Raw genomic sequence first — 56,375 nt, forward strand, 5'->3', positions numbered from 1 at the left:
CCGCCGGCCGGGGGCAGCGGGCCGGGTCGGCCGTCGCGCACCCGGGTGGCGTCCGCCGTGACCACAACCAGGTTTATGAACGGTGACGCGACCGTTAAATCCGCGCCGTTTCGTCGCACATAAAAGGATCGGCGGGACAAACCGCTCCTGCCTGACAATTGTTTCGTCACACCCGGTCACTCCGCCCAGGCAAAGCCGACTGAGCTGCCAAAACGGCCGTTCACCGGCCGACATATCGCGCAGCGCGACCGAACTATTGACCGTGCGCGATGGGTCGCATATTGTTCGCGGTGCAAGTTCCGCCGGACGAGATAAACACCGCCAGAATCAGCAGCCAGCCGTCGGCAATCGACGCATCCTTTCCGCTGCCCGTCGCGTCGGGTCAACCGCGCACATATTCTGCCCGACCAGCAAGGAATCCCCGTGGAAATGCTCACCCCTTCCTGGCGCACCCTGGCCCTTTTCGACGGAATAGGTGGTCACCAGGGAAATCTGCTGCCCACCCTCGGAGCGCTGCACGCGCAACCGGAGAACGCGCTCTTCTTCGACCGCATGTTCCGGGCCCTCGACGACCTGCGGGAGCATCTCGGCGGCGTACCCGAACCGGCCGTCCCCGCCGGGAGCCGGCTGCGCCGGTGGTTCACCGCCCCCGCCACCGCGCCGCCCACCGGCACCGACGACTCGGTCGTCGCCGGGATCTGCGTCCACCTGATCCAGCTGTGCGACCTGCAACCCCGGCGGGCCGCCCTCGACACCGTCACCGCCGCCATCGGGCACAGCATCGGGCTCCAGGCGGCCATCGTCGCCGGCCTGCGGCCGAAGCGGACGGACGCCTTCCTCGCCCTCGCCGAGACCTCGCTCAAGCTGGTCGCGTTGAGCCTCGCCCGGGGGCACCAGGCCACCACCGGCCGCCAGGTCCCCACCGAACTGGCCGAGCGGTACGCCAGCGCCGGCGACCCACGTCAGCGACCCGGCCCGATGGCGCTGGTCAGCGGCCCCTCCCGGGCGGATCTCGCCGCCCTGGTCGACCGCTACCGGCGGGACACCGGACGGTCGGTAGCGGTCGGCCTGGTCAACACCCCCACCACCAGCGTGCTCAGCGGGCACACCGAGGACCTGCTGCACTTCCACGCCCACCACGAGGCGGTGTTCCGCAGCGGCGCGGCGACGTGGACGTTCCTCACCAACACCCTGCCGTTCCACAGCCCGCACCTGGCCGCCGCAGCCGACGAGGTACGCCGGGACCGGACCTTCGTCGGCCCCCTGCCCGCCGCCGGTGAGCTGCGGATACCGGTGTACGCGGCGGACGCCCCCCGGACCCTGCCGCCCGACGCCGACCTGCTCGACGAGTTCGTCGACCAGGTGCTGGTCCGCCCGGTCGACTGGGCGACCGCCAGCGTCCACGCCGTCACCGACGCGGGGATCACCACGGTGCTGGACTGCGGCCCCGGCCCCGCCGCCCGCCGGTTCACCCGGGAGTGCCTCGGCGGCCGGACGCTGCGCTTCGAGTCGATCCGACGAGCCTCCCGGCGACCGTGAAAGGACACCACGTGCACTGTCTACTCTTCCCGGGCCAGGGGGTGCAGCGCCGCGGCATGGGCGCCGACCTGTTCGGCCTGTTCCCCGAGGCCACCGCCATGGCCGACGAGATCCTCGGCTGGTCCGTCGAGGAGCTGTGCACCCGGGACCCGCACCGACGCCTGCGCGACACCCGCTACGCCCAACCCGCGGTGTTCTTCGTCAACGCCCTGCTGGCCCAGCAGGTGACCGCCGAACGACCCGGGCACTACCGGTACTTCGCCGGCCACAGCCTCGGCGAGTACAACGCGTTGGTCGCCGCCGGGGTGCTCGACCTCGACGCCGCCCTGCGGCTGGTCGACCGGCGGGCCGAGCTGATGTCCCAGGTCACGGGTGGGGGCATGTCGGCGGTGCAGGGCCTGCCGGTGTCGTTCGTCCGGCGGGCGTTGACCGAGACCGGCCTGCCCCGGGTGTTCGTGGCGAACCTCAACGCCGACACCCAGAGCACGATCGCCGGGGATCGCGCCGAACTCGCCGTCGCCGCCAAGGCGATCGGCGCGCTGCCCGGGGCACGGGTCGTCCCGCTCAACGTCAGCGGCCCCTTCCACACCCCGCTGATGGCGTCGGCGGAGCAGCGGTTCCGGGCCGTCCTGGACGGCTGCGACTTCGCCCCCGGGCACACCCCCGTGGTCTCCGGGGTCACCGGGGACGTCTTCGACACCGACCGCGCCGCCGAACTGCTCGCCCGGCAACTGTCCACCCCCGTGGAGTGGGTCCGGGCGGTCACCACCCTGCGCGCGGCCGGTGTCACCGGGTTCGACGAGGTCAACGGCAAGACCCTCAGCGCATTTCTCACCCGCATCGCGGAGAGGTGATTCACCGCATGGACACGGATATCGCGGTCGTCGGCCTGTCGGTCGAGGTGCCCGGGGCCGACGACCTCGACACCTTCTGGCAGATCATCAGTTCCGGGGCGAGCCTCACCCGACCGTTTCCCACGAACCGCCGGGAAAAGCTGGCCGAATACATCAGGTATCTCCGGGCGACGAGCATCGAACCGGTGACCGAGCCCGACGTCGAATACCACAACGGTTGTTTCCTCGACGAGGTCGACACCTTCGACCACACCGTTTTCGGAATGAACCCCCGGCAGGCCACGCTGACCGACCCGCACCACCGAATGGTCATGCGCGCCATGTTCCTCGCCTTCGAGGACGCCGGTTACGGTTTCGACCGGCTCCGGGGCAGCCGGACAGGCGTGTTCGTCGGTTTCGCGGTCAACCCCGGATCGACCTATCTGGACTACATCTGCCGCGTCGACCCGAACAACGGCCAGCAGGCCATCACCGGCAACATCCCGGCGATGCTGGCGAACCGGCTGTCGCACCTGCTGGACCTGCGCGGCCCGAGCCTGGTGGTGGACACCGCCTGCTCGGCCACCCTGGTCGCCGTGCACCAGGCCAAGAACGCGCTGCTCGCCGGGGACTGCGAGATGGCGGTGGTCGGCGGCGCCCGGATCGTCTTCTCCCCCGTCAAGCACCCGCACTCCAACATCGGCATCGAGTCCTCCGACGGGGTCACCCGCACCTTCGACGAGGCCGCCGACGGCACCGGTTTCGGCGAGGGGTCCGGCGCGGTCGTCCTCAAGCGGATGTCGCAGGCGGTGGCGGACGGCGACCGGATCTACGCCGTCATCAAGGGCAGCGCCGTCAACCACGACGGCAACACCGAGGGCATCACCAACCCCGACTCCGACTCGCAGGCCGACCTGCTGGACGCCGCCTGGCGCAACGCGGGCGTCGACCCCCGGACCCTCGGCTACCTGGAGGCCCACGGCACCGCCACCCGGGTCGGTGACCCGATCGAGCACGAGGGGATGAAACGCGCCTTCGCCCGGTACACCGGCGACCGGGGGTTCTGCGCGGTCGGCACCGTCAAGGCGAACGTGGGGCACCTGTTCGAGGGCTCCGGCGTCATCGGTCTGATCAAGGCCATCGCGGTGCTGCGCAACCGGATGATCCCGCCGCAGGCCAACTTCAAGAACCCCAACCCGAAGCTCGACTTCGCCGCCGGGCCGCTGTACGTCTCCACCAGCCTGCGGCCGTGGGAGTCCCCCGACGGCCCACGGCGCTGCGGGGTCAGCGCCTTCGGCCTCGGCGGCACCAACGCCCACGTCGTGCTGGAGGAGCACGTCGCCGAGACACCGGCGGCCCCCGCCGGCCCGGGGCCGTTCCTGTTCACCCTCAGCGCGGCCACCCTGAAGTCCCTGGTCCGCCTCGGTGAGCGGTACGTGCGGTTCATCGACGCCGCCGGCCTCGACGGGGTCGACATCGCCGACGTCTGCCACACCAGCCAGGTCTCCCGCAGCGGGCACCGGCACCGGGCGGCGTTCGTCGTCCACGACGTCGCCGACCTGCGCCGGCAACTGGTCGCCTCGCTGGCCGACGGGGCGTCGCCGCCGCCGGACGGCCCGCTCGGCGACGAGGCCCGCCGCTACCTGGCCGGCGCGTCGGTGGACTGGCGGCGGCTCTCCGACGGCCGCCGCCGGATCGTCCGCCTTCCCGGGTACGCCTTCGACACCACCCCCGCGTGGGTGCAGTTCCCCGACACCTGGCGGGCGCAGCTGTCCCTGGGCACCGTCGACGAGGAGCACCCCGTCACCCACGACGTGGTGTTCGCCCCCGCCGCCGACCCGGCGTCGCCGACGCCCGGGGCGCGGGTGCTGGCCCTGGTCGACCCGGACACCGACGCCGGGCAACTGCTCGCCGCGACCGGACTGGACGACCTGCGGGTGCTGCGGCTCGGCGAGCCGGTACGCCCCGGCGGCGCGCCCTTCGACGCCCGCTCGGCGGACTCCTTCGCCGAGATCGCCCGGCTGGTCGACGACGACGGCATCACCCACCTGGTGCACGCGCTCGGCTTCGACGCCACCCCCGCCGCCGACCTCGCCGAACTCGACCTGCGGACCGGCAAGAACCTGCACAGCCTGTTCCAGCTGACCAAGGCGTTGATGGCGGCCGGCGTCAAGCTGGAGCTGACGGTGCTCACCCGGCGCGCGGTCTGCGCCCACGACGCCGAACCCGACGTGGTGGTCGAGAATGGCGCGCTGGTCGGCTTCGGCAAGGTCATCGGCCGGGAGTACCCGTACCTCGGGGTCACCCACCTCGACGTCGACCCGGGCGTGTCGCCCGACGCGGTCCGGGCGGAGATCCTCTCCCCCGAACGCGGGGTGTTCCTGTGGCGCGACGGCCGACGCCTGCACGAGGTCTTCGTCGAGGTGCCGCAGGTCGACACCGACGGCCCGCAGAGCTACCTGCGGCCGGGCGGCACCTACCTGGTCACCGGCGGCACCGGCGCGCTCGGCCTGGCCGTCGCCCACGCGTTCGCCACCCGGCAGCCCGACGTGACCCTGGTGCTGCTCAGCCGGTCCGGCCTGCCGCCGCGCGACCAGTGGCCGGACCTGCTGTCCGCGCCGGCCGGCGACGCCCGTGCCGCACGGGTACGCGCGGTGCGGGAGCTGGAGGAACTCGGTGCCCGGGTCCGGGTGGTCGCCGCCGACGCCGGTGACCCGGACGCGCTGGCCGCCGCCGTGGCCGACGCCCGGGGCGGGCACGGCCGCATCGACGGCATCGTGCACGCCGCCGGCCTGCCCGGTGGCAGCACCGTCATGTTCCGGGACCTCGCCGACTTCGACGCGGTGGTCCGGGCGAAGCTGCACGCCGCGTTCCTGCTCGACCAGCTCACCCGGGACGACCGGCCGGACTTCGTCGTGCACTTCTCGTCGGTGGCGTCGGTGTTCCCCGCCCCCGGCCAGGCCGACTACGCGGCGGCCAACTACTACCTGGACAACGTGGCCCGCAGCCAGGCCGGCGGGTCGACCCACGTGATCGCGCTGGACTGGGTCGCGTGGAAGGAGATCGGCATGGCCGTCGACCACGGCACCAGCGGCGACACCATGTTCCGGGCCCTGCCCACCCGGGTCGGGCTGGAGGTCCTCGACGCGGGCCTGCGTTCCGGCCGGTCCCGGCTGTTCGCCGGGGAGCTGCACTACCGGGGGGAGCTGATCCACCTGCTGCGCTCCTACGACGTGCGGCTCTCCGCCGAGATCGACGCGAAGGTCGACCGGGAGATGCAGGCGTTGGAGCAGCGGCTGCGGCAGGCCGCCGACAAGATCCGGGCCACCGTCGACGCGGTCGGTGTCGAGCTGGAGGGCCGGCCGGACGGTGGGTACACCGACGTCGAGCGGTCCGTGGCGCAGTGCCTCGCCCTCGCCTTCGGCTATCCGACGCTCGACGTGGAGGCGGACTTCTTCGACCTGGGCGGCGACTCCATCATGGCCGCCTCGGTGGCCAACACCATCGCCGTGCGGCACGACGTGCAGTACGACGTCGCGGACCTGCTCGCCGACCGGACCGTCGCCGAGATCGCGTACCACGTCGAGGACCTGGTCGCCTTCGCGGACGCCGCCGCCTGACGACACCGATCGGAGGGTGGCATGTCGGACATGACTACCGGGCCGGCGCTGCGGCGCATCGTCGGCTTCGCCCTGCCGCTGACCGCGGCGAACCTGCTGCAACAGGGCTACCTGCTGGTCGACAGCGTCGTCGTCGGCCGTTACGTCGGGCTCGAGGGGCTGGCCGTGGTGGGCGCCTGCGGGCCCCTGTTCTATCTGCTCAACGCCATGTTCATCGGGCTGGGCACGGCGTTCACCATCCGGTTGGCCCACCTGACCGGCGGTCAGCAGGTAGACCGTCGCCGCGACGTGGTCGCCGCCCTCACCCTCCTCACGGTCGTCTGGGCCGCCGGCTGTGTCGTCCTGGCGACGCTCCTTGTCGATCCGGCGCTGGCGGTGATGGGAATCGACGGGCGGCTCGCCGCCGACTCGGCCCGGTTCTTCGGCACCCTGGCGCTCGGCTTCCCCGGGATCTTCGGCAGCGCCGCGGTCAGCGCCTACTTCCGCGGGCTGGGTGACTCCCGCTCGGCGATGTGGGTGCAGGGCGTCGGCAGCATCGCCAACGTCGTCCTGGTGCTGGTCTTCGTCGCCGTCCTCGACGGGGGTGTGGTCGGCGCGGCGTTGGCCACCGCCGTGGCCAGCACGGTCGCCCTGGTGGTCGGGCTGGTCTGGGCGGCGCGCGCCCACCCGGTGCGGCGCGGCGGGCCACGGCCTGCGGTCCGCCGGGAACTCGTCGACGCCGCCCGGCTGGGCCTGCCCCTGGCCAGCCAGCACATCGTGCTCGCCCTCGGGATCATGGTGCTGGTCGGGATCATCCAGTCCTACGGGGAGGTGGTCCTCGCCGCGTTCACGATCGTCTCCCGGATCGAGTTGTTCACCGGCATCCTGTTCCTCGACTTCTCCGGCGCGGTGACCGCCTTCGCCGCCCAGAACCTCGGCGCGGGGGACCTGGCCCGGGCCCGTGACGGGCTGCTGCGCACGCTGCGGTTGACGGCCGTGCTGTCGGTGCTGGTCGCCGGGGTGGTGCTGGTCGCCCGCGCCCCGCTCGCCGCGTTGTTCACCGACGATCCGGCCACCCGGGAACTGACCGGACGCTACCTGACGATCATCTATCCCTTCCTGCTCCTCTACACCGCCATGGTGGTCATCCACGGTTACCTCAACGGCGCCGGCCGGACGACCGCGCCGCTGATCTGCACGCTGATCGCCTTCGTCGCCGTGCAGATCCCCTTCGCCTGGCTGCTCAACGGGCCGTTCGGCATCGACGCCGTGATGTGGGCGGTGGTGGCCAGTTGGACCGCCGGGCTGACCTACAGCGTGTTCTGCCTGCGGCGGGTGCTGTTCGTCCGGCCCGCCCCGGCGGCGGTGCCCGCCGCTACCTGATGCCCCGTCCATCCCAGCCCGTGAGGACCACCCATTGATCAACCACCGCACCGCCGAGGTGACGTTCCACGCGGGCCGCAGCCGGACCGCCCACCTGACCTGGGGCCAGCAGGGCACCTGGGACGTCCTACGCCGGTGGCTGCCGGAGATGAAGCCGTTCTTCGTGCTGACCCGGTGGCTGCCCGTACCCCTGCTGCTCGAGGTCGACGACGTGCTGGCACAGCTGTCCCACCTGCTTAGGCGGCACGAGTCGCTGCGGACGCTCTTCCCGGCTGGGGTCGACGGCCAGGGCGGCCAGCACGTGCTCGGCGAGGGCGTCGTCACCGTCGAGGTCGTCGACCGGCCCGACGGTGACCCGGTCAGCTTCGCCGACATCGTCGCCGACTGCCTGCGTCGGGCCGGCACCCGCCCGTTCGCCCACGACACCGAGCTGCCGATCCGGTTCGCGGTCGCCACCCACGAGGGCATCCCCGTGCTGCTGATGTTCGCCGTGTCCCACCTGGCGGCCGACCATCTCGGCGCGGACCTCCTGGCCGCCGAGCTGGCCGCGCTGCTGCGGGCCAGGACCGACGGGGACGCCCCACCGCCGGCCCGACCGGCGGTGCAGCCGGTCGACCTGGCCGTCTTCGAACGCTCCCCGGACGGGCAACGCCGCAACGTCGACGCGCTGGCGTACCTGCGTCAGCAGCTGCGCCGCCTACCGGTCGCGCCCCTGCCCGAGCGGGTCACCCCGGCCGACCCCCGGTACTGGCGCGGTGAACTCGCCTCCGACGCCGCCGCCGTGGCCCTGCGGCTGGCCGCCCGACGACTGCGCACCACCACGTCGGTCACCCTGCTGGCCGTCACCAACGCGCTGGTGCGCACGTTCTGCGCCACGCCGGTCTACCCGCTGGACATCATGCAGAGCAACCGGGTGGAACCGGAGCTGCGGTACACCGTGACCAGCCTCAACCAGGCCGTCCGTACCGCCATGGAGGTGTCCGGCGACACCGTCGGTGACCTGGTCGGGCACGCCCGTGCCGCGATGGGGGCGGCGATGCGGCACGCCCGCCACGACGGCCGCGCCGCCGCCCAGGTGGCCCGCGCCGCCGCCGACGCCGCCGGGCGGCCCCTGCCGGTCGGCGGCCAGTTCAACGACCGGTGGTCGCTGCAACCGCGACCCGCCGGCCCGGTGCCGGGCCCGCAGGAGTTGGCCGGGCTCACCGCGACGACCACCTTCGACTGGCCGCAGCGGGCCGCCGCCGAGGCGATGCCGTTGTACGTCGACGCCAGCGGCACCGCTGAGCGGATCCACCTGTCGCTGATGGCCGACACCGCCCTGCTCGCCCCCGCCGACATCCGGGGTTTCCTGTACGCCGTGGAGCAGGTCGCCATGGAACTGGCCCGGGACGACGTCAGCCTGCGCCGGGTGACGGAGATCTTCGACAGCCACCGGCTGTGCGAGGTCCCCGGCCACCCGGACACCCCGTGACCGGCCGCCCGTTCGCGGCCCGGCTGCGGGGCGACCGGTCCTCGTCAGTGCACGACGACGACCGCCGAGGGTGGTTCCAGGTCGGCGAGCCGGGACGGGCGGACCACGAGGAACAGCGCCGCCAGCGCGGCCACCATGCCCCCGGCGACCACCAGCGCCATCGCCACCGCGCCGTTGCCCAGCACCCCCACCATGGGGGCGGCCACCGCGCCGACGCCGAACTGCACCGCGCCGAGCAGGGCCGAGGCGGTGCCGGCGGCCTCACCGTGGCGGGACAGCGCCAGCGCCGGGGCGTTGGGCATCGCCAGCCCGGCCGCTGCCAGCACCACCCACAGCGCCACCAGCAGGGCGGGCAGCCCACCGAACCCGGTCACGGCGAAGGCCAGCAGGGCCAGCCCGGCCAGGGTTCCGACGCTCAGCGAGGTGACCAGGATGCGCTGCGGCGGGTGGCGGCGCAGCAGCCGCACGTTGTACTGGGCCGCCCCGATCAGGCCCACCGCGCCCGCCCCGAACGCCAGGCCGAACTGTTGCTCGTCGAGCCCGTACCCCTCCTGGAGGACGAACGACGAGCCGGCCACGTACGCGAACAGCGCCGCCATGGCCAGCCCGGCGACCACGACCAGCCCCACGAAGGTCCGGTCGCGCAGCAGCGAGCCGTACAGGCTCACGGTCGACCACGCGCCGCCGCGTTGGCGACGCTCGGCGGGCAGGGTCTCGGGCAGGCCGATCACGGCGACCACGACGAGCAGCACCCCGAACACGGCCAGGGTCACGAAGACACCCCGCCAGTCCGTCCAGCGCAGCACGCCGCCGCCGAGGGTGGGGGCGAGGACGGGGGCGGCGCCCATCACCAGCAGCAGCCGGGACAGCAGGGTGGCGAAGGCGGTGCCGCTGAACAGGTCCCGCAGCACCGCCATCGCGACCACCGTGGCGGCGGCGACGCCGAGGCCCTGCACCACCCGCAGCGCGCCGAGGACGGCGATGTGCTGGGCGACGACGCAGAGCGCCGACGCCACGATGTGCAGGGCGAGGCCGGCGATCAGCGGACCCCGGCGGCCGACGGCGTCGGAGAGCGGCCCGATCAGCAGTTGACCGAGGGCCAGCCCGGCGAGCGTGCCGGTGAGGGTCAGCTGGACCGCCGCCGAGGTGGTCATGAGGTCGGCGGCGATGGCGGGCAGCGCCGGCAGGTACATGTCGATGGTCAGCGGGCCGATGGCGATCAGCGAGCCGAGGACGAGGACCAGGCGTACCCGCTGCCGGCGGGTCATCAGGTCTCCGGGCGTCGGCGCGACCTTCGTCAGCTGGTCGTGGGCGAGATCGGTCATCGGGGAAGCTCCGCCCGGTCGTGGTGCGGCCGGGCGTGAGACGGTACGACAGTCACACCTGGCTTCAAATCCGGACCCGCTGCTCTGATTCCCGCTCCACCGAGAGGTAACGCGGGTCACAGCCGATGGTCACGGCTCAGGCGGGGTCCACGCGCCCCAGCCGCCAGTACCCCATGAAGGCGACGGCGCGGCGGTCCACGCCCCGCTCGGCGACGAGGTGCCGGCGCAGGGCGCGGATGACGCCGGCCTCCCCGGCCAGCCAGGCGTAGACGGGCACGGGCGCGGTCGGGGCGGGCACCTCCCACAGCGGGGCCACGTCGACGTCGACGTCGACGACCGCCTCGGCGGGCGTCGCCCCGGTGCGGGCCAGCAGCCGTTGCGCCGCCGCGGCCACGGCGGGCAGCAGCCGGCTGCCGTGTCCGCCGCCGGCACGGGCCAGCCAGCTGACGGTGACGCCGGGCGGGGCGGACACCGGCAGGACGTCGGCCGGGTCCGGCACCTCCAGCAGCACCTCGCCCCGGGCGTCGAGGGGCAGGCGTTCCAGGATGGCGCTGATCGCGGGCACGGCGGTCTCGTCGCCGGCCAGCAGCAGCCGGCCGGCGGGCGGCGGGCGGAACTCGATGCCGCCGTGCTCGCCGTCGTAGCCGGCGTCGGGTCCGAGCAGCCCGGCCTCGTCGCCGGGGCGGACCCGCAGCGCCCACCGGCCGGCCGGGCCGTGGTCGCCGTGCAGCACCAGGTCCACGTCCACCTCGGCCAGGTGCGGCCGGACCGCCCGGACGGTGTACGTGCGGATCGGGCAGCGCTCCTGCTCGGGCAGGGCGCGCCAGTGGGTGTACCAGTCGTCGCCGCCGGGCAGGTGGACGCCGGGTCGGCCGGGTGCGGGCAGCACCAGCTTGATCCGCTGGTCGTACCCGTTGTCGGCGAACCGGTCGAGGTCCGGGCCGGTGAAGGTGACCCGCAGGAACGACGGGCTGAGCCGGCGCGTCGCGCGTACCTGCACGTCGAACAGCCGCCAGGGCGCGACGGGCAGGGTCGCGGTGCCGGTGGGGTGGTGCCGCTCCCCCGCCGGGCGAACTCGATCACTAAGCACGTAGGTGAGGCTAACCTAACCAACACGATGAATGGCGACGTGGGTCACCCATCCCCCGTCCGGGCGAGGCCGACCGCCCCACCCAGGCAGCATCACCCCTGGTCAGCGGCCCCGAGCGGCACGGTCGAGGAAGAGCAGTTGGGCCCGCTTCTCCGGCAGGTCGATCTGCGGACCGGGCACGAAACCGGCCCGGACCAACCTGTCGACGGCGCGGGCGTTGCCGGCGTCCGGTTCGGCCACGATCCGCAGCCGGGTCGGGTCGGCCAGCACGAACGCGAGGAACACGTCGAGGAGCACGCCGGTGAAGCCGGGCTCCGGGCCACCGTCCGGCGGGCCGATGAGCAGGTGGATGCCGAAGTCGCCGGGGCGTACGTCGTAGCACCGCCCGACCGGGTCGGCCGCCGGCTCGTAGGTCTGGAACAGCGCCGCCGGCCGGCCGTCCCGGTGCACCAGGTACGCGTGGTGGGTGGTCAGCGAGTCGAGGTACGCATAGATCTCGTGGACCCGCTCCCGACTGGCCCCGCGCATGCCCCAGAACCGGGACCGCTCCCGGGTCACCCAGTCGTGGATCACCGCGACGTCCCGGTCGGGGTCCACCGGCCGGATGGACACCTCCCCGAAACCGTCAACCCGGCACGAGGTGGAGGTCGGCGCAGCGGTCATGGCACTCCTTCCGGACGACGGGCCCGGCGGCCCGCCGGCACATCACTTTTCGCTGTCGATGCGACACCGTCAGCGACGAGTCAGGCAGACCTCACCACAACTTCGGAAAGTACGCAAACGACCACCGGGAGCAATGCGCCGCCCGGGATGCCGCGCCCCGACGGCGACACCGGAACGGCGAGACCGGAATACCGCACCGGCCACCGGCGGGTCGGCGACCGCATCCGGGGCGGCCGGCCTGTGACACGTCAGGCACGCACCGGTATTGACTCGGGTAATTCGTTCTGTTAACGCCCACAGGCTCGTACGGTAAAGGCGGCTATTTGCTCGGCGCACCGGGCGAACTATTCGCGGAACAGGGGGTGACACATTGCTGTTCTTCGTTGGATAATTGCGGCCGTCGAGTGCCGGTCCCCGTGCGCGCCGGCGTTCAGGAGAAGGGACAGTCGTGAAACGTGACCAGTCACCCGTGCTGCCGGGCGACGGCTCCACGGACTACGCCCGTTACATGCGCACCGACGAGCTGCTCGCCCTGCAACGCCGCCCGGAGGAGATGCTCCACCGCGACGAGCTGCTCTTCCAGGTGGTGCACCAGTCCGCCGAGCTGTGGCTGAAGCTGGCCGAGGCCGAGCTGACCGCCGCCGTCGGGCGCACCGGGGCCGCCGACCCGGCCGGGGCGGCGGCGCTGCTGGCCCGCGCGACGCTCGCGGTGCGACTGGTCACCGACCAGTTGGAGATGTTCCGGCACCTGTCCCCGGTCGACTTCCAGACGATGCAACCCGCGCTGGGCAACGGCTCCGGCGCCGAGTCCCCCGGCTGGCGGCGGGCCGCTACGGTGAGCCGACAGCTCGGCCGGGCCTTCGCCGATCACCTCGCCACCCGGGGCGGCACGCTCGACGCGCTGGCCCCGGCAGACCCGACCCGGCGACTCGCCGAGGAGATGATCGCCTGGGACGAGCAGGTCCACCGGTGGCGGGCGCGCCACTACGAGGTCGCTCTGCGGGTCGGCGGGCACGCCCCCGGCGGCACCCCGGGCAGCGCGGCGACCGTGCTCGCCAAGCTCCTCGGGCACCGGTTCTTTCCCGAGCTGCGCCCGCCCCGGCCGGACACCGACGTCCCGGCGGCGGCGCATTCGGGCACCGCAGAGGCATGACGAGCCGCGCCACTCGAAGAATCGTCGGCGCTCCCCCTGACACATACCCCTCCGAGGTGCGGTTCGTGCGTGAGCTGACGAGCTGGTCGTCCGGTACGGCCGATCCCGAGCAATTTCCCTACCAGGCAGTGGTCACCGAATTTCATCGCGTCGGTAAACACTTCGTCAAAAAGGAACTCCTCGTCCAGCTGGACCAGGCGCGCGCCCGGGTGAACGCGCGGACGACCCCCGCCCGCGAGTTGTCCGCCTTCCTCGACGTGGCGCTCGACAAGTGGGACGCCCGGTACGACTACCGCAGCTACCTGGCCCTGCCCCTGCTCCCCCTGCCCGGCCACGCCCCGGAGAGCGGACCGGCCGGACGGATGGCTGAGGAGGTCGACCGGCCGGGGCCGGGCGACGGACGACGGGAACGCGACCGGCTCCTGGTCGACCTCGTCGCCGACGCCCTCGCCTTCGAGCTGGCCGCCTCGACCGACGCCATCGACCTGCTCCCCGAGCAGCGGCCGGGGCCGGCGCTGGTGGCGAAGCGGTGCCGGCTCGGGGTACGCGCCGCCTCGTCGGCCCTCACCCGGCTCGGCCTGGCCGGGGCGGTCACCGAACAGGACCCGGTCGCGGCGGCGGTGGCGCTGCACCGGCTCGCCGTCACCGGCCGCGATCCCGCCCGGGAACGCGCCCTGGGGTTGAGCATGCTGCCGGTCTACGTCTCCCACGACGAGTACCTGTTCATCCGGGTCCTCCAGGCGTACGAGTGCGTCTTCGCCGGGGTCGCCGAGGAGCTGCGGGGCACGATCGTCGCGTTGGACACCGGCCGGCCCCGCCCCGCCGCCGGCCGGCTGGCGTACGCCCGGGAGCTGATCAGCGGCGCCGGGGCGCTGTTCTCCCTGCTGGCCACCATGCAACCGGCGGCGTTCCGGACGTTCCGCGAGTACACCGAGGGGGCCAGCGCGATCCAGTCCCGCTCGTACAAGATCATGGAGTCGCTGTGCCGTACGCCGGAGCCGGAGCGGTTGGACTCCACCGCGTACCGGTCGGTGCCGGAGGTACGCGAGGTGGTGCGGGCCGGCCAGCCGTCGATCGACCGGGCCTACCGTGCGGCGGTCCACGCCGGGTCGCTGCGGGGAGCCGACCTCGACCTGGTACGGCAGCAGATGGCGGCCTTCGCCGAGGCGGTGCTGACCTGGCGGCGCACCCACCACCGGTTGGCGACCCGGATGCTCGGCGCCCGCTCCGGCACCGGCTACACCGAGGGCACCCCCTACCTGGCGGCCGTCCGTGCCGTCCCGGTCTTCACCACCGTGTCCACCGAGAACCGTCCACCCCGGACCGATCCGATCGGAGGCTGCTGCGAGTGAGCGCACCCGCAACCCACCCGGCGCGTTGCCTGGACGCCGCCGCGCACGCCGTCCTGCGCGCCGAGTTCCCGCTGCTGGAAACCTGCGTCTACCTGAACAACAACTCCACCGGCGCGACGCCCCGGGGCGTCGAGCGGGTGCTCGCCGACTACTGGGCGACCCTGCGCGACTGGCGCGACGACGTGTGGCAGGGCTGGCACGTCGGCCTCGACCGGTACGCCGACTCCGTCGCCGCACTGCTCGGCGCGCCCCCGGGCAGCGTGGTCACCGACGCCAACCTGAGCACCCTGCTGGCCCGGGTGCTGTCCTGCTTCGACTACCGCCCGCCCCGCGACCGGATCGTCACCACCGACCTGGAGTACCCGACGGTGCCGTTCATCGGCACCGCGTTCGGCCGCTACGGCGCACGGCTCGACGTGGTCGGCACCGGCGGCCCCCGGTTCGACGAGGACGCCCTCGCCGCCCGCGTCGACGAACGGACGCTGCTGGTCTGCGTACCCCACGCGAGTTTCTCCTCCGGGGCCACCATCGACCTGGCGCGGCTGGTCGCCCGCGCCCACGACGTCGGGGCGCTGGTGGTGGTGGACGCCTTCCAGACCGTCGGCGCGGTCCCGCTGGACGTGACCGCGCTCGGCGTCGACATCGTCCTCGGCGGCGCGCACAAGTGGCTGTGCGGGGCCGGCACCGCCTTCCTCTACGTCCGTCCCGACCTGGCGGAACGCCTGACACCGGCGGCGACCGGGTGGCAGGCCGGCGACCGGGCGTTGACCTTCCGGGTGTCGACCGGATGGGCGGCGGGGGCGCAGCGTTTCGCCGGCGGCACGCCGTACCCGCTGACCTCGCTGATCTCCCAGGTCGGCCTGGACCTGCTGGCGGGCGTCGGGATCGCGGCGATCCGGGCCCACTCGCTGGCGCTGACCCAGCGGGTCCTGGACCGGGCGGCGGCGGCCGGCATCACCGTGGTCAGCCCCACCGACCCGCAGCGCCGGGGCGGGGTGGTCTGCCTGGACGTCCCCGACGGCGAGGAGGTCAAGCGGCGGCTGGCCGCGCGGAACATGATCTGTAGCTGGCGGGGCTGGCTGCGGGTCGGGCCGCACGTCTACAACACCGTCGACGAGGTCGACGCGTTCATGGACGCGTTGGGCGAGGAGCTGGGCCGGTGAGCGTCACCCTGTCCCCCCGGGCGTTGATGAGCCTGCTCGTCAACGGCCCCAAGGCCGTCGACGTGCTGGAGACCGCGCTGGCCCTCGGCCTGCTCGACGCGCTGGAGCCCGGCCCGGTACGCCTCGACGCGCTGGCCGACCGGTTCGGGGTGCGCCCGCTGCGGCTGTACAAGTTCCTCGACTGCCTGGAGAGCCTCGGCTGCGTCACCCGCCACGAACCCGACGACGACATCGCCGGGGCCAGCTACCGGGCGGTGCCGGGGCTGCGCGACGCCGTGCTGGCGGTGGTCGGCCCGGACGCGATCGAACGGGACCGGGACCGCTACCCGTGGCGGCTGCTGCACGGCCGGCTCGCCGAGAGCCTGCGCGGCGAGGTCGGCATGAGCGACGACGACTTCGCCTGGCCGCCCAAGACCGACGCGCAGACCGCCGACTTCGAACGCAGCATGGCCGCCGGGCTCGGCCCGGTGATCGAGACGTTGCGCCGGCACGCCGACCGGCTCTGGTCGGACCGGCGACGCCTGCTCGACGTCGGCGGCGGCGACGGCACGCTCGCCGCGCACATCCTCGACACCGCCGACGACCTGCGGGCCGACGTGTTCAACCTGCCGGCGGTGGCGCCCCTGGTGGCGGCCACCCGGGTCGACCGGGGGCACCCCGACCGGCTGGGCTTCGTCGGCGGCGACTTCCTGGCCGGGCCGCTGCCGGAGGGCTACGACGCGATGGCGTTCGTCCGGGTGCTGCACGACTGGCCCAACGACGTCGCCCGCCGCCTGGTCGAGCAGGCGTACGCGGCGCTGGAGCCGGGCGGGCTGCTGCTGATCGCCGAGGAGTTCCGCACCCCCGACCGGCTGGCCGTGCAGTTCTTCTGGAGCTACTTCCTGATCGGCGTGGACAGCTGCGTCAGCCGGCTGCGGGAGGTCGAGTTCTACACCGGGCTGCTCGCCGAGGTCGGGTTCACCCGGGTGGCGGTGCTGCCCGGCGGGTGGGAGCTGGTCACCGCGTACAAGCCGGGGTGACCGGGCGGCTGGCACCGGGGCCGGCGGACGCCTGACGTCCACCGGCCCCGGCCGGGCCGGTCAGGGGCGGCGGGCCAGCACCGCGCCGTTCGCGCCGGGAGCCTCGAACGGCACCGTACGCACGTCGACGAAGCCGGCGTCGGTCAACCACTGCCGGTACTCCGCGCCGGAGTAGTTCTTGCCGCCCTCGGTCTCGACGAGCATGTTCATGCCCATCAGGGCGGCCTCCGGCGGGCCGGTGCGCTCGTCGTTGAGCAGCAGCTCGCTGACGACGATCACCCCGCCGGGCGGCAGCGCGTCGTGGCAGCGGGCCAGCAGCGCCCGGTTGGTCGGCTCGTCCCAGTCGTGCAGGATCATGCTGAGCAGGATCACGTCGTGCCCGTCGGGCAGGGCCGGGTCGGCGAGGAAGTCACCGGCGACCGTGCCGATCCGGTCGGTCAGGCCCGCCTCCGCGATCCGCTCCCCGGCCCGCACGCACACGTGCGGCAGGTCCAGGATCGTCGCCCGCAGCTCCGGCAGCCGCAGGCAGAACTCGATCGGGAACGCCCCCGCGCCCCCGCCGACGTCGAGCAGCCGGCGGTGCGCGCCGAAGTCGTACGCGTCGGCCAGCGCACGGGCGGTGAACCGGGAGGTGGCGAACATGGCGTCCCAGAACTGGGCCACCAGCTCCGGGTCGGTGGTGTCGAACAGGGAATCCTGCTGCTGCGGGTCCCAGGTCAGCGGCCGGTTGCCGCGCAGCGCCTCGCCCACCCGGTGCCAGGGCAGGTAGGTGCGCAGGTCGGAGTAGCGCACCTGGGCCCCGAAGTAGTAGGGCCGCCCCTCGACCAGGAACTGCTCGGCCAGCGCCGAGTTGCGGTAGCCGTCGCCGGCCTTCTCCAGCAGCCCCAGCGACGCGCTGGCCGAGAGCAGCAGGTCGGCGGGGCGTTCGTCGAGCCCGAACTCGGCGGCGGCCTCGGCCACGGTGACGGCCCGCCCGCCGGCCAGCCGGGTGAACAGGCCGAACTCGACCCCGACGGCGAGGGTCTTGAAGCCCCAGACGCCGGCGACGAGATGCATGAGAGGAGTGGGAGTGATCATGGGAACATAAGATCATGGAACGGTGACGCGGTGGCACGCGCCGGTCACTATGGAGTAATGATTCGCTTCATCCTGAACGTGTTGTGGCTCATCCTCGGTGGCGGAATCGTGCTGGCGCTCGGCTACTTCGTCGCGGCGGTGGTCTGCTTCGTCCTCATCATCACCATCCCGTTCGGGGTGGCGTCGCTGCGGCTGGCGTCGTACTCGCTGTGGCCGTTCGGCCGTACCCTGGTCGCCAAGCCCGGGGCCGGCGTGCCGTCCGGGCTGGCGAACGTGCTGTGGGTGCTGCTGGCCGGCTGGTGGCTGGCGCTGTCCCACCTGCTCGCCGGGATCGCGCTCTGCGTCACGATCATCGGCATCCCGTTCGGCATCGCCAACTTCAAGCTCGTCCCGGCGGCGTTCTGGCCGCTCGGCCGGGAGGTCGTCGAGGCGCCCTGACCGGCCGGGCCCTCCCCGGCGGCCGAGGCCACGGGACCGCCGGCCGGTCGGGGTCAGAGCCGCCGGGTCAGGGCCGTCGGTCGGCGTGCAGCCGGTCGAGGTGGGCGGCGAGTTCGTCGGTGACCAGCAGGTCGGTGCGGATGCGGTCGTGCGGGTAGCCGGCCCGGCCGATCATGTGCGCGGCGACCGGCGCGGTGGCCAACTGGAACGCCCCGACCAGCACCAGCGTGGTGACGTCCACCCCGGTCCGCAGCCGCAGCGCGCAGCCGAGCAGCACCAGCAGCAGGCCGAGGACCTGCGGCTTGGCCGCGGCGTGCATCCTCGACAGCAGGTCGGGGAAGCGGACCAGGGCGACCCCGGCGGCCAGGCTGAGCAGCGCGCCGCCCAGCAGGCAGGCCGCGGCCACCACGTCCAGCACCGCGTCGACGCTCACCTGTCGTCCCGGCGGGTGGCGAAGCGGGCGACGCTGACCGAGCCGACGAAGCCGAGGATGGCCAGGACCACGAGGATCGGCAGCGCGGTCGCGTCCCGGCTGTAGGCGGCCTCGGTTGCCACGGCGGCCACCACGATGGCCAGCAGCACGTCGGTGGCGACCGCCCGGTCGAGCACCGACGGCCCCCGGACGATCCGGGTGAGGGTGAGCGCGCCGGCCACCGCCAGCAGCACGGTGACGATCACGGCGACAGCGGTCATCTCGAACTCCCTTCCAGCGCGGACGGTGTGTGCTCCCGGATCAGGCGTTGCTCCTGCGCCGAGCCGATCGCCGCGATCAGCCGGGCCTCCAGCTCCAGCACGCCGGTGCGGAAGCGTTCGACCTCGGCGCGGTCGCGTACCCCGAGCACGTGGACGTAGAGGACGCCGGCGTCCCGGTCGACCTCGACGATGAGGCTGCCGGGCACCAGGGACAGCGCCTCGGCGGTCAGGGTCAGGTTGAGGTCGGAGCGGATCCGCAGCGGCACCGCGATGATCGCGCCCAGCGGGGGGTGCCCGAACCGCAGCGCCAGGGCCGCGATCTGCACGCTGGCCACCACCAGGTCCCGCAGGAAGCGCAGGGCGAACCGCAGCAGCGGCACCGGGTGCACCCGCCCGGCGAAGGTCACCGGGGGCAGCGGGAAGACGGTCAGCACCACCAGCCCCACGACCAGCCCACCGAGCACGTTTGCCCAGCTCAGCGTCCCCCAGAGCAGCACCCATACGGTGACCAGGACGATCATCGCGACGGCCTGGTTGCGGCGGCGGGCCGCCCGGGTCAGCGGCCGGTCCTCGGGATGCTCCGGCGGCGGCGGCTCCCCGGCGCGCTGCGACGGCAGCGCGCCGGGCGGCGGGTCCGTGGACCGCTGCGGCGGCGGATCGTGGCTCACGGGGTCCCCCCGGGGTAGACGGCCTCGACGTACGGGGTGCGCCGCAGCAGGTCGTCGGCGGCGTCGGAGCTGAGGTCGAACAGCGGCCCGGCGACCACGGTCAACGCCAGCCCGAGCACCACCAGGGCGACCGTCGGCGCGATCATCAGGCGGGGCAGCATCGCGCCCGGGTGGGCGTCGCGGTCCGGCCCCTGGTAGGGCTGTTCCACCCCGTCGGTGCGGACGGTGTGCACGCTGTCCTGCGGTTCGGGCATCTCCGGGTGCGGGCGACGCCAGAACGCCAGGTTCCACACCCGGGCGATGGCGTAGAGGGTGAGCAGGCTGGTCAGCAACCCGCCGGCGACCAGCACCCAGGCCATCGCGCCGCCGTCGTCGACCCCGGCCTGGACCAGGCCGAGCTTGCCGAGGAAGCCGGAGAACGGTGGGATGCCGGCCAGGTTCAGCGCGGGCACGAAGAACAGCACGGCGAGCAGCGGCGACAGTCGGGCCAACCCGCCGAGGCGGTCCAGCGCGGTGCTGCCGCCCCGGCGTTCGACCAGCCCGGCGGCGAGGAACAGGGTGGTCTGGATGGTGATGTGGTGCACCACGTAGAAGATCGCGGCGGCCAGCCCGAGCGACGAGCTGAGGCCCACCCCGAACAGCATGTAGCCGATGTGGCTGATCAGGGTGAACGACAGCAGTCGTTTGATGTCGGACTGGGCGACCGCGCCGAGGATGCCGACGAGCATGGTCAACGCCGCCACCACCAGCAGCAGGTCGGCGGTCCGGCCGCCGGGGAACAGCAGCGTCTCGGTGCGGATGATGGCGTACACGCCGACCTTGGTGAGCAGGCCGGCGAAGACGGCGGTGACCGGCGCGGGCGCGGTGGGGTAGCTGTCGGGCAGCCACGCCGACAGCGGGAAGACCGCCGCCTTGATGCCGAAGGCCAGCAGCAGCATCCCCTGGAGCACCAGCCGCAGGTCGTCGGGGAGCGCGTCGAGCCGGTCGACCAGCTGCGCCAGGTTGAGGGTGCCGGTGGCCGAGTAGACCAGCCCGATCGCGACCAGGAAGATCAGCGACGAGAGCAGGCTGACCACGACGTACGTGGTGCCGGCGCGGATGCGGGTCTCGGTGCTGCCCAGGGTGAGCAGCACGTAGCTGGCGACCAGCAGGATCTCGAAGCCGACGTAGAGGTTGAACAGGTCACCGGAGAGGAAGGCGTTGCACACCCCGGCGGTCAGCACCAGGTAGGTGGGGTGGTAGACCGACAGCGGGGTCTCCTCGTGCCCGTCGGCCATGCCCTGCCCGATGGAGTACACCAGCACGCAGAGGGTGACGGCGGCGGAGACCACCAGCATCAGCGCGGCGAGCTGGTCGGCGACGAGCACGATGCCCAGCGGCGCGACCCAGCCGCCGACCTCGACGACGAGCGGCCCGTCGAGCGAGGAGCGGACCAGCAGGGTGGCGGCCACCGCGACGGTCGCGGTGAGCACGGTGAGGCTGACCCAGCGCTGGGCGCGGGGCCGGCTGGCCAGCAGCAGGGTCAGGGCCGCGCCGAGCAGTGGCATCACCACCGGCAGCGGGACGAGGTAGTTCACGCGTCCCTCCCCCGCTCGCCGGCCGCCGCCACCGAGGCCGCCGAGGGCCGTCTGCTGTCGGGATCGGGCCGGCCGTCCGGGTCGAGCTGGTCGTCGGAGTCGGGCTGGTCGGCGTCGTCGGTGCCCGGCCCCTCGTCCCGGTCGGCCAGGTCCATGATCCGGCGGTCCTCCACGTCGTCCTGCACCTCGTCGTGGCCGTTGAGGTGCCAGCTGCGGTACGACAGCGCCAGCAGGAACGCGGTCATGCCGAGGGTGATGACGATGGCGGTGAGCACCATCGCCTGGGGCAGCGGGTCGCTCATCTCGGCGGCGTCGGTGGTGCCGACGATCGGCGGGCCACCGGCCCGGCCACCGGTGAGCAGCAGCAGGTTGGCGCCGTTGCCGAGCAGGATGACACCCATCAGCACCCGGGTGAGGCTGCGTTCCAGCAGCAGGGTCACCCCGGCGGCGAAGAGCACGCCGACCACCACGATGTAGGTGAGGTTGGGGGTCACACCAGCTCCTTGTCCCGTACGTCGTCGCGGGCGTCCTCCTGCTGGCGGTCCATCTCGGCGCCGAGGCTGCGCAGGATGTCCAGCACCAGGCCCACCACGATCAGGTAGACGCCGACGTCGAAGAAGACCGACGAAACGAAGTGGACCTTGCCGAGCAGGGGCAGGTGCAGGTCGAGCACCGCGCTCTGCAGGAACTCCCCACCCAGCGGCATCGCCACCACCCCGGTGCCGACGGCGAGGAAGAGCCCCGCGCCGAGCACCGCACCGGCGTCGACCGGCGCGGCGGCGTTGAGTTCCCGGCGTCCGCCGGCCAGGTAGCGCACGGCCAGGGCCAGGCCGGCGACCAGCCCGGCGGCGAACCCGCCACCGGGGGCGTTGTGGCCGGAGAAGAGCAGGTAGACCGAGAAGAGCACGATGGCGTGGAACAGCAGCCGGGTGACCACCTGGAGGATCACCGAGTGCCGGTGCGCCTCGAAGCCGGCGGTCAGCCAGCGTGGCCCGCCGGTGGTCGCCGGTCGGGGGCCGGGGACGGCGCTGCGCCGGTCCAGGTCCCGGGAGCGGCGGAAGATCAGGCTGGCGACCCCGGTGGCGGCCACCACCAGCACCGCGATCTCGCCCATGGTGTCCCAGGCGCGGATGTCGACCAGGGTCACGTTGACCACGTTCTTGCCGCCGCCGTAGGAGACCGCCTCGTCGGGGAACCGCTCGGAGACCGGGGTGGCCAGCCGGCCGCTCGCCGCGACCCAGGCCATCCCGGACACGACCGCGCCGACGGCGACCCCGATCGCGATCCGGCCGCGCCGGCTGCGCCGGATCGGCCGGGCCGAGAACTTCACCGGCAGCCGGCGCAGCACCAGCACGAACATGACGATGGTGACGGTCTCCACCAGGAACTGGGTCAGCGCCAGGTCCGGTGCGCCGTGCAGGACGAACATCAGCGCGGTGCCGTAGCCGGCGACCCCGACCAGGATCATCGCGGTGAGCCGGCGCAGCGCGCGGGCGGCCATCACGGCGGCGACGATCACCAGGGCGGCGACGACCGCCTGCAACGGGGTGTCCCAGGCGCGGAACTGCCGGGGCCACGGCCCGCCGGTGAGCAGCGCGCCGCCGGGCAGCAGGACCAGCACCACCAGGATGATCCCGAGATAGAACGGCAGCGATCCGCGCTGGGTCGCGCCGGTCAGCTCCACCGCCAGCCGGTCCACCCCGGCGACCACCCGTTCGTAGCCGGCCGCGCCGTCCAGCGGCGTCCACCGGGACAGCCGCAGCCGGCCCCGGTGCAGCAGCAGGAACAGCCCGACGCCGGCCGTCACCGCGAGGGCGGACAGGCCCAGCGCGGGGGTGAGGCCGTGCCACAGCGCCAGGTGGTAGCCGGGCCCGGCCGAGGAGAACCCGTCGGCGTACGGGGCGAGCAGCCCGTCGAGGGCGGGGGCGGCGACGCCGACGGCCAGCCCGGCGACGGCGAGCAGCGCCGGGGCGGCGAGGAACGTCCGGCCCGCCGGGTGCGGTTCGGTCGGCGTGACACCGGGCTTGCCGGCGAACGCGCCCCACAGGAACCGCAGCGTGTACGCCACGGTCAGCGCCGACCCGGTCACCACCCCGGCCAGCACCAGCAGGTCGGCCGTACCGCCGTGCCGGAACGCCTCGAAGGCGGCCTCCTTGGCGACGAAGCCGGCCATCGGCGGCAGCCCGGCCATCGACGCGGCGGCCAGCACGGCGATCCCGGCCAGCACCGGCGCGCGCCGGCCGAGGCCGCTGAGTTCCCGCAGGTCCCGGGTGCCGGTGGTGTGGTCGACGATCCCGACGACGAGGAAGAGGGTGGCCTTGAACAGGGCGTGCGCCAGCACCATGGCCGCGCCGGCCAGCGCGGCGTCGCGGCTGCCGGCCCCGAGGATCACCATCAGCAGGCCGAGCTGGCTGACCGTGCCGTAGGCGAGCAGCAGCTTCAGGTCGGTCTGCCGCAACGCCACCCAGGCACCGAGGAAGAGGGTGGCCAGGCCGGTGCACAGCAGCACCACCCGCCAGGCGGTGACATCGGCGACGGCCGGGCCGAGCAGGGCGACCAGGAACACCCCGGCCTTGACCATCGCGGCGGCGTGCAGGTAGGCGCTGACCGGGGTGGGGGCGGCCATCGCGCCGGGCAGCCAGAAGCTGAACGGCACGATGGCCGACTTGCTGAGCGCGCCGAGCAGGATCAGCATCAGCGCGGTGACCAGGTAGCCGCCGCCGGGCAGGTCGGTGGCGACGACCGACCAGCGGTAGCTGCCGGCGTGCTGGCCGAGCATGACGAACCCGGCCAGCATGGCCAGCCCGCCCAGCGTGGTGACCAGCAGCGCCTGCATGGCGGCCCGCCGGCTGGCCCGCTTCGCCGGGTCGTAGCCGATCAGCAGGTAGGAGAAGACGGTGGTGAGTTCCCAGAACACGTAGAGCAGCAGCAGGTCGTCGGAGACGACCAGGCCGAGCATGGAGCCGGCGAAGGCGACGAAGACCGCGGCGAATCGGCCCAGCCCGGGGTCGTCGGAGCGGAAGTACCGGGCGCTGTACGCCAGCACCAGCGCGCCGACCCCGCCGACGAGCACCACCATCAGCCAGGACAGGGTGCCCATCCGCAGGGCGAGTTCCAGACCGATCCGGGGCACCCACGGCCAGGTCTCCACCACCGGTTCCCCGGACCGCACCACGCCGGTACGGGTCAGCGCCCAGACCAGCGTGGCGGCCGGGGCGAGCGCGACGGCGTAGAGCGCCCGGCGTCCGAAGCGGCGTACCAGCCCCGGGGCGACCACGGCTGCCAGTGCGTGGACCGCCACCAGGACCAGCACATACCCTCCTCGAAGATCAGTGTCGGCGGCCACCCACCCGGTTCGGGCGGTGCGGGACCGGCGGCGCGGGGACGGGCGTCCCCGGGTCGCGCGGCCACCGCGGCGGTGGCGTCACCAGTGGTTGGTCGGTCGGTGGTGGTACCGGTCAGTGGCCGGCGAGCACGTCCACGGCGGTCGTGGTGGCCGCCTCACCGCCCGCGACGACGACCTCGTCGCCGGCGAGCAGGACGTAGTCGTCGCCGGGGGTCGGCACGACCCGGCCGGCGCGGACCACCGCCAGCAGTGACAGCGGCCGGCCGGACAACGCGGTGTCCCGCCAGCGTTTGCCGTCGCCGATGCTGTCCACGGCGACGGGTATTCGCACGACCGTGACACCGGGGAGCTGGCGTTCCAGCTCGGCGAGGTGGTCGACGGTGACCGCCTGGTTGAGCACCCCGGCGACGGCCTGCGCCTCGGATTGTTCGAGCACCAGCGTGCAGAGCGCGGTGTCGCTGTCCTCGGGGTGGTAGATCACGATGTCGCGCCGCCCGGTGGGGTGGGAGATGACGCTGGCCCACTGGCCGTGCGCGGTGGCGAAGCGCTGGCAGAGTCCGACCCCGGGAATGACCGTACGTTCGAACCGCATGCCGACCTCCTTCGCCCATCATCGAAGGGGCGTCCGGCCGGTAACGGCCGCGCGCCCCTTCATCCCTATCATGATCAGACCCCGATCGCCCACCGCCGCCGTCCCATCAGGTGGGAAGTCCCGACGTCAGCGGAGTGCCGGCCGGCGTCGGGCGGGGTCGTCAGCGGGCGTCGGTGCGGTCCCGGACCGGCCGGTGCCGGCCGGCCGGGTCGTCCCGGTCGATGCGCAGCTCGCGTTCCAACTCCGCGATGACCGCCCGCAGGTCGTCCAGGCGCTGGGTCAGGGCGATCCGGTCCACCTCGTCGGGCACCCCGTCGCCGTCGGCGTCGTAGCCGGGTGCCAGCCCCTCGGTCATCTCCAGCCGGCGGGCCTCCTCCATCGAGTTCACGATGACCGCGATCAGGATGTTCAGCAGGAGGTTGACCGTGATGACCACGTAACTGACGTAGTAGAGGAGGGTCCACGGGGACAGCGCCATCCCCTGCTCCACCAGATCCGGCAGGGTCTCCAGCGACAGCAGCACGAACAGGGTCAGCAGCGACCGGCCGATGTCGCCGTACTGCTCCGGGTAGGCCCGGCCGAAGATCAGCCAGCCGGCCATGCCGTAGACGTAGAGGGTCACCATGGCCAGCGCGAGGAACCCGCCGACACCGGGCAGGCTGCGCCACAGCGCGGCCACGATGGTGCGCAGACCGGGCGAGAAACGCACCAGACGCAGCACCCGGGCCACCCGGACGACCCGCAGCAACGCCGAGTCGCCGTGCAGGCCGGGCAGAAAGATCGCCGCGATCACCACCAGGTCGAACACGTTCCAGCCGTGCCGCAGGAAGTCCTGCGGCCGACGCCCGTACGCCAGCACCCGGACGGCGATCTCGGCGACGAAGGCGGCCCGGAAGCTCAGCTCCAGCCAGTGCAGGGCCGGTCGGGCCGCACCGAGATCCGGGTAGGTCTCGACCCCGAGGACCGCCGCGTTGGCCATGATGAGCACCACGATCGCCGCCTCGAACGGGCGCGAGCGGGTGATCCGGGCACACCGCTGGGCGAGGCCGACGGGGCGGGCGGGCGGCGGATCGGCGGCACGCCGTCGGGTGGGAACGGGCACGGGCGGCACCGGTCACCCGGCCCCGGGGAGGTACGGGATCGCGGCGGCCATCCCGACACCCTATCGGCCACCCGGGACGGTCACCGTCGGTGATATACCCGGCACCCCGTCGTCTCCGGTCGCAGGATCTCGCCACGACATTGAACGACCCGCGCCCCGGCTTCGTACCACCCGGTGAAGGGAGCTGCTCATGAAGCGCACGACCCCGTTGCTCACCCTGCTGACCGGGACGGGCATGGCCGCCGTCCTGTTCGCGATGAGCGCCCAGGCGGCGCCGCGTACGGTCGACGCCGGTGCGGCCGCGCCCGCGACGAGCCCGCCCGAGGCCGCCGTGGTGTCGCCCGCCGCCCCGGCGGCCGAGCCGGACGCCACCCCGGCGGCACCCGCGGGGGGCCAGCCCGGCCCGGCGGAGACCACGCCGCCGACCACACCGCCCCCGGCGAAGCAGGCCGACTCGAACTGGACCGGACGGCTCGACGGCGGCGCCACCATCGCGATCACCGTCACCGACGGCAAGGCGGTGGCGTACGTCTGCGACGGCAGGAAGCTGGAGGTGTGGCTCAACGGCACCGCCGCCGACGGCCGGATGAAGCTGACCGGCAAGAAGGGCGAGGTGCTCACCGGGTCGTTCGGCAACGGGGTGGCCTCCGGCGAGATGGTGGTGGGTCAGCGCCGGTGGAAGTTCACCGCCAAGCAGACCGGCAAGCCCGACCCGGTGCTCTACCGGGCCACCGCCCAGCAACGCCGCGCCGGCGTCGACGGCGGCTGGATCATGCTGCCCGACGGCAGCCAGATCGGGGTGGTCACCCGCGACGGCGCGCCGGTGTCGGCCCCGCCGCTGGACCCCGCGTTCGGCACCACCATCCTCGACGGTCGGACCGTCACCGCGACGCCGGTCGTGGCCGACCCCGGCCCGGGTGAGTGATGACGGCCCGCCGCCGGTTCGAGACCGACGTGGGACGCGGCCTCGACGACGGGCCGCCCGTCCGGGTCCTGTCCGACCCCCCACCCGTCGTGACCCCGCCCGCCCCGACCGGCGTGCCGTCCACCGGCGCCCCACCCGCCTCGGTCCTCGTGCCGCTGCTGGTCGGGGCGGCGGTCGCGGTGGCCCTCGGGGCGTACGGCCGGATGCACCAGCCCACCGGGATCGCGGTCAACGTGGCCGGCTTCTCCAGCCCCCAGGCGGTCAAGGTCTGGCTGGGCACCGGGGCGGCCTTCTTCGCCGTGCTGCAGCTGCTCAGCGCGTTGGCGATGTGGGGCCGGCTGGGCGGCTTCTCGCCCTCCTGGGCGGGCGGGCTGCACCGGTGGAGCGGCCGGGTGGCGTTCCTGCTGACCGTCCCGGTGGCGGTGCACTGCCTCTACGCGCTGGGTTTCGCCGACTACGACCTGCGGACCCTGCTGCACTCGCTGCTCGGCTGCCTCTTCTTCGGGGTGTTCACCATGAAGATGCTGGCGTTGCCCAAGCGGGGGCTGGCCGGTTGGGTGCTGCCGGTCGTCGGTGGGCTGGTCTTCACCGTTCTGATGGGGATCTGGGTGAGCTCGTCGCTGTGGTACTTCACCACCTTCGGGGTGGGGACGTGACGGGCTCGTGACACGGGAGAGGAACGACGGGCAGATGTGCGACGAGCGTGGGGCGGGTTGCGCGTCCCGGCGGGCGGTGCTGGCCGGCGCCGGTGGGGTGGGCGTGACCGCCCTGCTCACCGGCTGCCAGACGTACGGCGAGCCGACCACGCCGGCCGCGGCGCCGCAGACCGGCGGATCGGCCGCCGCGCCGGCCGGCGCCTCGCCGGGCGGCAGCGCGCCGGCCGGGCCGTCCGCCGGGGCGGGCGGTTCCCCCGCCGGCGGCGGCGAGCAGCCGCCCGCCCCGGCGGCGCTGGCCGCGGTGGCGGACATCCCGGTCGGCGGTGGCAAGATCTTCAAGGCGGAGGGCGTGGTGGTGACCCAACCGGCCGCCGGCACCATCAAGGCGTTCTCGGCGACCTGCACCCACCAGGGCTGCACGGTCACCTCGGTCAAGGACGGCACCATCGTCTGCGGCTGCCACAACAGCGTCTTCGGCATCGCCGACGGCGCGGTGCGCAGCGGCCCGGCCGGCAGCCCGCTGCCGCCCCGGGCGGTGACCGTCGACGGCGACGACATCCGGCTGGCCTGACCACGCCGGACGGTCAGACCGCGAGCGCCCGGCGGACCGACCGTTCGGCGTCCCGGCCACCGTCGCCGGTGGCGGTGACCCGGCCGGACTCCAGCACGTAGTGCCGGGTCGCCACCCGCAGCGCGAAGCCGAGGTGCTGCTCCACCAGCAGCACCCGGATGCCGGCCCCGGTGGCCAGCTCGACGATCCGGTCCTGGATCTCGGCGACCACCGAGGGCTGGATGCCCTCGGTGGGCTCGTCGAGCAGCAGCAGCCGGGGCCGGGTGACCAGCGCGCGGGCGATGGCCAACTGCTGCCGCTGACCGCCGGAGAGCAGCCCGGCCCGCCGCCGCAGCAGGCTCCGCAACGCCGGGAACAGGTCCAGCGCCTCGGCGGTGGCGGCGGCCCCGTCGCGCCGGCCGTCGGCCACCAGCCGCAGGTTCTCCGCCGCCGTCAGGTGCGGGAAACACTGCTGGCCCTGCGGCACGTACGCCAGGCCCCGGGCGACCCGCTGGTGCGGGGCGAGCCGGGTGACGTCCTCCCCGTCGAGGGTGACCGTGCCGGCGCGGGGGCGCAGCAGGCCGACCGCGACCCGCAGCAGGGTGCTCTTGCCCGCGCCGTTGTGGCCGAGCACGGCGGCCACCCCGTCGGCGGGGACGGCCACGTCCACCCCGTGCAGCACCTCGCTGCGGCCGTAGCCGGCGTGTACGCCACGCAACTCCAACATCACGCCTCCGGTGCGGTGTCGACGCCGAGGTAGACCTCCTGCACCCGGGGGTCCGCCTGGACCTGGGCGACGGTGCCCTCGCTGAGCACCTTGCCCGCGTGCAGCACGGTCACGCTGCGGGCGAAGCGGCGCAGGAAGTCCATGTCGTGTTCGATGACCACCACGGTGCGGTCCCGGCTGACCGTCTCCAGCAGGGCGCCGGTGGCATCGCGTTCCTCGTGGCTCATCCCGGCGACCGGCTCGTCGAGCAGCAGCAGCCGGGCGTCGGAGACCAGCAGCATGCCGATCTCCAGCCACTGCTTCTGCCCGTGCGCCAGCGCGCCGGCCGGCTGGTCGCCCCGGTCGGCCAGCCCGATCGTCTCCAACGCGGCGGCCACCTCGTCGGGGATCCGGTTGCGCCGGCGGGCCAGCGTCCACCAGCTCCGGGTGGCCCCGGCGGCGATGTCGAGGTTCTGCACCACGGTCAGCTCCTCGAAGACCGAGGCGGTCTGGAAGGTGCGGCCGATGCCGAGCCGGGCGATGCGGTGCACGTCGCGGCCGAGCAGTTCCCGGTCGCCGAAGCGGGCCGAACCGGTGGCCCGGACCAGCCCGGTCACGGCGTCGACCACTGTGGTCTTGCCCGCCCCGTTGGGGCCGATCAGGAAGCGGATGTCGCCGGGCGGCACGTCGAGGTCGACCCCGTCGACGGCGGTGAAGCCGTCGAAGGTGACCCGCAGGTCGCGTACGCACAGGCCGTCGAGCTGCCCACCGGTCATGCCGCCGACACCTCCGTCCGGGTCTCGGCCGGGTCGGCGGGTCGGGTCCGTCGCCACCACCGCGCGCCGACCGGGTCCGACCGGCGCTGCCGGGCCAGCGCCCACAACGACGCCAGGCCGCCCGGCAGGAACGCCACCACCAGCACGAACAGCAACCCCTGCAGGTACGTCCAGGTGCCCGGGAAACGTTCCGACAGGGCGGTACGCGCCCAGGCCACCGCCACCGCGCCGAGCACCGGTCCGAGCAGGGTGGCCCGGCCGCCGACCGCGACGCCGATGACGAACTCGATGGACGGGACGATCCCGATCAACGCGGGCGAGATGATCCCCACCGCCGGGACGAACAGCGCCCCGGCCAGCCCGGCCATGCCGGCGGCCACCACGTAGCCGACGAGCTTGACGCCGGCCGGGTCGTAGCCGAGGAAGCGGACCCGTTCCTCGCCGTCGCGGACGGCCACCAGCAGTTCGCCGTAGCGGCTGCGGATGAGCTGCCGGGCCAGGGCCAGCAGTGCGAGCAGGCTGGCGGCGATGATGAAGTAGACCATCCGCTGGTTGACCGGGTCGTCCAGGTCGTACCCGAAGAAGCCCTGGATGTCGGTGAGGCCGTTGGTGCCGCCGGTGGTGCCCTGCTGGCCGACCAGCAGGATCACCATCGCGGCGGCGAGCGCCTGGCTGAGGATGGCGAAGTAGGCGCCGCGCACGCGGCGGCGGAAGACCAGCGAGCCGAGGCCGAACGCGACGGCCATCGGCAGCAGCACGGTGGCCGGCAGCGCGATCCACGGGCTGGCGAACGGCCGCCACCACAGCGGCAGCTCGTCGAGCTGGCCGTAGAGCTGCATGAAGTCGGGCAGTTGGCCGGGGCCGGCGTCGGCGAGCTTGAGGTGCATGGCCATCGCGTAGCCGCCGAGGCCGAAGAACACCCCCTGGCCGAGGGTGAGCATGCCGCCCCGGCCCCAGGCGATACCGATGCCGACCGCGACCATCGCGACGCACAGGTACTTGGCCAGCAGCGACAGCCGGAAGTCGGACAGGGTCAGCGGGGCGACGGCGAACAGCAGCGCCGCGCCGAGGGCGAACCCCACGGCGGTGCGGGCCGGGCCGTCGAACCGGCGGCCCCGCCGGCCGCCGGCCGGGGTGCCGGCCGCGCTGGCGGGATCGGTGCCGACCAGCGGCGCGGCGGTCATGCGAGGCTCCTGGTACGCAGGGTGAACAGCCCCTGGGGCCGCCACTGGAGGAACGCCACGATCGCCACGAAGACGATCACCTTGGCGACGCTGAGCGTGGTGAGGTACTCGCCGGTGGCCTGGAGGACGCCCAGCGCGAAGGCGACGATCACGCTGCCCTTGAGCTGGCCGATGCCGCCGACCACGACGACCAGGAAGGCGTCGATGATCAGGTTGGTGCCCATCGTCGGGCCGATCGGCCCGAGCAGGGTCAGCGCCACCCCGGCGACGCCGGCCAGTCCGGAGCCGATGAAGAAGGTCGTCCGGTCGACCCGGGCGGTGGGGATGCCGGAGACGGCGGCGAGGTCGCGGTTCTGCACCACGGCGCGGATGCGTCGCCCGAGCGGGGTGAGCCGCAGCGCCAGGGTCAGCGCCAGCACGGCGGCCAGCGCGAGGGCCAGGATGAACAGCCGGTTGTTGGCGACGGTCAGCCCGCCGGGCAGGGACACGTTGCCGGTGAGCAGCGCCGGGGCGCGGGTCTGCACGTTGGGGCTGCCGAAGACGTCCCGGGCCAGTTGCTGGAGCATCAGCGAGACGCCCCAGGTGACCAGCAGGGTGTCCAGCGGGCGGGCGTAGAGGCGGCGGATCAGCAGCACCTCCAGCAGCACGCCCATGGCGCCGGCCACCGCGAAGGCGACCGGCAGCGCCACCAGCAGCGACCAGCCGGCGGCGGTCACGGTCTGCTGCAGGACGTAGGTGGTGTAGGCGCCGGCCATGATGAACTCGCCGTGCGCCATGTTGATCACGTTCATCTGGCCGAAGGTCAGCGCCAGGCCGAGGGCGATGAGCAGCAGCACCGCGCCGATGCTGACGCCGGTGAAGAGCTGACCGAAGAGGACTGTCACGTTCGCGCTCCGAAGGGGTGGGTCGGCCCGGGCGGGGGTGCCTCCCGCCCGGGCCGGGATCGGTCAGCTCAGGCCGCTCGCCCAGGGGTAGCTCTTCAGGTACGGGTCGGGCGTGATCGGCTTGCCCGAGTTCCACACCTCGGTGATCAGCCCGTCCGCGCCGACCTTGCCGATCCGGGCGGTCTTGGCGATGTGCTGGGTGGGGCCGTCCACGGTGACCAGGCCCTCCGGGGCGTCGTAGGTGATGCCGCCGGAGGCGGCCCGGACCTTCTCCACCTCGAAGGTGCCGGCCTTGTCGACCATCGCCTTCCACAGGTACACCGCGACGTAGGCGGCTTCCATCGGGTCGCTGGTCGGCTTGTCCGCGCCGTACTTGGCCTTGTACGCGGCGACGAACTTCTGGTTCGCCGCGCCGGGGGTGGTCTGGTAGTAGTTCCAGGCGGTCAGCTGGTCCTTCAGGTACTGGGTGCCGATCCCCTTGACCTCCTCCTCGGCGATCGACACGGACACCACGGGCATGCTCGCGGCGGTCAGCCCGGCGGAGGTGTACTCCTTGAAGAACGCCACGTTGCTGTCGCCGTTGAGGGTGTTGAACACCGCGTCGGCCTTCGACGAGCGGACCTTGTTGACGATCGTGCCGAACTCGGTGGAGCCGAGCGGGGCGTAGTCCTCGCCGAGCACGGTCATCCCGTTCGCCGCCGCGTACGCCTTGATGATCTTGTTGGCGGTACGCGGGAAGACGTAGTCGCTGCCGACCAGGTAGACCGACTTCTTGCCCTGCGCCTTGAGGTAGTCCAGGCCGGGCACGATCTGCTGGTTGGTGGTGGCCCCGGTGTAGAAGATGTACGGCGACTGCTCCAGCCCCTCGTACTGCACCGGGTAGAACAGCAGCGCCTTGTTCTTCTCGAAGACCGGCTTGACCGCCTTGCGGCTGGCCGAGGTCCAGCAGCCGAAGACGGCGGCGACCCGGTCCTGGGAGATCAGCTTCTCGGCCTTCTCGGCGAAGGTGGGCCAGTCGGAGGCGCCGTCCTCACCGACCGGGACGATCTTCTTGCCCAGCACGCCGCCGGCGGCGTTGATCTCCTCCACGGCGAGCATGATGGAGTCCCGCACGGTGACCTCGCTGATGGCCATGGTGCCGGAGAGCGAATTGAGCAGGCCGACTTTGACGGTGTCGCCGGACACGTCGGCACTGACCCCGGCGGTCGACTTCTCGTCGGAGGTCTTGCTGCCACAACCGGCGAGTGCGGCGGCGGCAACAAGGATCAAGGCGCCCGCCAGGATGCGGCGGCCCCGGAACTGTGACATTCATTCTCCCTGCGGAGCGATGTTCGCCGGATGATTTCCGTGCCGGCCCGCACTGGCCGGCAGGTATTGCTGTCAATGATTGGCAGGCGGTGCGGTCGTGGTGCACGTCGGCGGCCTCGTCGCGCAACGGGTGGGACGTCGCGGCGGCGGTCCGCAGTGGACTTTCGGGCAGCAAAAGCCTCTGCCCACTTGATTGCCACCACGTTTCCCAGCCCTTAATTGGCTGTTTCCCGAACCGATCTCGCACACAAAAAAGGCCACCGCCACAATGGACGATGACCGATCACAAGAATTGCGCAACGCCCGGCGACGCGGGGCAGGAGCGCCAACCACCGAACCCGCCCGACAATAGCCAGGAATGGCGATTACTTCACGCAGGAAGCATCCTAGAACCCCCACCCACCCCCCTGTCAACACCCTCCCCCACCCACCCCACTCTCCCGCCCCGCCCCCGCCCCCACGCCCGCCCCCACGCCCGCCCCCGCGCGCGTGATCAAGAGGTTTGCGTCAGTCGTGGCGCTGGAACTGACGTAAACCTCTTGATCACCGGGGACAACCCGGGGTCAACGGGGGCGGGGCGGGGGTCAGAGTTCGGCGAGGACGGTGAAGTCGAGGCCGTCGGCCTCGGCGAGGTAGATGCGTTGGCGGACGTGCCGGCGGCGCAGTTGCAACTCGCCCCGGGGGCCGTGGTAGGTGACCGCGTCCGCCGTCGCCCCGATGGCCCGCACGTCCAGGGTGCGGGCGCGGGCGATCAGGGCGGCGAGCAGCATCACACCCTCGTAGCAGGACTCCCCCAGGCTGCCCAGCGGCGGCGCGTCCACGCCGAACCGGCGGGCGAACGCGCCGTGGAAGTCCAGGTTCTCCCGGGTGACCAGGCCGGCGAAGAACCCGGCCGTGCTGAACAGCCGGCGGGTGCCGCCGACACCACTGGCCAACAGCATGTTCTCGTCCATCAGGGTGCTCAGCCGCAGGCACCGCTGGTCCAGGGCGGAACGGCCGAAGGCCCGGTTGAACCGGACGGCGTCGGCACCGACGAGCAGCATCAGCACCGCGTCGGCCTCGGCCCGCTCGATCTCCCGCAGCACCGGCCCGAAATCCTCGGTGCCCAACGGCAGGAACGCCCGCCCGCACACCCGCGCCCCGTCGTCACGGGCGTACCGCTGCGCGGCCTGCGCGGTGCGGCGCGGCCAGACGTAGTCGTTGCCGACCAGGTACCAGCGGCGTACCCCCTGCTCCCGGGCGAGCAGCCGCATCGCCGGCCGGAGCTGCGCGTCGGGCGTCTCGCTGGTCAGGAACACCCCCTCGGTACGCTCCCCGCCCTCGTACAGGGCGGTGTAGACGTACGGCACCCGGTGCGCGATCCGGGGCGCCACCGCCTGCCGGACCGACGAGATGTGCCAGCCGGTGACCCCCTGCACCGCGCCCGTGGACACCAGCGCCTCCACCTCGGCGGCGACCTGCGCCGGTGGCGCGCCGCCGTCGACCGGCACCAGTCGCAGCTCCCGGCCGAGCACCCCGCCGGCCCGGTTGACCTCCTCCACCGCCAACTGGGCACACAGCTCACAGGTGGGACCGAACATGCCGGCCGGACCGCGCATCGGGAAGACCAGCGCGACGCTGACCACCGACCGGTCGACGGTCAACCAGGGGGCCGCCCCGGCCGTGCCGCCCGAGCGGGGCAACGGCTCCGGCACGCCGTGGGGCCCGGGCACCGGCACGGACATGCTGACATGATTGCCGGCAACCCTGGCGGGCCACCAGACCCGACCGAAAACCGGGACGCTTCGGTAACATGGCAACCCACCGAACGGGGAGAGACATGGCCGACGATCCCACGACGCCCGTCGACCTGATGCGCGCGCTCACCCGCGCCGAACGGCTGCTCGCCCGCCGGGTCGGCGCGGTGCTCACCACCGAGGGGCTCACCGTCGAGGCGTGGCGGGTGCTCTGCCGCCTCGCCGACGGGCAGGGCCACCCGATGAGCGAGGTCTCCACCGAGGAGTCGTTGCCGCCGGGCACCCTAACGAAGCTCGTCGACCAGCTCGTCGACCAGAACCTGGTGCACCGCCGGATCGACCCGTTCGACAGGCGACGCATCCGGGCCTACCTGACCCCCCGGGGCCGCCGCGAACAGGAGCGCATCGACGCCCGCGTCCGGGCCGAGCTGGCCGGGATCATCGACGACGCGGCGCTGACCGGGCAGCTCGTCGACCTGGTCGCCCGCCTCGACCCGCGCCGGCAGCCGGTCCGGGCCGGCTGAACCGCACCGGCCCGGTCCCCGTCGGAGGCGGGAACCGGGCCGGTGGCCGTGCGGGGGTGGTGGGCCGTCAGGCGACCGGCACCGCGTCGGCCCCGGTGCGGGCGGTGGGCCGATGGGGACCTTCCCCCGGCCCCTTCTCCCCGGCCGCGCCCCCGGGCGGGGTGTGCGGGGCGGCCGGGGAGGTGAGCAGGGTGCGCAGGGTGTGGGCGTCGGCGGCGGTGGCGGTGAGCAGGACCGCCGGGCCGCCCGCCAGTGGCAGCCAGGCGGCGGACGCCCCGGGGCCGGTGGGGAGCACCCGGCCCCGGGGCTGACCGCCGCCGTCCACGGTGGCCGGTCCCGACGCGGCGGCGGGACCGACCACCAGCAGCGAACCGGTCGCTGCCGCCCCGCCCAGCACCGCCGGCCCGGCCCAGCCGGGAGCGGCCGGACCGACCGCCAGGGACTGGCGCAGCAGCGGCCGGCCGGCGTGGTCGACCGAGGTGGCCACCACGACGTCGCCGGCGGGTTCGCCGTACCGGCCGCAGACCAGTTCCTCGCGCCAGAGCAGCCGGGCCCCCTCGGCGAGGGTCACCCGGGACTCGGCGACATGGTCACAGCCGGCCGCCGCGACGAGCTGCTCCGGCAACCAGTGCAGGGTGCCCCCGCCGTGCACCACCGCCTCGACCCGCATCCGGGAAACCGCCCCTGCCCGGCTGGGCAGGGCCACCGACGCGGCGACGGTACGCACCCGCACCGCCGCCCCCGGCCCCACCTCGACGCTCAACCGCAGGTCGTCACCGGCCAGTGGACCGGCCGCGCCACCGACGACGTACACCGTGGGGACGCTCTGCTCGGCGGCGGCCTGACGCAGCAGCAGCGGTGACTCGCCCCGCAGCTCGCGCAGCACGGTGCGGCCACGACGGTCGGCCACCGCCACCACCCGGGCGACCGCGCGCATCAGGCGACGGCCAGCCGGCCACGGTGGTGGGCCAGCTCGTGGCGGACCCAGTCGGCCACCCCGGTGGCCAGCGGATCGCCCACGATGGACAGGAACACCGTCGGCAGGTCCCCCCGCCGGGCGCGGGCGTCGCGGTCCATCACCGACAGGTCGGCCCGGACCAGCGGGGCCAGGTCGGTCTTGTTGATGACCAGCAGGTCGGCGGCGGTCACCCCGGGTCCGCCCTTGCGGGGCACCTTGTCGCCACCGGCGACGTCGACCACGAAGATCTGCCGGTCGACCAGCCCCCGGCTGAAGGTGGCGGTGAGATTGTCCCCACCGCTCTCCACCAGCACCAGGTCCAGCGGCCCGACCCCGTCGACCAGCTCGTCGATGGCGTCGAGGTTGGCGCCGATGTCGTCGCGGATCGCGGTGTGCGGGCAGCAGCCGGTCTCCACCGCCCGGATACGGGCCGGGTCGAGCACCCCGGCCCGGCGCAGGAAGTCGGCGTCCTCGGTGGTGTAGATGTCGTTGGTGACCACGCCCAGGCGCAGCTCGTCGGCGAAGGCCCGGCACAGCGCCGCGACCAGGGCGGTCTTGCCCGACCCGACCGGCCCGCCGATGCCGACCCGCAGCGGGCGGGCGGTGGGCGGCAGCGGGGCGTGCGGGTCGACCCCCGGCTCGGGGTGGGTGTGCGGCACGGTCTCGTCGTGCGGGATCGACGCGTGCGGGGTCGGCGATACGGTTTCAGGACGCAAAGAGACGCACCTCCCAGGTGGTGTGGACTTCGGCGTGGATGTCGGTGAGCGGGGCGGCCAGGGCCGGCAGCCACTCGGGTGGGTCGTCGGCGGTGGCGACGGCGCGGGCCGCTGTGGCGTCGCAGTCGGCGGCCAACGCCGCCAGCACCGCGTGCACCCGGTACGGGTCGAGCCCGAGCAGCCGGACCGCCGCGCTGGCCGGACCGGTCACCGACCCGTACGCGGCGATGGTGGCCACCTCGACCGGGCCCAGGCCGGCGGCGGCGGCGACCAGGCCCAGCACCAGCGGCTGGTGCGGCCCGGACGGGTCGACGGGCAGGGCGTCGAACGCGCCGCCGGGCCACAGCTCCCGCCCGGCGCGCAGCAGGGCCCGGCCCTGCCGGCGGGACACCGCCCGCAGCGCCGGGGCGGCGGTCCGGGCGTCCCACTCGGCGTCCAGCCGGGCCAGCGTCGCCCGCCGGTCGGCGTGCCCGGCGGCCCGGTGCGCCGCCACCGCGAACGCGGCGGCGGCCAGCCCACCGGTGGCCAACCGGCCGCGCAGGAACCCGGCCAGGGTGGCCGGATCGGTGACCAGCCCGGCCGCCACCGCGGCCTCCAACCCGGCGGAGTGGGCGTGCGCCCCGGCGGGAAACCTGCCGTCGGCCAGCAGCAGCACCATGCTCGACGGGGTCATCAGAACAGGTGGTACCGCTGGGCCATGGGCAGTTCGGCGACCGGTTCCGGGTCGACCACCACCCCGTCGACGCGGACGGTGAAGGTGTCCGGATCGACCTCGATGCGCGGCAGCGCGCCGTTCTCCGGCAGGTCCGCCTTGCCCCGCGAGCGCACGTCGGCCACCGGGACCAGCGGACGGCGCACGTCGAGCCGCAGGCCCGCCTCCAACGCGGCCGGGGCCACGAACGTCACGCTGGTCGCGGCCGGCACCACGCCGTACGCGCCGAACATCGGCCTCGGCAGCATCGGCTGCGGGGTGGGGATGGAGGCGTTCGCGTCGCCCATCTGCGCGTACGCGATCATCCCGCCCTTGATCACCAGGTGGGGCCGGACGCCGAAGAACGCCGGGTCCCAGAGCACCAGGTCGGCGAGCTTGCCCGGTTCCACCGAGCCGATCTCCCGTTCCAGCCCGTTGGCCATCGCCGCGCAGATGGTGTACTTCGCCACGTAGCGGCGGGCCCGGTGGTTGTCGGCCGGGCCGTCCCCGGGCAGCGCGCCGACCCGCCGCTTCATCACGTGGGCGCTCTGCCAGGTCCGGGTGATCACCTCGCCGACCCGCCCCATCGCCTGCGCGTCGGAACCGATGATGGAGATCGCGCCCAGGTCGTGCAGGAGGTCCTCGGCGGCCATCGTGGACGGCCGGATCCGGCTCTCCGCGAACGCCAGGTCCTCCGGCACCGACGGGTTCAGGTGGTGGCAGACCATCAGCATGTCGAGGTGCTCGGCGAGGGTGTTACGGGTGTACGGGCGGGTCGGGTTCGTCGACGACGGCAGCACGTTCGGCTCCCCGGCCACCGTGATGATGTCCGGCGCGTGCCCGCCCCCGGCCCCCTCGGTGTGGTACGAGTGGATCGCCCGGCCGGCGATCGCGCGCAGCGTGTCGGCCACGAACCCGGCCTCGTTGAGGGTGTCGGTGTGGATGGACACCTGCACCCCGGACGCGTCGGCGACCCGCAGGCAGGCGTCGATCGCCGCCGGGGTGGTCCCCCAGTCCTCGTGCAGCTTGAACCCGCCCGCGCCGGCCCGCAACTGCTCCCACAGCGCCTCGGTGGAGACCGTGTTGCCCTTGCCCAGCAGCAGCACGTTCACCGGGAAGGCGTCCAGCGCCTCGTGCATCCGGGCCAGGTGCCAGGCGTTCGGGGTGACCGTGGTGGCCCGGGTCCCCTCGGCCGGGCCGGTGCCCCCGCCGACCAGGGTGGTGATGCCCGAGGTGAGCGCCTCGGTGACGATCTGCGGGCAGATGAAGTGCACGTGGGTGTCCACCGCCCCGGCGGTGAGGATGCGCCCGTTGCCGGCGATCACCTCGGTGGACGGGCCGATCACCAGGTCCGGGTGGACGCCGGGCATGGTGTCCGGGTTGCCGGCCCGGCCCAGCGCCACGATCCGCCCGTCGCGCAGCCCGACGTCGGCCTTCACCACCCCCCAGTGGTCCAGCACCACCGCGCCGGTGATCACCGTGTCCAGGGCACCCTCGGCCCGGGTGGCCCGGGACTGGCCCATCGACTCGCGGATCACCTTGCCGCCGCCGAAGACCGCCTCGTCGCCGCCGACGCAGTGGTCGATCTCCACCTCGATCAGCAGGTCGGTGTCGGCAAGCCGGATGCGGTCGCCGGTGGTCGGGCCGTACAGGTCGGCGTAGCGTCGCCGGTCCACCGCGCTCACCGGCCGACCTCCCCGGCGTGCGGGCCGGAGCCGTCGGCGGCCGGACCCGGTTGCGGGTCGAGCGGGCCGGCGACCTCGCCGCGCAGCCCCGGCACGATCCGGGCCCCGCCCAGCGGCACCAGGTCGACGGTGCGGCTGACGCCCGGCTCGAAGCGCACCGACGTCCCCGCCGGCACCGCGAGCCGCTGCCCGTACGCGGCGGCGCGGTCGAAGCGCAGCCCCGGGTTGGTCTCGGCGAAGTGGTAGTGCGAGCCGACCTGGATCGGCCGGTCGGCGGTGTTGACCACCAGCAGGGTGGTCACCGGACGCCCCACGTTGATCTCGACCGGCCCGTCGCCGGGCAGGATCTCCCCCGGGATCACGGGATCGGGTGGTGCACCGTCACCAACTTGGTGCCGTCCGGGAACGTCGCCTCCACCTGCACCTCCCCCAGCATCTCCGGAATGCCGTCGAGCACGTCGTCGCGGCCCAGCACGGTCCGGCCGGCGGCCATCAGGTCGGTGACGGTCCGGCCGTCCCGGGCGCCCTCCAGCAGGAAGGCGGTGATAAGGGCGACGGCTTCGGGATAGTTGAGGCGCAGTCCGCGCTCGCGCCGGCGGCGGGCGACGTCCGCGGCGACGTGGACGAGCAGGCGGTCCTGCTCGTGGGGCGTGAGGAACACGGGGTCTCCCGGGCGGCTCGGCGTGTTTCCCACCGTAACGACCGGAACCGGGCCGGGGGCGCGGAACGGGCACGGGGCAGGAGGACACACGGGACCGCCGTCGGGCCACCGGCAGGGTGCTCCGGGGCCCCACCGGCCCCGGCCCGCCACGGGGCCGCTCGGCGGTGGTGGTTGGGAAGGACCGCACCGCCAACCGCTGGTCCGACCGTAGAGGATCACCCAGGGCCGTGGCAACGCCCCGGCGGGCCGTCAGGCGAACAACAGCAGCGGGTCGGCGTCGCCGCGTACCCCGACGAAGCAGGCGGCGGACGTCCGGCAGCCCCGACGCACCTCCCGCACCCCGTGCATCCGGCCCGCCTCGAACATCACCAGGTCACCCTGGCCGGGCAGCACCGTGTCGTGCGGCGGGCCGACCCGTTCCGGTTCGAGGCCGTAGTCGAACGGGTCGGCCTTGAGCGCCACGAACTCGTCCTCGCCCAGGCGTCCCCAGAAGTCGATCTCACCGCCGTCACCGGGCGCCGGCACCTCCAGGTAGATGTTCACCCCGAGCCGCCGCCGCAGCCGGTAGGTGTCCAGCAGGGGGATCTGCCGGCGGTCGATGTGCGGTCGGCCCCGGCCACCGGGGGTCATCCGGCGCAGCACCCCGGGGAGCATCATCCGCCCCTCGTGCCGGCCGACCGTCGCCCCGTACGGCCACATCTCGTCGAGGTCGAGCCGGATCAGGTCGGTGGGTGACTGCCGGCCGGCGAACACCTCGTGCCGGATCAGCCGGGTGGTGGCCGGCGCGTCGTCAAGGTAGCGGCGGACCACCTCCCCGCCGTTGGCGACCTGCCCCATCGAGGTGCCGACGCTGGTGAACTCCGTGGTGAGGGAGAAGTTCGCGGCCGCGACGGCGGCCACCACCCGGGGCAGGACGGCGTCGCACTCGGCCGGCGGGTAGTACTCCCGGTGCCAGATGAGGTCGATCTCCCCGGTGGCGAGTTCCCGCAGCGACCCGGGGGTCAGCCGGTCGCTACGGCGCAGGTGTTGGCTCACGTCACTCCCTCGTCGGGCGGGCGGCGGCACGACCTGTGCTCATCCGCCCTGTAGCTGTCGCAGGTCCGCCTCCGCCCGTACCGTGTCAGGGTGGTCGTCCCCGAGGATGCGCCGCCGGTCGGCGACCACCGCGGCGAGGACCTTCTCGGCCTCCACCCGGTCACCAGTGGCGATCAGCGCCTCGGCCAGGGTGTGCCGGGCGGCGATCATCCCGAGGTGCTGGGCCTCCCGTCGGGCGGTGTCGGTGGCGAGGATCGCCCGCAGGCCGGCGAGGGCCTCGGCGGCGCGCCCCTCGCGCAGCAGGCAGAGGTCCAGGGTGTGCCGGACGGTCAGCGTCTCGAGGTGGTCGGGGGCCCAGTGCCGCAGCCGGATCTCCAGGATCGCGGTCAGCTCGGCACGGGCCTCGGCGTACCGGCCCTGGGCGGCCACCGCCCGGGCCAGGCTGTGCCGGGCGGTCATGGTGTCCCGGTCCTCCGGGCCACGGACCCGGAACTCCGCCCGGACGATCTCCCGCAGTTCCTGTTCGGCGTCACCCCACCGGCCCTGCTCCAGGATGGTCCGGGCCAGCTTGTGCCGGCTGGCCAGGGTGTTGCGGTGCTCCCGGCCGAGCAGCGCCTCACGGGCCGGGATGATCTCCCGCAGCTCGGCCTCGGCCCGGTCCAGCTGCCCCTGTTCCAGGGCCGCCCGGGACCGTTCGTGGCGCAGGCTGAGCACCGCCCGCTCCCCGGGGTCGAGGCCGATCCGGCGGCAGGCGGCCAGGCAGCGGTCGAGCAGGATCTCGGCCTGCCCGGGCAGGCTGACGGCCAGCAGGAAGCGGGCGATCAACCGGGCCAGGTCCAGCGCGGTGGTGAGCAGTTCCGGCTCGGTCCGCGGCAGCTCCCCCGCGTCGAAGAAGGCCAGCACCGCCCCGGTCGTCGGCGGGGCCAGCACGTGCCAGCTGGCCCACTTGTCGGGCTCGTCCGGGTCGAACTCCTCCTCCCGGGGCCGGTCCGGGTCCCGCAGCCGCAACACGTCGAGCAGGGTGAGCACCAGTTCGTGGTAGGCGGGCCGGTCGGCGATCACGTCGGGGTGGTCGTGCACCAGCTCGCGTACCAGCGGGTGCAGGGTCACCACGTGCGCGACCGGCGACCACGCGGGCAACGACTCGATCACGCCGAGGTCGACCAGGGCGAAGTCGGCCAGCGACCGGAGCACCTCGCGCAGCCGGTCCTCGCCGATCTCACCGACCAGCCGGGACCCCGACAGCAGGGCCGGGTCCAGCAGGATCTGGTACGGGATGGGAGCGTCCCCCAGCGAGGCCAGCAGCCGCAGCACCGGGCGGGCCTGGGCCAGCCCCCGCCCGGCGAGCAGGTCCAGTGACATCTCCCAGGACTGCACGACCGGCCGTACCGCCCGGTCGAACGCCTGCGACACGGTACGGGTGGTGCCGGCGCCGGAGCGGCGGTCCAGGGCCTCCCGGTAGCCGTCGTAGGTGCGGATGGAGACCCCGGCCCCGCCCACCGGGATGCGGTTGGCCTCGGCGAGGTAGGTGCCCGCACCGCGCAGCGCCAGCGGATGCCCCTTCAGCCGGGTGGCCAGGCCGGTGGCCTGGGCGAGGCTGCCGGGCGCGTCGCCGGCGAGGTCGATCAGGACCTGGGCGGCGTCCGGTGGGGAGAGTTCCTTCACCGGGTGCATGGTGGACCAGTCGCCCCAGGTTTCCTGGCGGCCGTCGCGGGTGGTGACCAGGACCAGCCCGTTGCGGGTACGCGGCTGCCGGAACCAGCCGTTGCCCTCGGCGACCCGGCCGTCGAGCGGGGCCAGCAGGGACGGCTCGTCGGCGTTGTCGAAGATCAGCAGCCACGGCCGGTCCGACTCGTTGAGCAGCGTCCACACCAACTCCACCGGGCTGCGGGTCTTGCCCGCCCAGGCCAGGTCGAGCTGGCTCTCCGGGGCCTGGAGCTGGCCGGCGATCTCGCGCATGCCGGCGCTGACCCGGGCCGAGTCCTTCGCCGAGATCCACCAGACCAGCCGACCGCGTGCCTCCAGCCGGCGGGCCACCTCCAGCGCGGTGGCGCTCTTGCCGCAGCCGCCCAGGCCCCAGAGGATCTGGGCCGCCTCCTCGGCCGGGCGGGGCGTGCCGGCCGGCGGCTCGGCGGCCCGCAGGATCGTCTCGACCAGTTCGTCGCGGCCGCGCAACGGCAGCCGACCGGGGCGGGGCGGGGTGATGGAGAAACCGGCGTCCTGCACCGCGCCGGTCATCGTCGACCGGTGCCGGGGCCGGGGGCCACTGCGCGACCGGACCGGACCGGGCAGGGGAGGCAGGGCGACCGCATCGTTGCTGGCCGGGGCGGGCGGGTCTTGTGAACGGGACCGAGGGAACTCATCTGACCTCCCGGAGGGGCGGGACGACAGGGGTCATGGCACACGGGCCGAGCACGGCGAGGACAGCCCGTGGCGGTGATCCTTGCCCCAACCCTACCCGTCCGCAGCGGCGGCATCACTCCGAGTGGACCGCCCGGCCCGATCGTACGGGTCTTGTGGACGGGACGGCGGAAGGTGCCGACCGAGCAGTGGACGGCACGTCGTGAGCTGCCGGCCCTACGGGACGGTGGCAGGCCGGCGATACCGTGCCGGTCATGTCGACTGTGGAGCTGTTCGCGTGGCTGCCGGGACACGGGCACATCGACTGGGGGTCGGTGCCGGACTGGTTCGGTGGGCTCGGCACGGTGGGCACGCTGCTCTTCGGCGTGCTCAGCCTGCGCCGGGAGATCCGGGCCCGGCGGCGCGAGGACCGGGCGGCCCGCGCCCGGCAGGCGCGGCTGGTGTCGGCTTCGGCCCGGATCGAGGGGGGCGGGGTGCTCCGGGTGCGGGTCACCAACGACAGCGACGGGCCGGTCTTCGACCTGGCCGCCGACCCCCGGGTACGCGCCACCGACTCCGCCGACGAGGTCGTTGTCGGGGTCACCGCGCTGACCGGGCCGGTGGACCGGCTCAACGGCCGCAGCCAGGGTGAACTCTTCGTCACCGTCGACCGCTCGGTCGACCTGACCGGGTACGCCTCGGCCACCGTCGAGCTGCGCTTCACCGACCAGCAGGGCAACCGGTGGCGACGCCGGGGCGGGACGGAACCGGAGCTGGACCTGGGCGTCGAGCCGTCGAGCCGCCGGCTGCGGCTGCCCTGGCGGCGCGGCTGAGCGGCCGGTCGGCGCGCCGGTGAGCTGACGGCACGGCCCCCGGACCCTGTCCCCGGTCGGGGTCAGGCGGCCGGGGTGACCGCCGCCAGCCACCGCTGGGCCAGCACCGCGTGGCCGGACGGGGTCAGGTGCACCCCGTCGTCGGTCCACACCCGGTCGTCGACGTCGGCGGCGCGGAACACCGCCTCCACCGCGACCAGCGTCGCGTCGAACTCGGCGGCGAGCTTGCGCACCGCGTCGACCTTCGGGTCCAGGTCGTCGCGCCAGCGCCGCTGGGCGTCGTCGACCGGGATGAGGAACGGTTCCATCAGCACCAGCCGGACGTCGGGCAGCGCCTCCCGGGTGGTGGCGAGCAGGTGCCGGTAGTCGGTGGTGAACTCCTCGACCGTGGTCACCTCGTCGCTGCTGTACCGCCGCCAGGTGTCGTTGATCCCGATCAGCACCGACACGACCTGCGGGGCCATCGCCAGGCAGTCGTCCGCCCAGCGGGCCCGCAGGTCGCGTACCCGGTCACCGCCGATGCCCCGGTTGCGGAAGGTCACCCGGTGGCCCGGATGCCGTGCGGTGAACCAGGCGGCGGCCATCATCGCCCAGCCCACCCCCAGGTCGGCCTCGTCGGCGCGGTCCCGCCCGGCGTCGGTGATGCTGTCGCCGATGAACAACACCCGCCCCGCGCGGGGCAGTCCCACCGTCATCCGTCCGCTCCCCTGTCGTCGTCGCCCGTCATCATCCCCGGTGTCCGGCGAGGACACCACCCGGAATTGGGCGCTCGGTGGTGTCCTCGCGTGTCGCCCCCGGCGGACCCGGTAAGGTGATGCTCCGCATTCGACGTCCCATGGGGTGTCGCGCGAGCGTCAAGCAGCGGCGCGGTCCCCGGTCCATCCCGGGTGGCCGCACCTGCGGCCCCCTGGTGAGGACCGCTCGTCACGCGCTGCCGGGCCTACCGGCAGGTTTGCGCCGGTTCGCAAGGACGTCAGACGATATGCCGCAGTCACCACTGGACATCACCGAGGCTGTCCTCCGGTTGGGCGCCATCCGCCACGCCGAGATGGACCTCGACGCCGTCCTGTTCCGGATCGCCGAGGTGACCAGGGACAGCATCCCGGGAGCCGCCGAGGTCTCGGTGACCCTGGTCCACGGCACCGCGGCGCACACCGCTGCCCACACCGGTGACCTCGCGCTCCGCCTCGACCAGTGGCAGTACGAGCACGGTCGCGGCCCGTGCCTGGACGCGGCCACCACGGGCACCGTGCTGATCATCGCGGACATGACCGACGAGCGTCGCTGGCCGGAGTGGGCGGCGCGGGCCCGCACGACGGGGGTGCTCTCCTCGATGTCCCTCGGCCTGCCGATCCAGGAGGCGATGGTCGGCGCGCTGAACGTCTACGGCACCCGGCCGGACGCCTTCAGCCGGGTGGCCGACCCCGCCCGGACGTTCGCCGGCCACGCCGCGGTGGCCCTGGCCAACGCCCATCTCTACGACAGCACCGCCTCGCTGGCCGAGCAGATGCAGGAGGCCATGCGCAACCGCGCCGTGATCGAGCAGGCCAAGGGCATCATCATGGGCCAACGCCGGTGCACGGCCGACGAGGCGTTCGCCCTGCTGGCCCGGGTGTCACAGAACTCCAACCGTAAGCTGCGGGACGTGGCGGAGGCTCTGGTACAACAGGTCGTCGAGCCTGCGTCCGGTCAGCCCACCCGGCCGGACCAGTGACTCGCGGAAGCTGAGTGCGTCGGGCTGGTGGCCCGGCCGACGAGTGCGGCGGCGACGTCCCGCAGGCTGCGGTTGGTGTCCTGGGAGAGCCGGGCGAGAATGCCGAACGCCTCGTCGGCCGTGCACCGGCGTTGGCCCATGATGATGCCCTTCGCCTGCTCGATCACGGCCCGGCTCTCCATCGCCGCCCGCATCTGCTCGGCCAGCGAGGCGGTGCTGGCGTAGAGATGGGCGTTGGCCAGGGCCACCGCCGCGTACGCGGCGAAGGTCCGGGCCAGCTCGACCGATTCGGCGTCGAAGGCGCGCGGGGTGGGCCCGTAGAGGTTGAGGGCGCCGACCACCGCCTCCTGGATCGGCAGGCCGATGGCGAGCGTACTGCCGATGCCCCCGTCGACCGCCCGGGCTGCCCAGGCCGGCCAGCGTTCCTCGGTGGCGGTGTCGGACACGAGTAGGGTGTCGCCGGTGATGGCGGCGTCCAGACACGGCCCGTGGCCCTGCCGGTACTGCCACTCGTCGAGCAGGAGCGCGACGTCGCCGGTGACGGCGACGCTCTGCGGGCTGCCACCGCGCAGCAGGGTCACCGACACCTCGGCCACCCCGGGCAGGCTGCGCCGGGCCAGGTCGGCGATCAGCTGCAGCACCTCGTCCAGGCTGGCCTCGTCGAGTCGGATCCGACTGAGTTCGACCAGGGCGTCCTGCGGGCTCAGCGGGAGCGGTGCCATCGCGCGGTCCCTTCCCGGCGGGCGTCCCTCGCGCTACGGCGGGGGACGCGTGGTGGCGGCAGCGGTGTCGACCTTCGGCCACGGCGTCTGGTCCGGCTCGCCGGGCCGCCCCGAGGCACGACATCCGCACCTTACCCGCCGCCGGAGTGAACCGCCCGGCGTACCCGCTGGCGTCGTGGCCGCCGCGACCGGGGTGATCAGATCAGATAGGCCGGCGGCACCGCGTCGGTGAGCCACACGCCGTTGGCGCTGCGGTAGAAGGCGTGCCCGTCGCGGGCCATGGCCGCCGCGTCGACGGTCAGCACCACCACCGCGCCACCCCGGCGGGCCCCGACCCGCCGGGCCGTCGCCACGTCCGACGACAGGTGTACGTGGTGCCGACCGCCCCGGTGCAGCCCGGTGGCCCGGATCGAGCCGAGCGCGGTGGCCCCGGTGCCGTGGAAGAGCCGGGGCGGCGGCGGGGCGGCGGTCAACCCCAGGTCGACCGGGTACGAGTGGCCCTGGTTGGCCCGGATGCGCTCGACCCCGTCGGCGTCCCGGATCACCGCGAAGCGCTGCTTGTCGTTGCCGGTGACCACGGAGTCGAGGTCGGCCCGGTCGATCCGCAGGGCTGCCAGCAGGTCGACGACGGACACCCAGCCCCCCGGATCGGGGGTGAGGCCGAACCGGGCCGGTTGGTGCCGCAGCGCCAGCGAGATCCGCTTGCTGACCCGCACCAGCGTCTGGTGATCCATGTCGAGCATTGTCGGGTGGGCGGCGGGGACGCTCCACCGGTTATCCCGACCCGCCCGCCAGGGGGTCGCCGGGGCGGGCGGGTCGGGGGTCAGCGGACGGCGCGGATCGCCTCGGCCAGGCTGGTGGGACGGCGTCCGAGCAGCTTCTCCAGGTGCTCCACGGGCACGTACAGCGCACCCCGGGCGATGCCCCGGTCGGCGTCGGCCAGGGTGGCGGCGTACGGCTCGGGCAGCCCGGCCGAGACGAGCAGGTCGGTGTACGCCGGCACCGGCAGGTCGGTGTAGCGGACGTCCTGTCCACTCTGCCGGGACACCTCGGCGGCCAGCTCGGTCATGGTGAACGCCTCGCCGCCCAGCTCGTAGACCTGACCGGCGTGTCCCTCGGTGGTGAGCACCTCGGCGGCGGCCTCGGCGTAGTCGGCCCGGGTGGCGGCGCTGACCCGGCCGTCGCCGGCCGACCCGGCGACCCCGTGGGCCAGGTAGCTGGCCAGCTGACCGGTGTAGTTCTCCAGGTACCAGCTGTTGCGCAGCAGCACGTACGGCAGTCCGGAGGCGCGCAGTTCCTCCTCGGTGGCCCGGTGTTCGGCGGCCAGCAGCAGGTCGGAGGTGTCGGCGTGGGCGATGCTGGTGTAGACGACCAGACCGACGCCGGCCTGCCGGGCGGCCTCGATCACGTTGTGGTGCTGGGGCACCCGCTGGCCGACCTCGCTGCCGGAGACGAACATCAGCTTCTCGGCGTCGGTGAGGGCGGCGCGCAGCGAGTCGGGGTCGGTGTAGTCGGCCGCCCGGACCTCGACACCACGGTCGGCGAGGTCGGCGAGCCGGTCCACGGTGCGGCCGAGGGCCACGATCTGCCCGGCGGGTACGCCCCGGCGCAGCAGGGATTCGACGATCAGGCGGCCCAGGTGGCCGGTGGCCCCGGTGACGACGACGGACATGGCGCTCTCCTTCGGGTGGCGTGCTCTTGTCGTACGGGCCAACACGCAGGTGGGAGCCGATACTTCCCGACGGAGAGTAGGCACCTTGAAGTTTGTGACACACTGATGGAGAGTAAAGGGATGCGACCTGACCCGTTCCAGCGCGACTGCGGCAGCCGGCAGGTCATCGACCGGATCGGCGACCGGTGGAGCGTGCTGGTCGTGCTCACCCTCGCCGACGGCGAGCGGCGCTACGGCGAACTGGCCGGGCACATCGACGGGATCAGCCAGAAGATGCTCACCCAGACCCTGCGCGGGCTGGAGCGCGACGGCCTGGTCACCCGCACCGTGCACGCCAGCGTCCCGCCCCGGGTCGACTACGCCCTCACCGACCTGGGCCGCAGCCTGCTCGACCTGGTCTCCGGCCTGGAAGCCTGGGCCACCACCCACCTGGCCGAGGTGCAGGCGGCCCGGGTCCGCTACGACGCCGGGGTCCTACGCCGCCCGCCGGCCACCACGCGGCCCACCCGCCGGTAAGGGGCGGACGTGAGGGCCGTCATAACGGGTGGACGACCGGCCGGTCGCTGCTGCTAGATTTCGGGCAGGTCATGAGCGCCAGCGTCAAGCCCCGGCTCGCTGGCCGGCAACCCTCCGCCACGGTGGGGTGCTCCGGGTGAGGACCAGGCACCGGTGAACGGCCCGGTGCAAGCGTGGCCTGGTCACCCAGGTCGACACCGATCAGGGAGGACCCCGTGTCGCACCACCCACCCGCCCCACCCGGCGACGGCGTGACCCGCACGCCCCGGCCCGGCGTACGGTCCGTCGGCGTTCGGCTGGTCAGACGCCGGCACGTCGACCTCATGCGGGTGCACAGCGACTCCTGTCGCCCCCGCTAGTCGACTCCCTTTCCCGTAACACCTCCAGCGGGGTGCCCGGTGGGCATCCCGTCGGCGGCGCGCGTCCGCCGCCCGATCCCATTCCGGAGAAACCCGTGCGATTCCTTCCTGCCCTGCCCACACCTCGACCGACCCGTGCCCTCCTGACCCGGGTCGCCGCGCTCGGCGTCGCCGCCCTGCTCGCCGGCACCGCGCTGACCGCCTGCGGCGGTGACTCCGAGCCGGCCGACAACCCGTACGGCCTGCTCCAGCCGGGGGTGCTGCGCGCCGGCACGCTCACCGACGCCCCACCGAACGTCTACCTCAAGGACGGCAGGTTCACCGGCTTCGACAACGACCTGCTCGTCGCCGTCGCCGACCGGGTCGGGTTGAAGGTCGAGTTCGTCGGCACCGACTTCTCGGCGCTGCTCTCCCAGGTCAACAACCGCAAGTTCGACGTCGGCAGTTCCTCGATCACCGTCACCGAGGCCCGCCGCAAGACCGTCGACTTCGGCAACGGGTACGACTTCGGCTACTTCGGCCTCGACGTGCCGGCCGGCTCCCCGCTCACCGGCTTCGACCAGCTCGCCGGCAAGCGGGTGGTGGTCGTGCAGGGCACCGTGCAGGACGACTACGCCACCTCGCGCAAGCTCGACCCGGTGCGGGTGCCCGACTACAACGGGGCGATCAACCAGCTCAAGGCCGGCACCGCCGACGCCTGGATCGCCCCGGCCGAGATCGGCGAGAAATCGGCCGCCGACAGCAACGGCAAGATCACGGTGGCGGCCACGGAACTGAGCCCCGCCCCCACCGCGTACGCCGTCGCCAGGGGCAACGACGCGCTGCGCGAGGCGCTGAACAAGGGCCTCGACGAGGTCATCGCCGACGGCACCTGGACCCGGCTCCAGCAGCAGTACTACCCGGGGCGGCCGATCCCGGCCGGCTTCACCCCCGGCAGCGGCGACGTCACCGCCCCGGGCGCGGCGACGCCGTCGGCGTCGGCCACCTCCTGACGGTACGACCAGACCAGCGAGCGGGGCGGTAGGAGAAACACGATGGATCCGTTGAGCACCCTGTGGGAGACCTTCTTCGACGGGGACTCCATGCGCGAGGCACTGCCCGAGATGCTGACCGTCGGGCTGCCCAACACGCTGATCCTGGCGGTCTCCGCCGCCCTGCTCGGCTCGGTGCTGGGCATGGCGCTGGCCGTGGCGGGCATCTCCCGTACCCGATGGTTGCGGTGGCCGGCCCGGGTCTACACCGACGTGTTCCGGGGCCTGCCGGCCGCCGCCACCATCCTGCTGATCGGTGTCGGCCTGGCCCCGCTCGGCATGCAGGTGTGGGGCCCCAACCCGTACCCGCTGGGCATCCTCGCGCTGTCGCTGATCGCCGCCGCGTACATCGGGGAGATCTTCCGCTCCGGCATCCAGAGCGTGGAGGCGGCGCAACTGGAGGGGGCCCGCGCGCTCGGGTTCTCCTGGGCTGAGGCGATGCGCCTGGTCATCGTCCCGCAGGGGGTACGCCGGGTGCTGCCGGCCTGGGTGAACCAGCTGATCGCGCTGATCAAGGACTCCAGCCTGGTCTACTTCCTCGGCCTGCTGGCCAGCCAGCGGGAACTGTTCCGGATCGGGCAGGACTACGCGGCCAACACCGGCAACCAGTCGGCGCTGCTGCTGGCCGGCCTGTGCTACCTGCTGCTGACCGTGCCGCTGACGCACGCGGTCAACGCCATCGACCGCCGGCTGCGCCGGGGCCGGGCGGTCACCGTCGACCCCGACGACGACGGTGGGCTGGCCCTGGCCGGCGGGACCGCCCTGCCGCAACCGCGTTCCGACCGGGAGGACCCCCGATGACCGCCGGCACCGTGACCACCACCCCGGTCAGCCTCGCCGTCCGCGACGTGCACCTGGCCTTCGGGGCGAACCGGGTGCTGCGCGGCGTCGACCTGGACGTCGCCCGGGGCGCGACGGCCTGCGTCATCGGCCCGTCCGGCTCCGGCAAGTCCACCCTGCTGCGCACCGTCAACCGGCTGATCGAACCGGACGCCGGTGACGTCCTGCTCGACGGGCGCAGCGTGCTGCGCGACGACCCGGACGCCCTGCGGCAACGCGTCGGCATGGTCTTCCAGCAGTTCAACCTGTTCCCGCACATGACCGTGCTGCGCAACATCACCCTGGCGTTGCGCCGCCTCAAGAAGCTGCCGGAGGAGGAGGCGGTCGCGCTGGCCCGGACCCAGTTGGCGCTGGTCGGCCTCGCCGCCAAGGCCGACTCCCGGCCCGCCCACCTCTCCGGCGGGCAGCAGCAGCGGGTCGCCATCGCCCGTGCGCTGGCCCTGCAACCCCAGGTGATGCTCTTCGACGAGGCCACCTCGGCGCTGGACCCGGAACTGGTCAAGGGGGTGCTCGGGGTGATGGCCGACCTTGCCGCCGGGGGCATGACGATGGTGGTGGTCACCCACGAGATGGGCTTCGCCCGCTCGGTCGCCGACACCGTCGCGTTCATGGACCACGGCGTCGTGTTGGAGGCCGGCGCACCGGAGGCGGTCTTCGAGACGCCGCAGCACCCCCGGCTGCGCCGCTTCCTGTCCCAGGTGCTGTGAGCACGCCGGCCGGCGACCGGAGCACCCGCTCCGGTCGCCGGCTCGGATCAGGGGGTGGTGAACAGCGCCATCCCGGTGGGAGCGGAGCGGGTCCCCATGTAGATCTGGGGGTTGCCAAAGCGGTCGAGGGAGGCGCTGAACTTCACCGTCATCGAGTACGAGCGCGAGCACGGGAAGCCCACCCGTGGCGTGCAGGTGCTGGCTGCGATCTTGCCGGTCCAGTACCTGGTCGACGAGCCGATCGAGTCGGTCGGGATCGACACCCCGTCGATGAAGAATCCGAGATTCTTGCCCGTCGAGTTGACCTGTGCGGTGCCGACGGAGGCGGCCCAGGCTGACGGGGCCTGATTGCTGCACGCGGTGAAGTGGAAGTCCACCTGGCCGTAACGCACGTTCGAGATGCCGGAACCCGGATAGACCGAAAAGGTCGGAGAGGTGCACGCAGCCTGCGCCACCGCCGGGGCCACCACTACCGCCGCCGCAACCGCAGGAACGATAGCGAGCATTCGGGCCACGCGACGCCTGGACATCAGTTTTCCGTTCATGGTGACTTCCTCCGCCACTATTCGTGGACGCCATCGCCGGTTTGCGGTCGTACGCCCGCCAGCCGGCCGGTGGCGTCAAGTCCGATGGACACCAAAGGTCTATCGGTACGGCAGTCGTGGAATCTACGGCGCGATCGGACGCACACTCTGTGTGTGCCCAGGAGCAGCAGAGTCCGGTCAAACCCTTGGCTCGAAACGCCGGACGCGGGGCGGGTACGGCGATAACCGCCCGCACCAGCGCCAATCGGGCAGGATTGGCGCGGCTGGCGGGGTCGGACACGGTCCCGGTGCACCCCGCCGCGCTTGACAGGGCGCAGGCGCCCGGGTTGCATGGGGTGCACGAACGACCAGAAATGGAACTGGCGTACGTGACACATCGCGTTCACACGGGGGTTAGCGCGTGAAATTCGAATATCTTCGCAACCTGGACAAATTGTTCTCCCACCGTTGGGAGGCACTCGTTATCCTCTGCCTCGCGGATCAGCCCGCACGATTCAGCGAATTAGCGCGCGCCACTGTCGAAAAGGCCGGGGTCCGACTGCCGGACGGGAACATCACCCGCTCCCTGGACCGGCTGCGACGAAAAGGCTTGGTGGGTGTACGGGAGGACGATCGGCACCGGGCCTACGAACTGACCGGCAGCGGCCAACGGCGGGCATCCGAACTGAGGTTCTTGTTGGAGGCGCTGGAGGACCGCGAACACGACGATCGGGTCGGCACAACTCCGCGTTGATCTCGCCCTACGGATCGGGCCCCCGACGGCAACACCGTCAGGGGCCCGCGACGGCTACGCCGTCAGGTCATGTCGTCGTAGCGGCGGTCGATCGGTTTGGGCGGCGCCACCGGCTCGGAGGCGTGCACCGGCTCGGACAACTCCAGCTCCGGCGTGGCCACCACCGGATCGTCGTCCAACTCCAGCGGCGACACCTCGTCGTCGCTCAGCCCCGCGTAGGAGCCGTCGCGCCGCTTCCTGCGCCGGTCGTTGACGAAGGCCACCCCGACCGCGACGAAGTACAGCAGGGACAGCGAGAGGGCCAGCAGGGTCATGCCGAACGGGCCCGGGTCCGGAGTGGCGATCGCGGCGAAGGCGAAGCAGATGAAGATGACCGCCCGCCACCAGCTCAGCAGGCGCTTCGCGCTCGCCACACCGGTGAAGTTGAGCATCAACAGGATCAGCGGGAACTCGAACGCCACCCCGAACAACAGGATCATGTTCGTGACGAACGAGATGTAGCGGGTCACCTCGAGCTGGGTCGACAGCCCGGTGACACCGGACTCCATCAGGAACGCGAGACCCTTGTCCACCACCAGGTAGGCCAGGACCGCCCCGGCGGCGAACAGCGGCGCCGCGATCGACACGAAGACGTACGCCCACTTGCGTTCGTGCCGGTGCAGACCGGGCGCGATGAACGCCCACAGCTGGTAGAGCCAGACCGGCGCGCCGACGATCAGGCCGATCCAGAGTGCCAGCTTCAGCTTGAGGATGAAGCCGTCCGCCGGTGACAACTGGAGGAACTGCTGGCACTCCCCCGACGCGTCGAGGGCACCGGGCAGCTGGCAGTACGGCTCCTTGAGCAGATCGAACGCGGGCTGTGCGAGCCAGAAACCCACGATCAGACCCACCACGATCGCCAGCGAGGCGCGGAACAGCCGGTTGCGCAGCTCGCGGACATGCTCCATGAGCGTCATGGAACCGTCGGAGGCCCGTTCGAAGGTGCTGGGGCCGCGTTTACGGAGCGCGAAGGCCACGGTGATCGGGCCCTTCGGTCAGTTGTCGCGGACGCGCTGCACCGGGTCGACCGGCGGGGCGACCGGCTGCTGCGGAGCCTGCGGCGGGGCGTACTGCTGCTGGGGCTGCGGCGCGTACGGCTGCTGCTGCACGGGCTGCTGCTGGGGCGGCAGCGGCTGGTAGCCGGCCTGCGCGTCGGCCTTCTCGGCCAGGTCGCGGTCGTCGTCGGCCAGGCTCTTGGTCTCCGCCTTGATGATCCGCAACGAACGGCCGAGCGAGCGGGCCGCGTCGGGGAGCCGCTTCGCGCCGAACAGCAGGATCAGCACGACCACGAGTACGGCGATGTGCCACGGCTTGAGGGCACCCATGGGAAGCTCCAGTCGCTCTGTGTCGAAGGGTGTGTCGGAGCCCATCGTACGTGCGTGACGGGCTGCTGCCACCCGCCGGGCCACCGCTGATGCGGCCCGGCCGGTGAAGTCTTGACCACCTGCGAGCGTCCCGTCAACCACCTGGACGGGTGCAGAGCTGCGTGAAACGGACTCCGGACGGGCACCGGGCGGGCGGCCCACCGACCGCCGTCGATCACTTGCCGCGCTTGGCCTTGATCAGTTCGAGCCGCTGCTGGGTCGTCTCGGTCTGCCGCTGGAGCGCTTCGGCCCGCTCCTGCAACGCCTCGGCGCTGTGCCGCAGCGTCTCGGCGTCGGCCTGGCGACGCTGCAACGCCACCGCCGCCCGGCGTAGCCGGGGCAGTCGCACCAGCACCGGACGGACCGCCAGGGCCAACACGACAAGCGCGAACAGCAGCACCGCCAGAACGATCCACTTCACCACGGCGGTCAGCCTACCGGGACGTCACCGCGCCCGCCGGGCCGGCCGAGGCCGCCGGGCGTCGCGTACGCCTCCAACGCGGCGGTGGCCTGGGCGCGTACCTGGGTGGCCAGCTCGACCGGGGCGAGGACGGTGACGTCCGGGCCGAGCCCGAGCACGAAGCGGCGGGCCCAGTCGAGATCGGTCACCCGCAGCGACACCAGCCAGTGGTCGCCGTCGACCTCGACCCGCTCACACGGGTAGTACTCGGTGATCCACCGCTCCCCCCGGCCGATCCGCAGGGTGATCAGCGGCAGGTCCGGTGACGGCTGGAACACCCCCTGCCGCAGGTCGTGCGGGCGGGCCTGCGGCGGCACGACGGCCGGCTCGTCCAGCTCGACGACCGCGTCGATCCGGTCGGCCCGGAACAACCGGACCGCCTCGGCGCGGCGGCACCACGCCTCGACGTACGCCCGGCCGTCGACCATGAGCATCCGCAGCGGGTCGATGACGCGGTCGGTGCTCTCGTCCCGGGCGGCGGTGTAGTAGGTGATCCGCAGCGCCCGCCGCCGCTCGACCGCGGCCCGCAGTTCCTGCACCCGCTGGCTCTCGCCGGGCAGCCGGACGGCCACCGGGGCGCCGACCAGGTCACCGGCCGCGTTCTCGATCTTGGCCAGGGCCCGCTCGACGGCCTCCCGGTTGGCCACCCCGGGCGTCTCGGCGAGCATCCGCAGCGCCACCACCAGGGCCAGCGCCTCGTCCGGGGTGAGCCGCAGCGGCCGGTCGATGCCGGCGTCGTAGGTGATGGTCACCCGGTCACCGTCGAAGGCCATGTCGATCAGGTCACCCGGGCCGTAACCGGGCAGCCCGCAGACCCAGAGCAGCTCCAGGTCCTCGCGCAGCTGCCGTTCGGTGACGCCCAGGTCGCCGGCCGCCTCGGCGATCTCGATGCCCGGCCGGGCCAGCAGGTAGGGCACCAGGTTCAGCAGCCGGGCCAGCCGGTCGGCGGAGGTGCGCGCGGCGGGGCGGGTCACCGGGCACCCCCGGCCACGGCCAGCTCGTCGTGCCGGGCGGCGATCTCCTTGAGCCGTTGGATCACCGCGTCACGTACCTCGGGTGGGTCCAGGACCCGGACGTCCGGGCCGTAGCCGACGAGCTGGCCGGCCAGCGACTCCGGATCGGCGTAGGGCAGCACCAGCCGGTCGCCGTCGGGGCCGGGCACGCTCTGCACCGCCCACCGGCGCAGCCCGGCGGCCCGCCCGGGGGCGGCCAGCACGGTCGCCCGGCCGGTCCGCTCGACCGGCCCGGACCAGGTGGCCACGTGCGAGATCAGGTCGACGCCGGCCGGTGGCTCGTAGCCGCCGGGGGCACCGGTGACCCGGACCGCGCCGGTCACCCGGGACAGCCGGAAGCAGCGGGTCGCCGCCCGGTCCCGGTCGTGGCCCACGACGTACCAGCGGCCCCGCCAGCAGACCACGCCCC

57 protein-coding genes and 1 riboswitch (1 of these 58 only partly in view) are annotated in these 56,375 nt (G+C 73.2%); of the genes, 21 read left to right on the forward strand and 36 right to left on the reverse strand.

Translation table 11 applies throughout. From position 1 onward, the window contains the following. Positions 1-429 precede the first annotated feature (429 nt). The 5 genes from FJK98_RS18585 to FJK98_RS18605 are packed head-to-tail and all read left to right on the forward strand — an operon-like array spanning position 430 to position 8,825. Positions 430-1,539, forward strand: coding sequence for a hypothetical protein (locus tag FJK98_RS18585; RefSeq protein WP_240763009.1), 1,110 nt, complete (start codon positions 430-432; stop codon positions 1,537-1,539). Between the two features lie 11 nt (positions 1,540-1,550). Next, a complete protein-coding gene (locus FJK98_RS18590; protein ID WP_145920149.1) occupies positions 1,551-2,393 on the forward strand; it encodes an ACP S-malonyltransferase in 843 nt (280 codons plus the stop codon). Between the two features lie 8 nt (positions 2,394-2,401). Further along, positions 2,402-5,992: a type I polyketide synthase gene (locus FJK98_RS18595; RefSeq protein ID WP_145920150.1), complete on the forward strand. Its 3,591-nt coding sequence runs from the start codon at positions 2,402-2,404 to the stop codon at positions 5,990-5,992. A 21-nt stretch (positions 5,993-6,013) separates the two neighbouring features. Next, a complete protein-coding gene (locus FJK98_RS18600; RefSeq protein ID WP_145920151.1) occupies positions 6,014-7,354 on the forward strand; it encodes an MATE family efflux transporter in 1,341 nt (446 codons plus the stop codon). Between the two features lie 34 nt (positions 7,355-7,388). After that, the gene (locus FJK98_RS18605; protein WP_145920152.1) at positions 7,389-8,825 is read left to right on the forward strand and encodes a condensation domain-containing protein; all 1,437 of its coding nucleotides are present in this window, start codon (positions 7,389-7,391) and stop codon (positions 8,823-8,825) included. Positions 8,826-8,869: 44 nt separating this feature from the next. On the opposite strand, the gene FJK98_RS18610 is transcribed toward FJK98_RS18605, so the two are convergent. The 3 genes from FJK98_RS18610 to FJK98_RS18620 all read right to left on the reverse strand — a co-directional run bounded on the left by FJK98_RS18610 (position 8,870) and on the right by FJK98_RS18620 (position 11,903). After that, positions 8,870-10,093 carry a multidrug effflux MFS transporter gene (locus FJK98_RS18610; RefSeq protein WP_145922863.1) on the reverse strand — a complete coding sequence of 408 codons (1,224 nt, stop codon included), beginning with the start codon at positions 10,091-10,093 and terminating at the stop codon, positions 8,870-8,872. A 193-nt stretch (positions 10,094-10,286) separates the two neighbouring features. After that, entirely contained in the window at positions 10,287-11,240 is a 954-nt protein-coding gene (locus FJK98_RS18615; protein WP_205789041.1) for a siderophore-interacting protein, read from the reverse strand. A gap of 102 nt (positions 11,241-11,342) precedes the next feature. Then, positions 11,343-11,903 (reverse strand): GNAT family N-acetyltransferase, encoded by a 561-nt coding sequence (locus FJK98_RS18620; RefSeq protein WP_145920153.1) that lies wholly within the window; start codon positions 11,901-11,903, stop codon positions 11,343-11,345. Positions 11,904-12,351: 448 nt separating this feature from the next. Between FJK98_RS18620 and FJK98_RS18625 the strand changes: the two genes are divergently transcribed. From FJK98_RS18625 to FJK98_RS18640, 4 genes are read left to right on the forward strand one after another with little or no spacing between them, the layout of a single operon-like run. Beyond that, entirely contained in the window at positions 12,352-13,056 is a 705-nt protein-coding gene (locus tag FJK98_RS18625; protein ID WP_145920154.1) for a tryptophan 2,3-dioxygenase family protein, read from the forward strand. Between the two features lie 56 nt (positions 13,057-13,112). Beyond that, the gene (locus tag FJK98_RS18630; protein WP_145920155.1) at positions 13,113-14,408 is read left to right on the forward strand and encodes a tryptophan 2,3-dioxygenase family protein; all 1,296 of its coding nucleotides are present in this window, start codon (positions 13,113-13,115) and stop codon (positions 14,406-14,408) included. Continuing rightward, positions 14,405-15,571 (forward strand): aminotransferase class V-fold PLP-dependent enzyme, encoded by a 1,167-nt coding sequence (locus FJK98_RS18635; protein ID WP_240762145.1) that lies wholly within the window; start codon positions 14,405-14,407, stop codon positions 15,569-15,571. The genes FJK98_RS18630 and FJK98_RS18635 overlap by 4 nt, the downstream gene beginning before the upstream one ends. Further along, positions 15,568-16,590, forward strand: a complete 1,023-nt coding sequence (locus tag FJK98_RS18640) for a methyltransferase (protein ID WP_145920156.1) — start codon at positions 15,568-15,570, stop codon at positions 16,588-16,590. Before FJK98_RS18635 ends, FJK98_RS18640 begins: the two co-directional genes overlap by 4 nt. A 60-nt stretch (positions 16,591-16,650) precedes the next feature. On the opposite strand, the gene FJK98_RS18645 is transcribed toward FJK98_RS18640, so the two are convergent. Further along, a complete protein-coding gene (locus tag FJK98_RS18645) occupies positions 16,651-17,667 on the reverse strand; it encodes a methyltransferase (protein ID WP_145920157.1) in 1,017 nt (338 codons plus the stop codon). Between the two features lie 57 nt (positions 17,668-17,724). Here FJK98_RS18645 and FJK98_RS18650 point away from each other — a divergent pair, with 57 nt between their 5' ends. Continuing rightward, positions 17,725-18,105: a YccF domain-containing protein gene (locus FJK98_RS18650; protein ID WP_145920158.1), complete on the forward strand. Its 381-nt coding sequence runs from the start codon at positions 17,725-17,727 to the stop codon at positions 18,103-18,105. Between the two features lie 67 nt (positions 18,106-18,172). Here FJK98_RS18650 and mnhG read toward each other — a convergent pair whose 3' ends face one another. From mnhG to FJK98_RS18690, 8 genes are all read right to left on the reverse strand, one after another. After that, positions 18,173-18,538, reverse strand: coding sequence for a monovalent cation/H(+) antiporter subunit G (mnhG, locus tag FJK98_RS18655; RefSeq protein WP_145920159.1), 366 nt, complete (start codon positions 18,536-18,538; stop codon positions 18,173-18,175). Further along, the gene (locus tag FJK98_RS18660) at positions 18,535-18,798 is read right to left on the reverse strand and encodes a monovalent cation/H+ antiporter complex subunit F (RefSeq protein ID WP_088645903.1); all 264 of its coding nucleotides are present in this window, start codon (positions 18,796-18,798) and stop codon (positions 18,535-18,537) included. The genes mnhG and FJK98_RS18660 overlap by 4 nt, the downstream gene beginning before the upstream one ends. Further along, positions 18,795-19,466: a Na+/H+ antiporter subunit E gene (locus tag FJK98_RS18665; RefSeq protein ID WP_145920160.1), complete on the reverse strand. Its 672-nt coding sequence runs from the start codon at positions 19,464-19,466 to the stop codon at positions 18,795-18,797. Before FJK98_RS18665 ends, FJK98_RS18660 begins: the two co-directional genes overlap by 4 nt. Continuing rightward, complete coding sequence (locus FJK98_RS18670; RefSeq protein WP_145920161.1) at positions 19,463-21,043, reverse strand: Na+/H+ antiporter subunit D; 1,581 nt, start codon at positions 21,041-21,043, stop codon at positions 19,463-19,465. The genes FJK98_RS18665 and FJK98_RS18670 overlap by 4 nt, the downstream gene beginning before the upstream one ends. Next, a complete protein-coding gene (locus FJK98_RS18675; protein ID WP_145920162.1) occupies positions 21,040-21,537 on the reverse strand; it encodes a Na(+)/H(+) antiporter subunit C in 498 nt (165 codons plus the stop codon). The genes FJK98_RS18670 and FJK98_RS18675 overlap by 4 nt, the downstream gene beginning before the upstream one ends. Beyond that, positions 21,534-24,356: a Na+/H+ antiporter subunit A gene (locus FJK98_RS18680; RefSeq protein WP_145920163.1), complete on the reverse strand. Its 2,823-nt coding sequence runs from the start codon at positions 24,354-24,356 to the stop codon at positions 21,534-21,536. The genes FJK98_RS18675 and FJK98_RS18680 overlap by 4 nt, the downstream gene beginning before the upstream one ends. A gap of 145 nt (positions 24,357-24,501) precedes the next feature. Further along, the gene (locus FJK98_RS18685; RefSeq protein WP_145920164.1) at positions 24,502-24,981 is read right to left on the reverse strand and encodes a potassium transporter TrkA; all 480 of its coding nucleotides are present in this window, start codon (positions 24,979-24,981) and stop codon (positions 24,502-24,504) included. Positions 24,982-25,141: 160 nt separating this feature from the next. Then, complete coding sequence (locus tag FJK98_RS18690; RefSeq protein ID WP_240762147.1) at positions 25,142-26,083, reverse strand: ion transporter; 942 nt, start codon at positions 26,081-26,083, stop codon at positions 25,142-25,144. A 190-nt stretch (positions 26,084-26,273) separates the two neighbouring features. Between FJK98_RS18690 and FJK98_RS18695 the strand changes: the two genes are divergently transcribed. From FJK98_RS18695 to FJK98_RS18705, 3 genes are read left to right on the forward strand one after another with little or no spacing between them, the layout of a single operon-like run. After that, the gene (locus tag FJK98_RS18695; protein ID WP_145920166.1) at positions 26,274-27,008 is read left to right on the forward strand and encodes a hypothetical protein; all 735 of its coding nucleotides are present in this window, start codon (positions 26,274-26,276) and stop codon (positions 27,006-27,008) included. Continuing rightward, the gene (locus tag FJK98_RS18700) at positions 27,008-27,664 is read left to right on the forward strand and encodes a DUF6529 family protein (protein WP_309236863.1); all 657 of its coding nucleotides are present in this window, start codon (positions 27,008-27,010) and stop codon (positions 27,662-27,664) included. Before FJK98_RS18695 ends, FJK98_RS18700 begins: the two co-directional genes overlap by 1 nt. Positions 27,665-27,671: 7 nt before the next feature. Continuing rightward, the gene (locus tag FJK98_RS18705; protein ID WP_240762149.1) at positions 27,672-28,235 is read left to right on the forward strand and encodes a Rieske (2Fe-2S) protein; all 564 of its coding nucleotides are present in this window, start codon (positions 27,672-27,674) and stop codon (positions 28,233-28,235) included. A gap of 13 nt (positions 28,236-28,248) precedes the next feature. Here FJK98_RS18705 and urtE read toward each other — a convergent pair whose 3' ends face one another. From urtE to FJK98_RS18740, 6 genes are all read right to left on the reverse strand, one after another. After that, positions 28,249-28,941: an urea ABC transporter ATP-binding subunit UrtE gene (gene urtE, locus FJK98_RS18710; protein ID WP_145920167.1), complete on the reverse strand. Its 693-nt coding sequence runs from the start codon at positions 28,939-28,941 to the stop codon at positions 28,249-28,251. After that, entirely contained in the window at positions 28,941-29,696 is a 756-nt protein-coding gene (gene urtD, locus FJK98_RS18715; RefSeq protein ID WP_145920168.1) for an urea ABC transporter ATP-binding protein UrtD, read from the reverse strand. The genes urtE and urtD overlap by 1 nt, the downstream gene beginning before the upstream one ends. Further along, on the reverse strand, positions 29,693-30,880 hold the full coding sequence (urtC, locus tag FJK98_RS18720) for an urea ABC transporter permease subunit UrtC (protein WP_205789043.1): 1,188 nt from the start codon (positions 30,878-30,880) through the stop codon (positions 29,693-29,695). Before urtC ends, urtD begins: the two co-directional genes overlap by 4 nt. After that, entirely contained in the window at positions 30,877-31,764 is an 888-nt protein-coding gene (gene urtB / locus FJK98_RS18725; RefSeq protein WP_145920169.1) for an urea ABC transporter permease subunit UrtB, read from the reverse strand. The genes urtC and urtB overlap by 4 nt, the downstream gene beginning before the upstream one ends. A gap of 63 nt (positions 31,765-31,827) precedes the next feature. Then, a complete protein-coding gene (urtA, locus tag FJK98_RS18730; protein WP_145920170.1) occupies positions 31,828-33,072 on the reverse strand; it encodes an urea ABC transporter substrate-binding protein in 1,245 nt (414 codons plus the stop codon). 584 nt (positions 33,073-33,656) lie between these two features. Continuing rightward, positions 33,657-34,796: a substrate-binding domain-containing protein gene (locus FJK98_RS18740; RefSeq protein WP_145920171.1), complete on the reverse strand. Its 1,140-nt coding sequence runs from the start codon at positions 34,794-34,796 to the stop codon at positions 33,657-33,659. Between the two features lie 95 nt (positions 34,797-34,891). Between FJK98_RS18740 and FJK98_RS18745 the strand changes: the two genes are divergently transcribed. Then, positions 34,892-35,332, forward strand: a complete 441-nt coding sequence (locus tag FJK98_RS18745; RefSeq protein WP_145920172.1) for a MarR family winged helix-turn-helix transcriptional regulator — start codon at positions 34,892-34,894, stop codon at positions 35,330-35,332. Positions 35,333-35,399: 67 nt separating this feature from the next. Here FJK98_RS18745 and FJK98_RS18750 read toward each other — a convergent pair whose 3' ends face one another. The 8 genes from FJK98_RS18750 to FJK98_RS18785 all read right to left on the reverse strand — a co-directional run bounded on the left by FJK98_RS18750 (position 35,400) and on the right by FJK98_RS18785 (position 43,316). Further along, complete coding sequence (locus FJK98_RS18750) at positions 35,400-36,269, reverse strand: urease accessory protein UreD (protein ID WP_145920173.1); 870 nt, start codon at positions 36,267-36,269, stop codon at positions 35,400-35,402. Further along, positions 36,269-37,006: an urease accessory protein UreG gene (ureG, locus tag FJK98_RS18755; protein ID WP_088647759.1), complete on the reverse strand. Its 738-nt coding sequence runs from the start codon at positions 37,004-37,006 to the stop codon at positions 36,269-36,271. The genes FJK98_RS18750 and ureG overlap by 1 nt, the downstream gene beginning before the upstream one ends. Further along, positions 36,996-37,679, reverse strand: a complete 684-nt coding sequence (locus FJK98_RS18760; protein WP_145920174.1) for an urease accessory protein UreF — start codon at positions 37,677-37,679, stop codon at positions 36,996-36,998. The genes ureG and FJK98_RS18760 overlap by 11 nt, the downstream gene beginning before the upstream one ends. Beyond that, on the reverse strand, positions 37,679-39,382 hold the full coding sequence (locus tag FJK98_RS18765) for an urease subunit alpha (RefSeq protein WP_145920175.1): 1,704 nt from the start codon (positions 39,380-39,382) through the stop codon (positions 37,679-37,681). The genes FJK98_RS18760 and FJK98_RS18765 overlap by 1 nt, the downstream gene beginning before the upstream one ends. Continuing rightward, positions 39,379-39,744, reverse strand: coding sequence for an urease subunit beta (locus FJK98_RS18770; protein WP_145920176.1), 366 nt, complete (start codon positions 39,742-39,744; stop codon positions 39,379-39,381). The genes FJK98_RS18765 and FJK98_RS18770 overlap by 4 nt, the downstream gene beginning before the upstream one ends. After that, positions 39,741-40,043 carry an urease subunit gamma gene (locus FJK98_RS18775; RefSeq protein WP_145920177.1) on the reverse strand — a complete coding sequence of 101 codons (303 nt, stop codon included), beginning with the start codon at positions 40,041-40,043 and terminating at the stop codon, positions 39,741-39,743. The genes FJK98_RS18770 and FJK98_RS18775 overlap by 4 nt, the downstream gene beginning before the upstream one ends. A gap of 249 nt (positions 40,044-40,292) precedes the next feature. Further along, complete coding sequence (locus FJK98_RS18780) at positions 40,293-41,078, reverse strand: 2OG-Fe(II) oxygenase (protein WP_145920178.1); 786 nt, start codon at positions 41,076-41,078, stop codon at positions 40,293-40,295. Positions 41,079-41,117: 39 nt separating this feature from the next. Further along, entirely contained in the window at positions 41,118-43,316 is a 2,199-nt protein-coding gene (locus FJK98_RS18785; protein WP_145920179.1) for a tetratricopeptide repeat protein, read from the reverse strand. A gap of 377 nt (positions 43,317-43,693) precedes the next feature. Between FJK98_RS18785 and FJK98_RS18790 the strand changes: the two genes are divergently transcribed. Then, a complete protein-coding gene (locus FJK98_RS18790) occupies positions 43,694-44,251 on the forward strand; it encodes a hypothetical protein (protein WP_145920180.1) in 558 nt (185 codons plus the stop codon). A 62-nt stretch (positions 44,252-44,313) separates the two neighbouring features. Here FJK98_RS18790 and FJK98_RS18795 read toward each other — a convergent pair whose 3' ends face one another. Further along, positions 44,314-44,946, reverse strand: a complete 633-nt coding sequence (locus tag FJK98_RS18795) for an SGNH/GDSL hydrolase family protein (RefSeq protein WP_145920181.1) — start codon at positions 44,944-44,946, stop codon at positions 44,314-44,316. A 287-nt stretch (positions 44,947-45,233) separates the two neighbouring features. On the opposite strand from FJK98_RS18795, the gene FJK98_RS18800 reads away from it, so the two are divergent. Further along, positions 45,234-45,965, forward strand: a complete 732-nt coding sequence (locus tag FJK98_RS18800; protein ID WP_145920182.1) for a GAF and ANTAR domain-containing protein — start codon at positions 45,234-45,236, stop codon at positions 45,963-45,965. Here FJK98_RS18800 and FJK98_RS18805 read toward each other — a convergent pair. From FJK98_RS18805 to FJK98_RS18815, 3 genes are all read right to left on the reverse strand, one after another. Beyond that, positions 45,941-46,687, reverse strand: coding sequence for a GAF and ANTAR domain-containing protein (locus FJK98_RS18805; protein ID WP_145920183.1), 747 nt, complete (start codon positions 46,685-46,687; stop codon positions 45,941-45,943). The two genes, FJK98_RS18800 and FJK98_RS18805, sit on opposite strands and share 25 nt — an antisense overlap. Before the next feature lie 197 nt (positions 46,688-46,884). Beyond that, positions 46,885-47,421: an RNA 2'-phosphotransferase gene (locus FJK98_RS18810; RefSeq protein ID WP_145920184.1), complete on the reverse strand. Its 537-nt coding sequence runs from the start codon at positions 47,419-47,421 to the stop codon at positions 46,885-46,887. An 89-nt stretch (positions 47,422-47,510) separates the two neighbouring features. After that, the gene (locus FJK98_RS18815) at positions 47,511-48,359 is read right to left on the reverse strand and encodes an SDR family oxidoreductase (protein WP_145920185.1); all 849 of its coding nucleotides are present in this window, start codon (positions 48,357-48,359) and stop codon (positions 47,511-47,513) included. Between the two features lie 120 nt (positions 48,360-48,479). On the opposite strand from FJK98_RS18815, the gene FJK98_RS18820 reads away from it, so the two are divergent. The 4 genes from FJK98_RS18820 (at position 48,480) to FJK98_RS18835 (ending at position 51,812) form a co-directional block, all read left to right on the forward strand. Next, the gene (locus FJK98_RS18820; protein WP_228542704.1) at positions 48,480-48,875 is read left to right on the forward strand and encodes a helix-turn-helix domain-containing protein; all 396 of its coding nucleotides are present in this window, start codon (positions 48,480-48,482) and stop codon (positions 48,873-48,875) included. A 67-nt stretch (positions 48,876-48,942) separates the two neighbouring features. Then, a riboswitch (SAM riboswitch) is annotated at positions 48,943-49,055 on the forward strand. A gap of 274 nt (positions 49,056-49,329) precedes the next feature. Further along, a complete protein-coding gene (locus tag FJK98_RS18825) occupies positions 49,330-50,226 on the forward strand; it encodes an ABC transporter substrate-binding protein (RefSeq protein WP_240762152.1) in 897 nt (298 codons plus the stop codon). 42 nt (positions 50,227-50,268) lie between these two features. Next, on the forward strand, positions 50,269-51,066 hold the full coding sequence (locus FJK98_RS18830; RefSeq protein WP_145920187.1) for an amino acid ABC transporter permease: 798 nt from the start codon (positions 50,269-50,271) through the stop codon (positions 51,064-51,066). Next, complete coding sequence (locus FJK98_RS18835; protein ID WP_145920188.1) at positions 51,063-51,812, forward strand: amino acid ABC transporter ATP-binding protein; 750 nt, start codon at positions 51,063-51,065, stop codon at positions 51,810-51,812. Before FJK98_RS18830 ends, FJK98_RS18835 begins: the two co-directional genes overlap by 4 nt. Before the next feature lie 47 nt (positions 51,813-51,859). Here FJK98_RS18835 and FJK98_RS18840 read toward each other — a convergent pair whose 3' ends face one another. Further along, positions 51,860-52,357 carry a hypothetical protein gene (locus FJK98_RS18840; protein ID WP_145920189.1) on the reverse strand — a complete coding sequence of 166 codons (498 nt, stop codon included), beginning with the start codon at positions 52,355-52,357 and terminating at the stop codon, positions 51,860-51,862. Between the two features lie 400 nt (positions 52,358-52,757). On the opposite strand from FJK98_RS18840, the gene FJK98_RS18845 reads away from it, so the two are divergent. Then, positions 52,758-53,090, forward strand: coding sequence for a hypothetical protein (locus FJK98_RS18845; RefSeq protein ID WP_145920190.1), 333 nt, complete (start codon positions 52,758-52,760; stop codon positions 53,088-53,090). Positions 53,091-53,152: 62 nt separating this feature from the next. On the opposite strand, the gene tatC is transcribed toward FJK98_RS18845, so the two are convergent. From tatC to FJK98_RS18870, 5 genes are all read right to left on the reverse strand, one after another. Next, the gene (tatC, locus tag FJK98_RS18850; protein ID WP_145920191.1) at positions 53,153-54,106 is read right to left on the reverse strand and encodes a twin-arginine translocase subunit TatC; all 954 of its coding nucleotides are present in this window, start codon (positions 54,104-54,106) and stop codon (positions 53,153-53,155) included. A gap of 18 nt (positions 54,107-54,124) precedes the next feature. Further along, positions 54,125-54,454 (reverse strand): Sec-independent protein translocase subunit TatA, encoded by a 330-nt coding sequence (gene tatA, locus FJK98_RS18855; RefSeq protein ID WP_145920192.1) that lies wholly within the window; start codon positions 54,452-54,454, stop codon positions 54,125-54,127. A 214-nt stretch (positions 54,455-54,668) separates the two neighbouring features. Beyond that, positions 54,669-54,914, reverse strand: coding sequence for a hypothetical protein (locus FJK98_RS18860; protein WP_370516912.1), 246 nt, complete (start codon positions 54,912-54,914; stop codon positions 54,669-54,671). An 8-nt stretch (positions 54,915-54,922) separates the two neighbouring features. Continuing rightward, positions 54,923-55,927 (reverse strand): YafY family protein, encoded by a 1,005-nt coding sequence (locus FJK98_RS18865; RefSeq protein ID WP_145920194.1) that lies wholly within the window; start codon positions 55,925-55,927, stop codon positions 54,923-54,925. After that, positions 55,924-56,375: the 3' end of a YafY family protein gene (locus FJK98_RS18870; protein ID WP_145920195.1), read on the reverse strand. Its footprint extends 547 nt past the window's final position; 452 of the gene's 999 nt are visible here — the last part of the coding sequence; the start codon falls outside the window, past its right edge; the stop codon is at positions 55,924-55,926. Before FJK98_RS18870 ends, FJK98_RS18865 begins: the two co-directional genes overlap by 4 nt.

It is taken from the genome of Micromonospora sp. HM134, assembly GCF_007833915.1.
GTDB lineage: Bacteria > Actinomycetota > Actinomycetes > Mycobacteriales > Micromonosporaceae > Micromonospora > Micromonospora wenchangensis.

Bases quoted from the DNA above. Each gene is read 5' to 3' on its own strand.
- FJK98_RS18650 (WP_145920158.1), top strand. From the start codon at position 17,725: ATGATTCGCTTCATCCTGAACGTGTTGTGGCTCATCCTCGGTGGCGGA.
- FJK98_RS18750 (WP_145920173.1), bottom strand. From the start codon at position 36,269: ATGCGCGCGGTCGCCCGGGTGGTGGCGGTGGCCGACCGTCGTGGCCGC.
- FJK98_RS18820 (WP_228542704.1), top strand. From the start codon at position 48,480: ATGCGACCTGACCCGTTCCAGCGCGACTGCGGCAGCCGGCAGGTCATC.
- FJK98_RS18840 (WP_145920189.1), bottom strand. From the start codon at position 52,357: ATGAACGGAAAACTGATGTCCAGGCGTCGCGTGGCCCGAATGCTCGCT.
- urtA (WP_145920170.1), bottom strand. From the start codon at position 33,072: ATGTCACAGTTCCGGGGCCGCCGCATCCTGGCGGGCGCCTTGATCCTT.
- FJK98_RS18760 (WP_145920174.1), bottom strand. From the start codon at position 37,679: ATGACCCCGTCGAGCATGGTGCTGCTGCTGGCCGACGGCAGGTTTCCC.
- FJK98_RS18585 (WP_240763009.1), top strand. From the start codon at position 430: ATGCTCACCCCTTCCTGGCGCACCCTGGCCCTTTTCGACGGAATAGGT.
- FJK98_RS18595 (WP_145920150.1), top strand. From the start codon at position 2,402: ATGGACACGGATATCGCGGTCGTCGGCCTGTCGGTCGAGGTGCCCGGG.
- FJK98_RS18620 (WP_145920153.1), bottom strand. From the start codon at position 11,903: ATGACCGCTGCGCCGACCTCCACCTCGTGCCGGGTTGACGGTTTCGGG.
- FJK98_RS18810 (WP_145920184.1), bottom strand. From the start codon at position 47,421: ATGGATCACCAGACGCTGGTGCGGGTCAGCAAGCGGATCTCGCTGGCG.
- FJK98_RS18800 (WP_145920182.1), top strand. From the start codon at position 45,234: ATGCCGCAGTCACCACTGGACATCACCGAGGCTGTCCTCCGGTTGGGC.
- FJK98_RS18790 (WP_145920180.1), top strand. From the start codon at position 43,694: ATGTCGACTGTGGAGCTGTTCGCGTGGCTGCCGGGACACGGGCACATC.
- FJK98_RS18660 (WP_088645903.1), bottom strand. From the start codon at position 18,798: ATGACCGCTGTCGCCGTGATCGTCACCGTGCTGCTGGCGGTGGCCGGC.
- tatA (WP_145920192.1), bottom strand. From the start codon at position 54,454: ATGGGTGCCCTCAAGCCGTGGCACATCGCCGTACTCGTGGTCGTGCTG.
- urtC (WP_205789043.1), bottom strand. From the start codon at position 30,880: ATGACCGCCGCGCCGCTGGTCGGCACCGATCCCGCCAGCGCGGCCGGC.
- FJK98_RS18795 (WP_145920181.1), bottom strand. From the start codon at position 44,946: ATGACGGTGGGACTGCCCCGCGCGGGGCGGGTGTTGTTCATCGGCGAC.
- FJK98_RS18740 (WP_145920171.1), bottom strand. From the start codon at position 34,796: ATGTCCGTGCCGGTGCCCGGGCCCCACGGCGTGCCGGAGCCGTTGCCC.
- FJK98_RS18645 (WP_145920157.1), bottom strand. From the start codon at position 17,667: ATGATCACTCCCACTCCTCTCATGCATCTCGTCGCCGGCGTCTGGGGC.
- FJK98_RS18600 (WP_145920151.1), top strand. From the start codon at position 6,014: ATGTCGGACATGACTACCGGGCCGGCGCTGCGGCGCATCGTCGGCTTC.
- FJK98_RS18685 (WP_145920164.1), bottom strand. From the start codon at position 24,981: ATGCGGTTCGAACGTACGGTCATTCCCGGGGTCGGACTCTGCCAGCGC.
- FJK98_RS18785 (WP_145920179.1), bottom strand. From the start codon at position 43,316: ATGACCGGCGCGGTGCAGGACGCCGGTTTCTCCATCACCCCGCCCCGC.
- FJK98_RS18815 (WP_145920185.1), bottom strand. From the start codon at position 48,359: ATGTCCGTCGTCGTCACCGGGGCCACCGGCCACCTGGGCCGCCTGATC.
- FJK98_RS18610 (WP_145922863.1), bottom strand. From the start codon at position 10,093: ATGACCCGCCGGCAGCGGGTACGCCTGGTCCTCGTCCTCGGCTCGCTG.
- FJK98_RS18830 (WP_145920187.1), top strand. From the start codon at position 50,269: ATGGATCCGTTGAGCACCCTGTGGGAGACCTTCTTCGACGGGGACTCC.
- FJK98_RS18805 (WP_145920183.1), bottom strand. From the start codon at position 46,687: ATGGCACCGCTCCCGCTGAGCCCGCAGGACGCCCTGGTCGAACTCAGT.
- urtE (WP_145920167.1), bottom strand. From the start codon at position 28,941: ATGTTGGAGTTGCGTGGCGTACACGCCGGCTACGGCCGCAGCGAGGTG.
- FJK98_RS18700 (WP_309236863.1), top strand. From the start codon at position 27,008: ATGACGGCCCGCCGCCGGTTCGAGACCGACGTGGGACGCGGCCTCGAC.
- urtD (WP_145920168.1), bottom strand. From the start codon at position 29,696: ATGACCGGTGGGCAGCTCGACGGCCTGTGCGTACGCGACCTGCGGGTC.
- FJK98_RS18835 (WP_145920188.1), top strand. From the start codon at position 51,063: ATGACCGCCGGCACCGTGACCACCACCCCGGTCAGCCTCGCCGTCCGC.
- FJK98_RS18745 (WP_145920172.1), top strand. From the start codon at position 34,892: ATGGCCGACGATCCCACGACGCCCGTCGACCTGATGCGCGCGCTCACC.
- FJK98_RS18695 (WP_145920166.1), top strand. From the start codon at position 26,274: ATGAAGCGCACGACCCCGTTGCTCACCCTGCTGACCGGGACGGGCATG.